This is a genomic window from Streptococcus sp. IsoGale022, from assembly GCF_031142805.1.
GTDB lineage: Bacteria > Bacillota > Bacilli > Lactobacillales > Streptococcaceae > Streptococcus > Streptococcus sanguinis_A.
In genome coordinates this window covers 1-56,337 of sequence record NZ_JAKZJI010000019.1, presented here as the reverse complement: position 1 = coordinate 56,337, position 56,337 = coordinate 1, and the positions used below count along the sequence as shown (strand labels likewise).

Here is a 56,337-nt window from a genome sequence, read left to right as displayed (position 1 = left end):
AAAGAATCGCTAAAAATCCGAGGATATAGGTCAAAGCCAAATAGAGAACAAATTTCTTTCGCTCCGAAAAGAGCTCTGCCAACTCAGCATTCAAGGTGGAAAAGGTCGTCAGTCCACCACAGAAGCCTGTTGCTAAAATGACATAAAGCTGCTTGTCTTCTATATGATTATAAAAATATCCAATAAAAAAGCACCTAGCAGGTTTGCCAATAAAGTCCCAATCGGCAGATATGCTCTGCTATTGACCTTGGAGAAAACATAACGCACAAGAGAACCAGCGCCGCAGCAGATTAATATCGCCCACATCATGACTTCACCTGCTTTCCAGCCCATAGGGCGATTGCAAGTCCACCACCTACACTTAAGACTAGATAGATAAGAAGCTCCATATAGCGCCCTGAATCTGCTAGTTTGATACTGTCTAGCAGAAGACCAGAAAAAGTCGTCAAACCTCCGCAAAAACCGGTTGAAAGCGCTAGAATTAGGCGCTGAGACTTAACTTTACTGCTAAGATAGCCCTTGATGATATAGACCAGCAAAAAAGTTCCCAAATAATTGACCAGTAAGGTAGCCAGCGGAAATGAATCATCAAACACTGATATGAGCGCTACTTGGTAACGTAGCCAACCGCCTACCATCGCAGATAAAGCCACAGCTATCGAGTTCTGTACTTCTTTCATTAGAGCTTTTTATTTTGAAATTCACGCGAACGTTTTAAAATGTCAGAAAAGGTCGCAACAACAGTTTCCTTGTAGTCCTTATTTTCAACCTTATCCGCCACTCTGGCAAAAATCACATCTTCTCTCTTGCTATCCAAGACAGCTGTGCCTGTTAATTTCTTTAAAGCCACGACTTGGCCAACCAGATTCATGCGTTGCTCCAGCAGGGCAACGATTGCATCATCAACTTGATCAATTTCCTGTCTGATTTCTTCTAACGTCATCTACTTCCTCCTTGTATCCTATCTATCATATCAAAATATAGTAAAATTTTCTAGTTTAATTCTAAATAAAAAGGTTTCAAGGACCTCGGATTAAGGGGAACTTGCAGAGCCGAGTCCCTATCTAAATATTAAAAAGGTCCACTGGACCTTATTAAAGGGAACTCGCTTTTGCGAATTCTCATCAGCAGATTAAAAAGGTCCACTGGACCTTTTTAACCAACCGATCCTTCCATACTCATGTTGATGAGTTGGTTGAGTTCGACGGCGTATTCCATTGGAAGTTCTTTGGTAATGGGTTCCATAAATCCGTTGATAATCATAGCTGTGGCTTCTTCTTCACTAATGCCTCGGCTCATCAGGTAGTAGAGCTGGTCCTCAGACACTTTGGAAACCTTGGCTTCATGCTCTAACGCTACATTTGAATTATGGATTTCATTAAAAGGAATGGTGTCGGAACTGGACTCACCATCCATCAGAATGGTATCGCACTCGATATGAGATTTGGAGCCAGCGCTATTCTTGCCAAAGCGAACCTGCCCACGATAGTCTGTCTTGCCGCCATCCTTGGCCACTGATTTAGAAATCAAGGTACTGGAAGTCTTGGGCGCATTATGAAAAACCTTGCAGCCCGCATCTAAGTGCTGACCATAGTTGGCAAAGGACATAGAGAGGACAGAAGTCCGTGCATTTCGGCCATTAAGAATGCTACAGGGATATTTCATATTGACCTTACTGCCTAAGTTACCATCAATCCACTCTAAGGTGCCGCCCTCCTCAACAATCCCCCGCTCCGTTACGAGGTTATAGACATTGTCCGACCAGTTTTGAATGGTCGTATAGCGGAAAAAGGCATCCTTTTTGACAATGATTTCGACATTTGCCGCATGAAGACTATTGCTTGTGTAAGTCGGTGCTGTACAACCCTCGATATACTGGATAGAGCCACCCTCCTCGATAATCATCAAGGAGCGCTCAAACTGGCCGGCATTTTCACCATTGATACGAAAATAGGTCTGAACAGGAACTTGGCACTGGACGTTCTTGGGTACATAGATAAAGGTTCCTCCAGACCAAACCGCACTATTAAGCGCAGAAAATTTATGCTCAGCATTTGAAATCACAGTACCAAAATACTGCTTGACCAAGTCCGGATATTCCTGGACAGCCGTATCAGTATCAGTGAAGATAATCCCCAGTTTGGCAAACTCTTCTTTCATATTGTGGTAAACCACTTCAGATTCATACTGAGCAACTGCTCCAGATAGAAACTGCTTCTCAGCTTCTGGAATTCCCAAGCGGTCAAAGGTTTTCTTAATCTCTTCTGGGACTTCATCCCAACTGCGAGCCCTATCTCCGCTTAGCTTTTGATAATAAATAACATCATCAAAGCGAATCCCTGACAAATCAGGGCCAAAGTCGGGCATAGGGAACTTATGAAAGAGTTCCAAAGAGCGCAGACGATAGTCCAGCATCCACTGGGGCTCATTCTTGATTTCTGAGATTTCTCGAACTACTTCTTCTGTCAGGCCTTTACCAGTCGAAAAGAGCGGCTTGACATCATCATGAAAGCCAAAGGCATAGTCGCGTTCTTTCATAGGAACTCCTCCTTTATCTGATGGATAGCGCTTACCTACATTATACTCCTAATCATGAGAATTGTCAGAAAATAACACTTTCGCACAAAAAAACGGCCGCAGCCGTTTCATCTATCTATCACTTTAAACTTTACTAACCAAGCCTTCTGTAAAAGCTTCCAAGCGTGCAATATCATCATCTTCCGCAGATAGGTCCACTTTAACACTTTCTGCGCCCTTAAGTGCTCCTGTAGCAGCAAAGGCAGCATCAAAGTCATCGACAGCCTTGCAGAATTCGTCATAGAAAGTATCGCCTGAACCGACTACTCCGTAGACCTTGCCAGACAAATCCAATCCGGACAAGTCTTCGTAGAAGTCCATCATCTCATCAGGCAGCTCACCATCACCATAGGTATAGGTCGCTACAATCGCAATATCTGCTTCCAAGAAATCTTCTGCATCGACAGTGGTGCACTCGTCCACTTCAACTTCTACATCCAGGTCTCTTAGCTTATCCGCCACAATATCAGCAATTTCCTCGGTGTTTCCAGTCATGCTGGCAAATACAATTTTCGCTAAGGTCATAGTTTCCTCCAAATTCTAATCTGCTCTCATTATATCATATCTTTTTTATTTTAAAAATAAAAACTCTTATGCTACAATGGGTAAAGAAAGTTGACGAGGTTATTTATGACTCTTTATCATGATATTTTAAGTAAGATCAAAGAATATGATACTATTATCATCCATCGCCATATGAGGCCTGATCCCGATGCGCTTGGCAGTCAGGTCGGACTGCAAAAGCTGCTTCAGTACCACTTCCCAGAAAAGACAATCAAAGTGACAGGCTACGATGAGCCCAATCTCATGTGGCTAGCACAAATGGACCAAGTCGCAGACGAAGAATACCAAGAGGCCCTAGTCATCATCTGTGATACCGCTAATACAGCCCGTATTGACGACCAACGCTACACGACAGGCGACTTCCTAATCAAAATCGATCATCATCCTGACGATGAGGTTTACGGAGATATTTCTCTAGTTGATACAAGCTCTAGCAGTGCCAGTGAGATGATCGCTCTCTTTGCCTTTGAAAATGACTTAGACTTGAGCAAGGAAGCTGCAGAACTCCTCTATGCTGGTATCATCGGAGACACTGGCCGCTTCCTTTATCCTTCTACTAGCGCCCGCACATTCGAAGTAGCTGCCAAGCTGCGCCAGTACGATTTCGACTTATCAGCCTTGTCTCGCAAAATGGACTCTATCAGCCGCCAAGTCGCTAAACTGCAGGGCTATGTATATGAGCAATTGGAAATAGATGAAAATGGTACTGCGCGGGTCATTCTGCCTCAGGAAGTTTTACAAGCCTATCAACTGACTGATGCTGATACTGCAGCCATTGTCGGGGCACCTGGACGAATTGAAGAAGTCGGTCTGTGGGCTATCTTTGTTGAGCAGCCTGAAGGTCACTACCGTGTCCGCATGCGCAGCAAGGTTATTCCTATCAACGGTATTGCTAAAAATCATCATGGCGGAGGACACCCACTAGCCAGTGGAGCCAATGCATTTTCTAAAGAAGAAATTGAGCAAATCTACACCGAGATGAAAGAATTGGCAAAAAAGTAAGAAATTAGTCTAAAAGTCTTGTCAAATCAACCAGAATTTGATAAACTATCAAAGTAACTAATCTATGGCTCGCAAAGAGACCATGGCAGAAAGGAAATTTTTGTAAAATGAGAAAAGATATTCATCCAGAATACCGCCCAGTTGTCTTCATGGACACTTCTACCGGCTACCAATTCCTTAGTGGTTCAACTAAGCGTTCAAACGAAACAGTTGAATTCGAAGGTGAAACTTACCCATTGATCCGTGTAGAAATTTCATCAGACTCACACCCATTCTACACTGGACGTCAAAAGTTCACTCAAGCAGATGGACGTGTGGATCGTTTCAACAAAAAATACGGTCTCAAATAATCATAAGCACCAATCGGTGCTTTTTTTGTACTCAAAAATTTCTTTTCGCCTTTTTAAAACTCTAAACTTTCTTCACACCTGCTACTTTTGCTTCCTAGTTAACTCAACAAAAAAACTCCAAAAGTCAGAAGGTTAAATCCAACTTTTGGAGTGTAGTTTATATGCAACCAAAGATTAAGAGCACAGATGTTTAGGAAGATACTTCCTTATTATTTATAGCTGTAAGCCCAGTAATAAACACCATTTCCGTCTACAACTGTCGCTACTGCACCTTCAGTTACGTTAGGATCAAGAAGCAATTCTCTCAGACCGCTGTTAGCCCATTTCTTAACGACAACTGATGCATCTTCATCACGACGTCCAACAAAGCCTGAGCTATCGTATTGACGTGAGATTTCATTTACTTTTGGAAGTGCTTGATTTTGATAAATGTCTTCTGACCAAGTCAGCTCTTTCAAGCCTTGAGCTTTACGCTCTTCATTAATTTTAGCGAAAGCTTCTTTAGCTTTTGAAACATAGTCATAGTTTGTATCGTTTGTTGCTTCAACACGGTAAACAAACTTAACGTAACCAAATTCTACATCACTGTATTTCTTATCCTCAACACCACTCTTAAGGTTTGCAATCAAGACATAATCCTTAGCATATGGGTTTTCTTTAGTATTCTCAAAGATTTCTGGATCTTCGATTTCCCATTCAACTTTGGCATCCCATCCTGCGTTATCAAGGAACTTAGGATTCATCTTTTCGATAACGTAGTTCTTGAACTCTTCAACGTTCTTGAATGGCAGCGGTTGACCTGCTTTAGCAGTTGTCACTAGGTTAGTTGAGTACAATTTCACGCTAGAGTCTTTATCACTGTACATGTATTCATCATCTGCAGTGTTTTCGTGAAGTTTAGGATCAAGAGCTGGATCGTTTGGATCAGTCATGCCTTGCAGTTTCCATTTGTCACCAAACCATTTCCAATACGCTGAATATCCTGTACGTTCTGAATCAGAAGGCACGTAGTAGTAATGAGTGCTTCCGTCGTAGTAGTAGTTTGGATCTTTCTCAAGAGCTTTGTCACCTGGTTTTCCAGACGGGTAAATCAATTTGGGAACTCGTCCATTCGGTGCCCATGCCAAGTGCTCAAGACCTTCTGCTGGTTTTTCAACATATGGAGGAATTTGATCTTCACTTGGTTTATCAGTTGTTACCAAACCAGGAGTCTCTGGCACAGCAGGTGTTGTTGGAGTTTCTGGTTTTGGTTCTGCTGGTTGCTCTGGTTTAGGAGCAAATGGATCAAACTCACCTTCTGCACCACCAATTGGAGGATTTTCTGGCAAATCAACACTTGGAGTTTCTGGTTGACTTGGTACCTCTGGTTTTGGTTCTGCTGGTGTAGTAGGCTCATCTGGTTTATCAGTAGGAGCTGGCGTTGGTTGTTCTGGTTCCGCTGGAGTCGGAGTTGGAACTTCTGGTTTTGGCTCCTCCGGCTGGCTTGGAGTTGTTGGATTAGTTGAGTTATCAGCGGAATCCTTAACAAACACCCACTTACCATTTTGATAGTAGTAATAGTCGCCATTATCCAATACATAGTAATGATAACCATTTTCATAACGATAATGCGGATCGTTTTCCAAGTTGTTATTGGATGTGCTGTTATTGTTAGTATTTGTCAATGGCTTCCACTCACCATCACGATAGATACGGTAAGAACCATCTGTCATACGGTAGTAATGGTTACCATTCCAGTAAATGTAGTTTTCATCGTTTGCAAGATTGTTATAATTATTCCAACCATTATAGCCATAATTGTTGCTATAGTTGTAATTCCAGTTGTTATAGCCTGGATAATAGTTATTATAACCATAGTTGTAATTATAGCCATTGTAGCCGTAGTTATAGCCATAATTGAAGTTATTGTAACCATAGTTATAATTGTTGTAACCATAGTTCCAATTATTATAGCTTGGATAATAATAGTTATTGTAGCCATAATTATAATTGTTATAGCCGCCATTCCAGTAATTATAGCCTGGTTGATAGTAATTATAACCATAGCCATAATCTTGTGCTTCAACATTATTCGCAAGAGCAATTGCTGGAATAAAAGCTGCTGCAGCCACAACAGATCTTGATAAGAGTCTGAAACGATTGTTCATATTAATTAAACCTCCAAAGTGACCAACATCACTTCATATTTTTGTGGGGGGAATTTATCTTTTGTGCACAACTTCATAAAAAAGAATTTCTCAAAAAATGCCAGCTGGCAGCTGACCACTCCATCTTTAGCAAATGGTAAAAACTCGAATCACTAGTTAGTGACTCCACCTAAATAAAGGCTGCACCATAAATGTTTTTATATCATTTGTTTAAGAAAGCAAGTAGTCAATATGCTTGAAAATACTTTTTTATGCATATCTCACCCTCAATTCGAATTATAGCACAAGAAATTTTTGAATGCAAGCATTTTAGTTAACAACCTGTAAATTATTTTTATGGGTATTTTTTTATAGTTCGTATTTTTGTTTGGTTGTTATTATTATATGGTGATAAATAATTATATTCTGCTTTTTATCCGAACTAAAAGTTCGTAATAATGTTTATAATTTGATTTACATATTGTAAATTATTTTTAATTTTTCTTTATAAAAGCATTTTTCATAGAGAAATTCTATTTTCCTTATTTTTGCTTTAAGTTTATTTTAAGCTTATCTTAAGGCTTTTTTAAGCATATATTAAGTTTGTTTTAAGAATCAAAGAATCTGTTTGCGGATTTTTTGCTTGTGGGTTTTTATGTACAGAAATGAATAAGTGTTAAAAAGTAGTAAAAAATACTAGAAGCATTTATTCCAACTTCTAGTATTTTTGTATTTATTAATATTTGAGTTGTTTGATAACCAAGAGGTGACTATCTTCTTCTCCAACTAGGCTGTGTAGCTCATTGGGCTCCATCGTTAGAAAGGAACCTGCCACCAGCCGTACAGTATGCTCTCCAGCAGAAAAGCTTACATTTCCTGATAAACAAACGACTGTTACTAGTGCATCAGCACTGTGCTCTGGTACTTCTTTTCCTTTAGCAAGATGCAGATGATGGATGATTCTGCCTTCTTCTTGCACAGGTGTTTCTGCAAAATCATTATTGGGATTGGTAACAAAAAATTTCATTTTCTTCCTCCTTGTAACGGATAATAGGATGATTATTCTTCGTAATCACCGCCAGTAATGCCGAAATATTCTTCTAAAGACTTACCTGATTGAGCAATTTCCTTGGCTTCTTGACCAATATAGCGTAAATGCCAGCTTTCAGGCATGTAGCCAGTTGAACCTTCCTTACCCTCTAGATAGCGAACGATAAAACCGTATTTATAGGCGTTATCTAGAAGCCACTGACTTGCTCCCGCTTCTTGTACGAGATTGCCATTTTTATCAATCAAGTCAAATGCCAAACCAGTTTGGTGCTCACTGTAGCCTGGGCGAGCCGAATAGCGGTCTGCAGCAGCCTTACCATCCTGATTGACATAATTTTGATAGAGTTCTGTCTGAGTATCGTAGCTGCGAAAACCGCTGTATTGATCGCTGATAGCATAGCCTTGTGCCTGCATGTCTGCAATCAGTTTGAGCAATTCTGCTTTAGCAGTCGCATTCTCACCTGGATTATAGGAAGCAGACAAAGGATAGTGTTTATTGACAACGAGAATCTCATCATATTTCCCTTTGACACTGTAGTAGCTGCCGTTATAAGAAACATTTTCGTCAATATTTTTGACTTCTTCTGCCTTGTTTTCTGCTACTTGACTAGAAACCGATTTTTCCTGAGACACAGAAGAATTAGGCTGATTACCTCCAGTACTGCTGTTATTACTCTTGCTGTTCGTAGAACAAGCTGAAAGGCTGAAAACAGCTACGCTTAGAAGTAATAATTTCTTGTATTTCATATTGATTATAATCACCTTCCAATTGAAAAAAATTAAGACTGTTCTGAACTCGCATTACCCAGTCAACGACTTTTTGCCACCATGAATTACCAAGTGTTTTGGCCTGGAGACTAGTTTGTTTGCTTAATCCCAAATCGTTCTAACCAACTGCGTTTAAACAAATTCTTCTTACTTTAGTTGGGAAGAACTTTGTTTTTTTAGAAATGTCTAAGCCAATCTTCTTTTGACATAGATATTCTCCTATCCTCAATTTATTATACTACTATAGTATACAAAAAAAGGGCCGGAAATTCAATCTATTCCGGCATTTGCTCTTCTTAATCGCTTGTCATATCGTCAATTTAGCAGGAAAAGCTTCCACTCCTCCTTCGACATTGATTACTTGGTAACCCTTGGCTTCTAAAAATTCGCAGGCACGCGCTGAACGCCCGCCTTTTTGGCAGATGATATGGTAGGGGATTTGTTTATCTAATTTTCCATAATTCTTAGGCAAGCTGCTGAGAGGCAGATTCTGAGCCCCAGAGACATGTCCAGCTGTAAATTCGTCCACCTCGCGGACATCAATCAACTGCAGTTCTTCTGCCTGCAATTTGTCATATAAATCTTTCGCACTAATTTTTTGCATCATTTTTCTCCTATTCATTCATAATTACAATTTTTCCAAAACCTGCCGTCTCCTCTATAAAAGCATGAGCTTTGGGCACTTGCTCTAGGGAAAAGACACGCCTTGGTGTAACATTGACCTGATAGCGGTCAATATAGTCAAATAATTCATCCATCAAATCTTGACTCACATGAGCAGAGTGAAAACTTGTTAGAAAACTGTTGTTTTTTATTTCCTCAATTGGATTGAAATCTTCTAACTCCCATTGCCCACCCAAGAGTCCGGTAACGCAAATAATACCGCCCTCGGCAATATGGTCAAAAGAATCCTTGACAGTTGCCGGACCAACCAACTCAAGGATTTTATCAAACTTATCCTCTGTTTCCAGTCGGCCATCCTGGTCTATAATGATATCGTCGTAGGCTTGGTGCTTGAGTAGAAACTGTTTGGAACCACTATTGACCGAGCCCACGATATGTGTATCTGGAAACTGTGCCTTGACCAGACGAGCAAAGGCCAAACCGACACCGCTAGTAGCAGCCCGAACCAAAATCTTGTCATTGGGCTCAATGCGCAGATTTTTCATGGAGCCTAGAGCAGTATAATAGGTTTCTGGCACTGCTGCCAGCTCAGTCCAGGTCAGATTGGTCTCAACTGTATAAATTTGATCATTCGGCAGAAGGACATACTCAGCATAAGAACCGTCAAAAGCTCGCCCCATTTCTCCCATGATGGAAACCACTTTCTGGCCAATCTCTAAATCTGCTCGAGTCGTCTTGGCCACTTGGCCAACACACTCAATACCTAAAATCCGAGGGAAGGTGACACTAGGCGATAAACCCTCACGAGTAAAAATCTCCGAGTGGTTAATCCCAAATCCTCTGACCTTGACCAGAGTCCAGCCCCCTTGAAGTTCTGGAATCGGTCTTTCTTCTAGCAAAAGCTTTTCTGGGCCACCCGCTTCGTAAATAACTATAGCTTTCATCGTTTCCATAGAATCACCTCGCTTTCTACAAAATTTAGCATTCTAAGCTTAGACTTTTCAAAAAATCAGTTAGATTCCTGCAAGATCTAATAATTCTTTGACAAAACCATTAGCTAGCTGTTGGAGAATCTCCTGAGGGAAACCAAGTGGCTGGACACGTCCTTCATCCAAGATCAAGATAGAGGTACAGAGGTGCTAGCAAACGAGTGATACCAATCTGCTAGGTTTAATCACTCGAAAGAGAAGCTGGATAGCGTTCCTCTAACTCAGCAAAACGGTTAGTTAAAGCTCAAGAACTTGGTAAGAATAACCTAAATCTTGCAAGAATTTAAATAAATCTCTTGTAGAGATAAAAATAGTTTTTTCATTAGTATTGGGATGGAAAGTCATGATATCCTCTGATACAATGTCCCTATCAAAATAAACTTGAATGTCCTTCTCCTCATTGTTGAGAAGGCCAAAGGGAGATACAGTTCCTGCTGGTAGGTTCATTTTCTCTGCCAAGGAGTCCAATGAGGCCATACGAATCCGATCGGCTCCCACTTGAACTTTAAAGTCATCCATATCCAATCGTTTCTTGTCATCCATAATGAGTAGGTAATACTGGGTTTTCTTCTTATTGGTTAAAAACATAGTCTTAGTCCGAACACCCTCCATGCCTTCAATATAGCTATCTGCCTGCTCTGTCGTAAATGCAGGTGGGTGCTCCACCACATCAAAGGTGATCCCCAACTCTTGCAACTTGTTAGCTACTTGTTGATAAGCATCCATAGTTTTTCTCCTTTATTGATGAATAATCTTTTGCACCAACGCTTGCAAGTCTGGCACAACCTGCTCTGCAAACCAAGGATTTTTAGCCATCCAGATTTGGTTGCGAGGCGATGGGTGAACCAAAGGAAAAAAGTCTGGCAGATAGTCTTGATAATGCTGAACCGTCTCGGTCAGCTTGATATTTCCTTTTTGATGCAGATAATATTTCTGTGCATACTGACCAATCAAAATGGTCAGCTCAATATCTGGCAAAAGCTCTAAAATCGGCTGATGCCATTTGTCCGCAAAGCCCTTACGAGGTGGTAAATCTCCAGACTTCCCATGCCCCGGAAAATAAAAATCCATGGGCAAAACCGCAAAGTATCCAGAATTATAAAAAGTCTCTTCATCGACACCCAGCCATTTTCTCAGCCGCTCACCACTCTTGTCCTTCCAGTAAAGCCCTGCCTCTTGAGTTTTCAGCCCCGGCGCTTGTCCAACAATGTTAATCCGTGCATTCCGAGGCGCCGCAAAAAGCGGCTTGATTCCCTGCTTCGTAAATTCTTGATTTTCTGAATCAGCCATGATGGCCTTAGTAATATCATCTAATGTATGCATAGCAGCTCCTTGCAAAGAAACTCATTTGGCAAGACCAAACGAGTTCTTCTTTTTTATTTGATTAATTCGTAGATAGCTTCTGCGTAAATGGCCGCAGCACGGAAAAGGTCTTCTACATCTGTAAATTCATTGGCTTGGTGCATAGTATTGACATAGTCTGGGAACATGGCGCCAAAAGCCACACCACGCTTCAAAAGACGGCCAAAGGTTCCACCACCAATGACTTGCTCGTGTCCTTTGAGACCTGTTTGTTTTTCGTAAACACTCAAAAGAGTTGCTACCAATTCATCATCTACTGGGACATAGTGCGGAGTGTGTCCGTGCTCAGATAGGCTTACTGACACAACACCAGCAACTTTTTCAAGACTGGCCTGAATCGTTTTCGGATCAGTTCCTTGCGGGTAACGGATGTTCAGAGCAATAGTATTGTCAGCTTTAGCACTATCAAAATGGAAGACACCAGCATTCATGCTAAGAGAACCCATTTTAGCATCTGTATAAGCAATTCCTAACTTCTCACCTGTAAAGTCTTCGTGCAGAACTTGAGCCGCAACTTCCAGATAAGCCTTGGCATCACCAGCAAAGTCAAATTGGTTGAGGAAGAGAGCTAAAAAAGTGGCTCCGTTGATACCATCCTCTGGTGTAGAACCATGAGCTGATTTCCCAATGACTGTCACTTCAAGAGTATCGCCATTTGCTTTCAAACTAGCTGAAAGCTTGTGGGCAGCAGCAAAGTCTTGTAATTTCCTATCCAATTCCACAGCATTAACTGTTGCTGTAAAAATAGCTGTCGCTGATTCTGGCACCATATTCTCACGAAGTCCGCCAGTGAAGCTCTTAAGTTTAAAGCTGCCATCATTACTGTTACCAAAGTGGAGATATTCTGTGATATTCCCTTTTTCACCGTTTATGATTGGAAATTCTGCGTCTGGTGAGAAACCAAAGTCTGGCTCAGGTAGGCCAACATGCTTGAAATAATAGTCCATGTCTTGCCAACCGGATTCCTCGTCTGTCCCCACCACAAAGCGAACGCGCTTAGATACTGGCAATCCCAAGTCTTTGATGATTTTCAAACCATAGTAACAAGCCATGGTTGGACCTTTATCATCAGATGAACCGCGCGCATAAAGCTTACCATCAATAATTTCAGGTTTGTAAGGATCTGTATTCCAGCCACTCCCAGCAGGAACCACATCCATGTGGGCAAAAATCCCAAGTTCTTCCTCACCCTCACCAAAAGTAAAGTGACCAGCATAATTGTCCACATTCTTGGTTTCATAGCCATCGCGCTCAGCGATTTCTAAAAACTTATGCAGAGCTTGAACAGGACCAGGTCCAAAAGGATGTTCCTTGTCTGCCTTGGAGTCATCACGCTCTGAGTTAATTTCCAAAAGGCTGAACAAATCAGCTAAGAGAGCTTCTCTGCGTTTTTCAACTTCCGCTTTAAAATCAATTGTCATTATTTCACCCCAACTTTAAATTCGATTTAAATCAATAAAAATATGAATTAAATCGTAAACATGCCTATATCAACGTTTCTCAATGATTTCATCAACTGGCAAACGATAACTAGGTTCTAGTTTTTCATCAGTATAACCAACAGTAATCAAGAGTTCCGGACGGAAACGCCCATCAATTTCCAGAACCTCATTAACCTTAGATTTATCGAAGCCTAAGATGATGTTAGATCCGATACCTTGGTCAGTCAGAGCCAGAACAAGATTGATTCATAGCCACTAGACCAGCATTGAGAGCTAAATAATCGCTCTTTTGTTGTTCACTATAGTGAGCAAACTCAGCTGGCAGATTCTGCATATAGAATTGGAGCTGCTCGTCAGAGAAGTTTCTCACTCCAGCCACACGCGCAATCTTACGAGCCCGCTTGGTCAAATCTGTATCAGTAAAGAGGGCAATGGTCACTGGAGCTTCCTTAATCTGGTCCACATTTCCACCGAAAGCTGTCTCTGCTAGAGCCCGATTACGCTCCCGCACCACAACGAACTTCCATGGCTGGCTATTGTGAGCACTGGGTGCCAATGTTGCAATTTCAATGGCTGTGCGAACATCCTTTGGATCCACAGGTTTGTCATTGAAATGCTTGGTCGCATGACGCTTTTTATTGAGTTCTAGAAATTTCATAAGTCGCATCCTTTTCTAAATATACTAGTTTCATTTTATCATATTTTGTAAGAGTTTGCAGGAGTTTTTCATTCTCTATAAGATCTGACTATCAGTACTTGCCACTTGATAAGATTATTCTGTAACAGAGGTTTCGTTTTCTTCATTCTGGCTACTTGAATATCTTAAGCCCTTAATTAAATCGCTATAACTAGAGCTTCTTTCTTGGTCAAAGACATTCTTAAAGTTTTAATTTTTCATAGATGTCTCAAGTCTCGGTTTAGGTTTTCATTTTTCAGATGTTCAACTAATTATTTAATTAAATTACTATATTCAAATCTTTACCAGAAACTCCATCAAGGAAAATTGGATTTGATGCCGGTTTTAATTTTTCAGTTTAAATTTTTGAATTCTCGTTATTTCGGGTTGAAAAGAGATATTTCCATTCGGAAATCTCTTTCTGAAAATTTTAACATAGACATCTTTTACAAAATCTTCCCATTCCTTAGATGAAGAATTTGCAAAGGCTGCTTCTGCATTTAATAAATACCTGATGCCATCTGCACGATAAAAAGCTAATAAAGCAATTGAAAGAGTACACTTAGAATGATTAATAACTGCTTGGGGCACTTCAAAACCATTATCCCAATTGTAATTATCAAGTAATACAAACAGTTCATCTTCTGTTTGAAGACTATTAATATACGATACAGCTTTAGCATTGCTTTCAGTATACAAAATATCAGATATTTTTTGTATTTGATGATTATCTATTCCCAAAGACAACTCCATTATAATAATTATAATTTTCCCATTTTTTAAAGCTTTCATTTAAGTTTATTTTATAAAACTCTCTTAAAGCTGACAAATTGATTTTCAATCTATGTCTACAATTGGTTCCGCCACCTCTCGCAACTGTGCTTGTTCCTGCTCCTGAGTTTTCGGATTCAACTTTCTTTGCACCGCTTCTGCCACTGCTCGTGGTACGCCGACTTCGACGATTTCATCAACACTGGCTTCTTTAATCTTGGTTAGAGATTTGAAGTGTTTCATAAGGTTTTGCTTGCGTTTTGGTCCCAAGCCTTCAATGCCATCTAGCTGCGATGAGAAGGAACTCTTAGACCGGAGCTGGCGGTGGAAGGTAATTGCGAAGCGGTGGACCTCATCTTGGATACGCTGGAGTAGGAAAAATTCCTGCGAATTGCGGGATAATTCTACAACCTGCAGAGGGTCACCAAAGAGCAATTCATGGGTCTGGTGCTTGTCATTTTTTTGCAGTCCAGCGATGGGAATATCCAATCCCAGCTGCTCCTGAATAACTTCTTTAGCGACATTGACTTGGCCCTGTCCACCGTCAATGACAATCAAGTCTGGTGGAGTTAGTCCGTCACGAATTACCCGACTATAGCGGCGCTTAATGACCTCTCGCATACTAGCGTAGTCGTCAGGTCCTACCACAGTCTTGATCTTATACTTGCGATAGTCCTTCTTACTTGGTTTACCATTGACAAAGACCACCATAGCTGATACAGGACTGGTCCCCATGATGTTGGAGTTATCAAAAGACTCAATACGAACAGGTGTCGGAATGTTAAGGAGCTGCCCTAGATTCTCAATAGCCCCATGAGTCTTTTCAATAGATCTCTCCAAAAGGTCAAATTTCTGCTGAAGACTGACTCGGGCGTTTTTGATAGCCAGATTGACTAACTGTTTCTTCTCGCCTCGCTGGGGCTTAAACACCTTGGTATCCACCATGGCCCGTACAGCTTCTTCGTCAATATCTGGCGGAATCAAAATTTCATTGGGCTTGAGGTGGGATTTTTCCTGATAGAACTGGCCGATATAGGTCAGAAAATCTTCGTCCGGATCATTGTAATAGGGAAAAAGGTTGACATCACGCTCGATTAGCTTACCCTGACGGACAAAGAAAACCTGTACGCACATCCAGCCCTTATCCACATAGTAGCCAAAGACATCCCGATTCTGCAAATCCTTGGCCATGACCCGCTGCTTGGTTCGCAGGGTGCCAATGGACTGAATCAAGTCGCGGTACTCCGCTGCCTTTTCAAACTCCATAGCTTGCGCTGCGCCAGCCATTTTTCCCCGTAAATCCTCAATAATCTGGTCATCCTGACCCTTGAGAAAGGCTGCCACCTCCTGGGCTAGCTCCTTGAAATACTGGCTGTCTACCTGGCAAATAGTGTGGGCCTTGCACTGCCCCAGATGGTAGTAAAAGCAGACCTTTTCAGGTGGATTGGTACACTTACGAAAAGGAAAGAGCCGATCTAAAAGCCGCTTGATTTCATTGGCCGCTCCGACATCCGGATAAGGACCAAAATAAAGCCCACCGTCCTTTTTGACTTGGCGCGTGATGATGAGGCGCGGATAGGTCTCATTGGTAATCTTGATAAATGGATAGGACTTATCGTCCTTGAGCATGATATTGTACTTAGGCTTGTTTTCCTTGATTAGATTGATCTCCAGAAGCAAAGCCTCAATATTGGACTCGGTGACAATAAACTCAAAATCCTCAATCTCAGAAACCAGAGCCTCCGTCTTGGTATCATGGCTACCACGAAAATAAGAACGAACCCGATTGCGAAGATTCTTGGCTTTTCCGACATAGATAATGGTATCGTTTTTGTCTTTGTGAATGTAACAGCCGGGACTGGTCGGCAACAGTTCCAGCTTTGATTGGATTAGCTTATTCATAGGTCTATTATAGCAAAAAAGGGAAGCATTCAACAGGTAGACACTAGATTATTAGAAAATCATAAGTTTGATTCTTTTCATAGGTAATGATGAACTATAACTTCTCTTCATCTCTTCATACAAGTACCAAAAATATATTGCGAATGAGACAAAACTTTCTTCATAATAAAGCGTTTTCTAAGTAAAAATCAAGCAAGCGATTGCACAGCTATTTTAATAGGCTTTGATTAAATAAACAGAAATAAAATAGAAAAATTTTAGAAAAATTAATATATTTTTAAAAAAATTTCAAAAAAAGACTTGACAAAAATTGCAAACGGTTGCATAATAGAATTGTAAATAAAAATTCCGGGAGGAAATAGGAATGAAAACATGGAAAAAAGTAGTATTGGGCAGTGTCAGCTTGCTGGCTGCAGGAACGCTCTTAGCAGCTTGTAGCTCAAATAGCAGCAAGGAGAGCTCTTCTTCTAAAGCAGATAGCAAGACCTTGAAACTTTGGGTACCAACTGGTGCTAAAGATTCTTACTCTGATACAGTTAGCAAGTTCGAGAAAGAATCAGGCTACAAGGTTGACGTAGTCGAAATGGAAGATCCAAACGCTCAGGAAAATCTGACAAAAGATGCTAGTACTGCTGCCGATGTTTTCTCTCTGCCACACGACCAACTAGGTAAATTAGTTGAAGCTGGAGCTATTCAAGAAGTTCCTTCTAATATGGCAGAAGAAATCAAGAAAAACGATACAGAACAAGCAGCGATTGGTGCTCAGTATAAAGGTAAAACTTATGCTTTCCCATTCGGTATCGAGTCACAAGTAACCTACTATAACAAGTCAAAACTTTCTGCTGACGATGTTAAATCATACGAAACAATTACATCTAAAGCTAAATTCGGCGGAAACTTGAAAGAAGTTAATGCTTACGCTACTGCTCCACTCTTCCTTTCTGTTGGCGATACTCTCTTTGGTAAAGACGGTGAGCAAGTAGACGGAACAAACTGGGGTAACGAAGCTGGTGTGAACGTTCTGAAGTTCATCGCAGCTCAAAAGAATAACAGCGGTTTTGTAAACGTCGATGCTGCTAACCTTCTTGCTAAATTTGAAGATGGTTCAGTTGACGCTTTCCAATCTGGTCCATGGGACTATGCAGCTGCTGAAAAAGCTGTCGGTAAAGACAACCTTGGTATCTCTGTTTACCCAACTGTGAACATCGGTGGACAAGACGTTCAACAAAAAGCTTTCCTCGGTGTAAAACTTTACGCAGTTAACCAAACACCTTCAAATGGTGACACTGATCGTATCGCAGCAAGCTACAAACTGGCTCAAGCACTTACTAGCAAAGAAAGCCAAGAAAACCAATTCAAGTTTGAAGGACGTCACATCATCCCAGCTAACAAAGAAGTACAAGAGTCTGAAGATGTGAAGAAAGATGCATTGGCACAAGCTGTTATCACAATGGGATCTTCTGATACCTACACAACAGTTATGCCTAAACTTAGCCAAATGTCTGTCTTCTGGACTGAAAGTGCTGCAATCCTCAGCGATGCTTACAACGGTAAATTTGGTGAAGATCAATACCTCGCAAAATTACAACAGTTTGATAAAGATTTAGCAGCAGCTAAATAATACTCAAACGAATAAAAATAAGCATTGAAGTGAGGGGGGCAGCCTCCTCACTTCTTTCTTTGTAAATATAAGGAGAATACTATGACTCAGTCATCCTATGACAATGCATCCATGGTTCAGGTCTTTAAAGAGGGAACCTGGGATGTCAAACTCTCTTTTCTAGTAATGGGACTGAGCAACCTTGTAAACAAACAATTTATCAAGGGGCTGCTCTTCCTCTTCTCAGAAATTGCATTTCTGATTGCTTTTGTAGTTCAAATCGTTCCGGCTATCGGCGGTATGATTACTCTGGGTACTCAAGAGCAAGGAGAGGCTATCAAAAAAGTTAACGGCTTGGAAATCACCGTTCAAGTAGCGGGTGACAGCTCTATGCTGATGCTGATTTTTGGACTTGCTTCTCTTATCTTCTGTGCAGTCTTCGCCTACATCTACTGGTGCAACCTGAAAAGTGCTCGCCACTTGATGGCTCTTAAGCAGTCAGGTCAGAAAATCCCTAACTTCGTTGAGGACTTTAAGACACTTGCTGACGGTCGCTTCCACATGGGACTGATGAGCATTCCACTTATCGGAGTACTGCTCTTTACCATCTTGCCTTTGATTTACATGATCTGTTTGGCCTTTACGAACTTTGACCATAAGCATCCAGCTCCTAAGTCACTCTTTGACTGGGTTGGCTTCTCAAGTTTCGGTGATGTTTTCTCAGGCCGTATGGCTAGCACCTTCTTCCCACTTTTAGGCTGGACTTTGATTTGGGCGGTTGCTGCGACAGCTACTACTTTCTTCTTCGGTATCGTTTTAGCTCTCTTACTCAATACCAAAGGTCTCAAGTACAAGAAAGTTTGGCGGACACTCTTCGTTATTACTATCGCAGTTCCACAATTCGTATCCCTGCTCTTGATGCGTAATTTCCTGAATGACAATGGACCTTTGAACGGATTATTGCAAAGCCTTCATCTCATTCAGCATCCAATCCCATTCTTGAGTGACCCTGTTTGGGCTAAGTTCTCAATCATCCTTGTCAATATGTGGATTGGTATTCCATTTACCATGCTGGTAGCGACCGGAATTATCATGAACCTGCCTAGTGAGCAAATCGAAGCTGCTGAGATTGATGGAGCTAGCAAGCTTCAAATCTTCAAGAGCATCACTTTCCCTCAAATTCTCTTGATTATGGCGCCATCACTCATCCAGCAGTTTATCGGGAACATCAACAACTTCAACGTTATCTACTTCCTGACAGGCGGTGGACCTACTAACTCTTCCTACTATCAGGCAGGCTCAACTGACCTCTTAGTTACCTGGCTCTATAAACTGACCGTTTCTGCCAAGGACTACAATCTGGCATCTGTTATCGGTATCCTGATCTTTGCAATCTCTGCAGCCTTCAGTCTCTTAGCTTATACTAGATCCGCATCATTCAAGGAAGGAACTGCTAAATAATGAAAAATAGAAAAAAACTCAGTTTATTAGGGATTTATGTCTTACTGACTGTTTTAGCACTCATCTGGCTAACGCCGATTATTTGGATTTTTCTGACCAGCTTCCGTGGTGAAGGTTCTAATGCGGTCCCTTACTTCTTCCCTAAGACTTATACTTTTGATAACTATGTCAGACTGTTTAATAACAACACATATCCTTTTGTTCAGTGGTTTATCAATACCCTGATTGTTGCAACAGCAACCTGTATCCTATCTACTTTGATTACTGTGGGTATGGCCTACTCACTCAGCCGTATCAAATTCAAACATAAAAACCGTTTCCTCAAGCTGGCTCTGGTTCTTAATATGTTCCCAGGTTTCATGTCTATGATTGCGGTCTACTATATCCTGAAAGCCCTCAATTTGACACAAACCCTGACGTCATTGATTCTGGTTTATTCAGCTGGAGCAGCTCTAGGCTTCTATATTGCTAAAGGTTTCTTTGATACTATCCCATATTCTTTGGACGAATCCGCTATGATCGACGGAGCGACCCGCTTCCAAATCTTCCGGACTATCACACTGCCGCTGTCAAAACCGATTATCGTTTACACAGCACTTATGGCTTTCATGGGACCTTGGGTCGACTTCATCTTTGCCTCTGTCATCCTAGGCGATGTCAAGGAAAAATACACAGTCGCTTTGGGACTTTTCCAAATGCTTAATAAGGACGCCATCAATAAATGGTTCCTACCTTTTACATCTGGAGCGATTATCATCGCTATCCCAATCACTCTTCTCTTCATCTTCATGCAGAAATACTACGTAGAAGGTGTAACAGGCGGAGCAGTCAAATAGAAACTAATATGTATATTTAAAACTTCCGACAGTTAATATCGGAAGTTTTTTCTTAGAAAATGCAGAACTTAGCCTCTCTTTCCTTTCTATATGCGATTGCTTATCAGCTATAGACAAAAAATGAGGCTGAAAATTATTCCAGTCTCATTTTGTATTTCTTTAATTATAATCTTCGTCTCTGCGACGACGCTTGTTGGTTCCCAAAAAGGCAGCTGCACCAAGTGCCATACCAAAAATTGCAAGGCGCTCTGCTTCTGAACCAGTATTTGGCAAAATAGCAGGAACTGTTGGAGCCTTATCAGCTGTCGTAGCCACGCTAGCAAGCTGAGCTGCAGGATTTACAACAAAATCAGTGAATGCACCACTACCAGCCGTTTGAACAGCACCTGTAGTCGCTCCTTTGACTTCACGAGTGTTCGCATGAACTTCTGCAGTCTTAGCATCTGAATCTTTCTTAGATTCATCCTCTGCACCTGGACCAGCAGCACCGCCTTTTACAGCAGTTAGAGGCTGTTTATCTTCACCTGAGCGATAGTTGCTATTCAGAGCATTTCCATACAGAAGAGATGCTTGATTCAAGATATTCAAGAGAGTTTCATAATTGGCTTGAAGACTGTTATAAGCCTCTTCCAGAACAGTTAAAGTTGCAGTCTCTTGATTTAAGATTGCTTGTTTTGCTTCAAAATCAAGCTGCGCTTCTGCCAACTCCCGCTCTGCTTCTGCAAGTAACTGAGGAGCATTTTGAAGATCAATGACTTTCTTTTTAGCTGCTGCTAATGTCTTTTGAGCAGCCAAGAAATCCTCTTGAGCAGTTGTCAAATTAGCTTTCGCAGCTTCTTGAGCTGACTGAAGTTCTGTCAACTTATCCTTAGCTGCTGCTAAAACTGCCTGAGCATTGCTCAAGTTAGTCTGATAAGGTGCTAGGTTTGCTGCAATCTTAGCTGTCGCTCTGTCGAGAGCTTCCTGCTTAAGGGCAACATTTTGCTTGGTCAAAGCTAGATTATTTTCAGCAGTTGCTACCTTCTGACGAGCCGCTTCAACTGCTGCAATTTGATCTGCCGCTGCCTTTTGAGCATCAGCTAATTGAGCATTGAGGATATTAATAGCTGATTCCTGACCAACTTTTTGAGCCTTGAGTTCAGCTAACTGATTCTTAAGCGCTGTAACATTTGCGTTAGAACCTGCAGAACGACCGCCACCAGCACGCAACAACTGCTCCATAGCCGCAACAGTCAGCAAAGTACCATTATTAACACGTTGGTTAAAGTTGCTAATATGATGGAAACCAACTTCGGATGTACCATGAGGAGTGCCCCATTGGTTTGGCTGTTTATCATAAGCTGCTGAGATAGCATTGGCTTTATTGTCCATCATCTGAACATAGTGGCCAATCTGAGCAAATACACCCGCTCCAACTCTCATATAGATAGAATTAGCATCAATCTGAGTTTCATCTGTAGGCAGTCCATATTGCGCTGCAATCTCTTGGTAGCGTGCTTTTTCACTATGCCAGAAATTGACAGCCCCTTGCGGATCAAAACCAATCGCCACATTCTCGTTACCAATCAGCTTACCCATGTGCCAGTTATTGCGCTCAAAGTAGATAGTCTGAATCTGGCTGGCCACATTCGCATACGGATCAACCAACAACTCTTGTAAGCCGGCATTACGACGGTAAGCATTAATGGCCTTAACCAACTCCAAAGCTTGAAGGTTATTTTCCAGACTAGCTGGACTTGTTGGGTCAGAATTAACTGAAATACCAAATTCATTTTGTCCACGTTGATAAACTGCAAGAGCATTGTTAGCAGCATCACGAATCTCCTGATTAGCCGCATTGTTACGAACATTTTCTAAAAATTGAGAATAAGTCGTATTGCGAAGGTCAACAGGAGCTGTTGCTGCTGCTTTCTCAGCAGCCGGAATCTGTCCTTCAAGAGAGTTAATAGCTTGATTGGTTTGACCCAAAGATTCCTTTGCCTTATTGATTTTATTCTGGATTTCAGCCTGCACTTGGGGAGCAGAAGACGCTGCTTGTTCTGCCTTTGTCAGTTCAGCCTTTGCATTATCTAAGGCAGTCTGTGCTTGACTTTGCTGACTCTTAGCAGTTGCTACAGCTTGCTCTTCTGAGTTAAGTGGTGTTTTAGCTTGTTTCAATTCAGTCTCTGCAACATCTACCAGAGATTGACTCGCCTTAATAGTATTTGCTTGGTCTTTAACAGCCTGTTCTGCCTTAGCAGCTTTAGCCGCCGCTTCTCGAACGGCAATGTCTTTTGCGCTAACCTCTTGCTCTGCTGTTTTTGCTTCTGTCTCCGCCTTAGCAACATTTTCTTCTGTTGCTTCTGCCTGTATTTCTTTAGCAGTCTCAACAGCGACTTCAGCAACTTTCACGCTAGTTTTTGCATCTTCAGCTTCTGTTTTAGCAGTATCTACTATCGATCTTTGCTCATCGAGTTTTGCTTTGGCAGCTTCAGCATTTTCTTGGGCAACAGCTACATCTGCTGCTGTCACTGGTTTTCCAGTTACTTCAGTCGCTTGTGGAGCTGTTACAGTTGATTCAACCAACTCATCCGCGTGTACTTGATGGGTCAGTCCACCAGAAATAATAGTTGTAGCCGCAATACCAGTCGCTACAACAGACTTGCCTATTTTCTTTTCCATAATCAATCTCCTTTTTATAATCTCACATACTATAATTAACCTGGGTATAGCAGCCCGCATAGTAATATACTATCACAAAACGCTAGTATTAACTAGTAGCAAACGTCTCCTTTTAATAGTTTTTTTATTACAATTTAGTTACAAAAATGTTGTATTAGAAAAATAAGATGGTTTTTCCAACAAAAATGAGCATTTCTGTATTAAATAAAGCAAAAACTCCTAGATCCTTTCTAAGAGTTAACTTTGCTTGTCAGTCCGTTTGAGTTTGTCGAATTTCTTCTAACATCGCTTCTTCTTCGGCCGTCATTTCGTAGTCTTCCAGTAAGTCAGGACGTCTTAGATAGGTCTTTTTCAGACTTTCATAGAGACGCCACTTGCGGATATTTTCATGATGGCCGCTCATAAGGACTTCAGGAACAACCATACCCCGATAGTCATAAGGCCGAGTGTACTGAGGATATTCCAATAGTCCAGACGAAAAACTGTCATCTGTATGACTGGCTTCCTTTCCAATAACCTCTGGAATCAGGCGAACGGTAGCATCAATCATAGTCATAGCTGCCAATTCTCCCCCAGTAAGAACATAGTCCCCAAGCGAGATTTCGTCTGTCACTAAGGTCTTGATCCGCTCATCATAGCCTTCGTAATGGCCACAAATGAAAATGAGCTCTTCTTCTTTAGCTAGCTCCTCCGCATAGGCTTGGTCAAAAGTCCGACCAGCAGGATCCAGCAAAATCACACGCGGTTGCTTCTTTTCAATGGCATCATAGGCATCAAAAATAGGTTGGGCCCGTAGCAGCATACCCTGGCCTCCGCCGTATGGCTCGTCGTCTACATGCCGGGATTTTTCAGCCTTTTCTCGGAAATTGTGGTAGTTGATTTCTAAGAGACCTTTTTCCCGAGCTTTACCGACGATAGAGTGCTCTAAAGGCGCAAACATCTCCGGAAAGAGAGTCAAAATATCAATTTTCATCGTCCAGTCCTTCCGGTATCTCTACATCAACCCGACCTTGCTCAATGTCAATCCTCAGCACAACTGGCGGAATATAAGGCAGCAGCAAGTCGCGCTTGCCTTTACGCTTGACCACCCAGACATCATTGGCTCCTGGCTGCAGAATTTCCTTAATCGTACCAAGAAGAATGTCATTTTCATAGACTTCAAGGCCGATGATTTCATGGTAGTAAAATTCCCCGTCTTCCAAGTCCGTCAAATCTTCCTCTCGGACTTTCAGAGTGAAATCACGGAATTTCTCGATGTCATTGATGTGGTACATCCCCTTAAACTTGATAATATCAAAGTTCTTGACTTTGCGATGGCTGGCTATCTCCACATGCATAACAAACTGATCCTTTTTATCGAAAAGAGCCAGTGTATTTCCTTTTTTAAAACGCTCTTCTGCAAAATCCGTCACTGACAAAACCCGCATCTCCCCTTGCAAACCTTGGGTATTGACGATTTTACCAACATTAAAATAATTCATCTCGACTCCAACATATTATACTCTGCCTAGTATTTTATCATGATATAGGGGAATGTACAAGGGAGATAAGGGGGAATTCTCTTGCCTATATTTATTTGATTAATGTTGCGATTTAACGTATAATTATACATATAGAACCTCAACACCGCAAACACCCAAGTGTGTTTACGCAAAACTAGAAAGAAGTTGGTGATACCTATGGGAAAAAAGTTAAGCAAACTCCTTCTCTCTACTGCTCTTCTAGCCACAACAGCTGCCAGTTTGACTGCTTTGACACAGGTCAAAAAAGGTCAAGCAATGGAAAATGAAACGAGGGAAACTAGAAATATCTCAGCCCTTGACGAAAAAATTGCTCAAATTGATAACCTAACCATCAAGGCTTTCCTAGAATACTATGGTAGTCAGAACATGACCTCCGCATCGTCTCTTCCAATGATAGATGATTTAGAGGCCAATACGCGCATCATCGTTATTGGTATAGACTATGCTGACACAAGCATCCCCCCCTGCCATTGGAACATCAGTCGATGGATCCGAAGGGCCTGTCGGGGGAACTGTTGATGCTGATGGCAAATACATTGAGTTTGATACCAGTGACCATAGCAAATCCGCAACCGTTCAGGAAATTCGAGATGCTATTGCTGAGATACTTGGGTAGACTCATTTTAATATTAAAATTACCAGCTAAAACAAACGAAGTCATTAAAAAATAAACGGCAAGCTTGACGAAAGGTTTACTTATTTCAAAGACCGTCAATTTCAAACTCAAATATGATAATAGTTTACATAAAAAATTTTTTCCACTACCTCTTTGTTAGAAAGGTAATTCATATTATCACAGCTATGCCTCTCTTACTTCCATTTTTTTACAACCTTTACATTGCCTTTATCACCGGGAGAAAAGCGGCCGCTTGAAACAGCTTCCCATTCTTTGAGGAAAACTTTCTCAAACAAAGAAAACTTTTCTTCAATCTTAGCTTGAGTCAAGCCATAACTTTCAAACTTATCTCTAGGAATGACAATATCTTTGCTGTCATAGTCTAGCAGTTTAGCTTCCTGTGTGAGAGACTTCGTCTTTATATCATAACTAGCTGTCAAGGAAAGCTGAACGTTCTCATCCCATTTCTCCTCATAGTCAAAAATAAGCATCTGATTTTTATTTGCGATAATATTGAGATTGCTGTTTTCTGGGAAATTCTTTGATTTATAGATTACCATCACTGTTCCAGCCTGAAAGTCCGAACTATCCTTTTCCGTGACAAGGTCTGCTCCTTTTATTTTCAAGAGCTTCATCTGACTCTTATCGCCAGAACCCACATATTGGATTTCATCCTTGTAAATCTCATCAAAAATACTGCTAGACTGACTACTCTGATAGTAAAAGACTAGAAAAATAACTACCAAAAGTAAGGCAAGAACTGATATAAAAATTAGATTCTTTTTCATAATTATCATTCACTTTCTGCATAATTTCCCAGTTGATTATCGCGCTCCTCTAAACTTCTGAGGAAGTTATAAGAGTCAGGATAATGTTCTTTAATATAGGCGAGTTTTTCTTCATCAGTCCGACTGACATATCGAAATCCATCTTTATTAGATGCAGGTACCATTTTTAGCGGAACCATATCGAAAATTTCTTTTTTTACGTGATTGATATCAGTAGATTTAAGAAAGAGCTCTGAGCGAGTCATCTTGTCTGTATTAGGATCTGCTTTTTCTTCCAGCTGATTGTAATAATAATTAGATGCTTCAACATAAGAAACATTCTTTTCTTTCATAATATTTGTAATATTTACGGCATCTAAATCAGCTTTATAATCAGCATTCCCCATTGAAGGTTTTGCTTCTGCATCTTTTGTCACATCTCCGCGCCAACCTGAAACTTCCTCAAGATCTTTTTTACCCCAAAACCACATTCTTGCCAAGCCCCAACCAGAATACAGATGAGTAGCTGTTGTGATGGACTGATGAGCAAAGTCGGTCTTATTAGCATAGCGTTCATTTTGTTCCCTCCAGTCTTTTAGGAAGGCAGCTTCTATCTCAGAATCAGACATGCCTGAAGTATCATGATTCTCCTTGTATAGCTTTAAACGTTCAGCATAGCGCGCTTTATCTGCTGTAGGATCTACCACCTCGCCAGGATCTAAAGCAGAAAAGTCATTTTGTTTTTTGATTTCATAATACAAGCTTTTAGCTTCAGCATCTGTCAGCCCCATTTTTCTATAGAACTCCTGAGGGGAATCTCCTTCAAGGTTACCTGCAGTATTATCCCACGAAAAACCATCATAGTTTGGAGCTCCTAAAGCCCGGTTGAGCAGGTAATCTCTCTCTTCCTGTGACTTATCAGGGTATTTTGTATCTATCCCCTTTTTAAGTTTGAGTATTTTAAGAGCTGTTTCTTGATTGAAACCATACTGTTCCATAAGGTTTTCGACATATTTTCGCTCTTCTGGCTGTAAATTCGAAAGGTCTGTTGGTTTATAATTTATCAATTTAGTTGCCCAAGTCAAATTCGCTGGCAGAACATAAACACCCTTATTAGCATCCCAGCCAGTACTCAGTTGACTCAGACCGATATCAAGCAGATTTTTCAGAATTTCAATCTCTGAGAAAATTTGGGGCGATGAAAGATTGAAAGCTCTTAGTTTCTGTAATTTTTCTTGGAGTACTCGTCGCGCCTCATTTAAAATATCGAGCATCTTCTGATGGCCTGCCACTAATGCTGGTGCTACCAATGCGCTTGAAAGCATGGAAGCTTTAGTGGTTGTTATCAAGGCATCTAGTTTCTGAATATCAGCTTCTAAATCAGACTCCTTTAAGCTTTCATTGGCAACCTGTATGACATAGAATTCTGGAAATTGCTTGACTGTCTTCCCGACTGCTTCCGATAATAGTTTTCCACCATGGGCCAAAGGGCGAAGAACTCGGGCAGAATAATTTCGAGCAGAATCATAAGCTTTTCCCTTTAGCGATTCCGCACTGGATTCAAAATCTGTCAGACTTCTTTCCAGTTCTTCATAAGCTCTAATTTCCTCTTGTATCATTGTCTGGGTACTGTTCGCTTGAGACTGCGAATCTCCTAAATACATGTCTATACTCATCAATGTTTCCCCTTATCTTCTAAACTGTTAACCATTCGAACGCGCTCATGATGGATTTTATCACGCTCCTCAGAGACTTCTTTTCTTTGCTGTTTTAAAGCACCGCTTTCCTCTTCAAAACTTCCCTGAAAGCTCTGCCAGTTCTGAAAAAAATCATCGCGCATATGCTCAAAGCCATTTTGAGAACTGTAGCGATAAGCCAGATCATCTAAAAAAGCATGCATTTGATGCGCATCAGACTCTACAGACTCATAGTATTCAGTAATCTTTTTTTAAATCACCATCTATCTGATATTCCTTTTCCAATAAGTCCGATTCTTTGCGACAAAGATCCTCAATCTGCTCCTCTGGGGACTTTATTTTTTCCTGCTCTTTCTGATATCGCTGGCTTATCTTATACATAACCTTATCTTGATTAGCCAGCATTCGCTTCAGCTCTTCCTGCTCCCGCAGATTTTGCAGCTGCTCGCGTTGCGCACGCAAGCGCTCTGCCAGAGTCATATCAGGATCATATATAAACTTAATTGGCTTCTTCTCTGTATTTTCTTCTTCCATGAGCAGTCTGTTCTCCTTGATTTCTGGGTAAGCGGAGTATCTTTAACTTTATTTAACCATTTACAGACTCCGCTATCTGCTGATCCACTGCTTCAAATTCGCCAGCAACACTATGGATATTCGTCACCATTTCAGAGAGAGCATTGGAAATGCCTTGTCTGGCAACTTGGGATGCCTTCATAGCCTCATGAGCATTTGAATTACCCGAAACGGTCGTTTTATCATCCTGTTGGGCCTGTCCGATTCCTGATAAATTGGAACTCCCTTGTTTGATTTTGGTTGCATAGTTCTGAGCATCTGACATACTACTCTTAATTTCAGACATCTTTTTTCTCCTTTATTAAACATACTAACATTTATCTGTAGCATTTTTTATTATAATGTCTTTGCAAAACTATTACAAAAAAATACAGGATAATATTTCTCATTAACAAGGAATGTTTTATATTACTTTGAACTTTCTCTACACACCATCATCTTGCTTTTAAATGCTGGCTTCACAATCACATTTCTAAAAGAAACTCAGCTATCTTTTCTGACTGACTCCAATGTAAATAATGATGGTTGCCTCCTAAAATAATCCGAGTATTTTGTGAAGCAAATTTGGAATCTTTATATTCTTGTTCTCGATAGGTCTGACTCAGGATAAAAATCGGAAATTGAAAAGAGATATCTAAGTTTTGAAAATCGCTTTTTGCGATACTGCAATAATGTTGAAATCCTTCTTGTACAGATTTTAATCTATCAGAACTCCTTTCTGCCTTAGCCCATAAGATTTTAAAATCAGCTACTGAAAAACTCTCTTGTCCTATTTTTTTCAGATATTCATATCCTCCACCGAGCGTCTGAACTTTCTCCTGTAAGGATAAAAATTCGGGATAAGGATACTGAGCTAATTCTCCATATAGAACAGAATAAGTGGTTGGTTCAATCAAGATTAGTCCCTGACAAAGCGGCTCTGACTCAGCAACTTTAACTGCTACAATACCACTAATACTGTGCGCGCAAACAGCATACTGGATGACTTTAAACTGCGATAAAACCTCCAAAATAGATTGAACCAAATCGTCCAAAACAAAATTTTCTTGATTTTCGAGTGGGCTTTGGCCAGTATTAGGGTAATCTATTGTTAAATAGCCCCAATTTTTAGGTAACTTCCGAATAACTGGCAAAAAATTTTCATAGGTCGGCAGACTCCCTGCGCCGCTTAAAAATACAGCAATCTTTTCTGCAGGTTGATAAGATACAAATAGCTGTCCTACTTTCGTTTTGATTATTTTTTCTTTCATAATGTTTCCAATCAATTCTTACAAATATCATCTGGGCACACACTACTATCTGAGAGCTAGCTATTTTACTAGCAGAATAAGGACACCCCAATACCAAAAATTATATACCAATAATTTTTCATATTCAACCAAGATGCGTGTTATAAGAGGCAGTTGCTTGCACTGTGAATGAAGGCTAATCTCAAGGCTTGTTTTTCCTAAAAATCTATGCTAAGGTAAAGGCAGAATGTGAAAAGGAGGGGCTACTATGATGAGAAGCGGCCATCTGATTTACAAGGTAAAAGACTTACAGGAAGCGGTCACGGAATGGGAAGAAAAGGGTTTTGTCGTCGAATACGGCAGAAGGGAAAAACCCAACAATGCCTTAATATACTTTAGTCAAGGCCCCTATATTGAGCTACTGGAAAATACGGGCATTCCTGTAATAGCCAAAATCATAGCTAAACTATTTGGCAGACCTAAAAATCTGGAGCGCTTTTTCTACTGGGATGAGTGAGAGCAAGGCTGGCAAGGACTTTGTATCGAAAAAGATTCTTCGTCAAAAGAATCCCCTCGATAAAGAATCTCAAAGCTAAGATCCTCATATTCCAGAAATGCATTCGACGAACGGAAACCCTTGCTGTGATAGAAATCCCAGCGAGCCTGACGCTGTTCAAGATTATCACACGGCTCATCTAGGCGCTCGATTTCTAAAAGCATGGTTCGCTGATAGAAATTGACCAGCTTTTCGATGATTTCACCGCCATAGCCATGGCTGCGCAAGTGGGGCATAATAGCAAAGAAACTAACATAAAAGGCTTGCGCGTTGGAGATGGCAAAGGCAAAACCAACAAATTCCTTTTCATGATAAAAGGCGAAAAAATTAGCATCCTCCTGTTCCTCATATCGTAAAAATTCACTGAGCGGTATCCTTTCCTCTTCTGGGAAACCTTCATTATTCAAGGCTTCTACCTTATCCAAATCTGGAAAATCTGCTGTAATGATCTGGCTGGTTAAGCTCATAAAATCACTCCTTTTCTAGTGATAGTATAATAAATTTTGCAACTGGTTTCAAAAAAGAGCCCTGAAAGAGCTCCTATGTATCCATTTTTTCTTCATATATTTTTCTTCATATAATAGAAAGGTGCCGAATGCCTAGATAGAATCGGTTGGCCCCCACCGAAGAGGAATTATCCTAGCTGCTACTCACTATTTCACGTAAATTATCCAAATGCTGGTTATCAGTCACAGCCATAATGCTGACGCCTTCTGGCCAAACAAAGTCTGGAGTAAACTTGCTTTCCAAAGGCTGATTTTTTGTCAGACGGTATCCGATAATATTAAGATGATAAAGCCTGCGAGCATCTACTTCACGGACCGTTTTCCCGACCCAGCTAGCAGGCAGTTCAAACTCAGCCACTACTACATCGTCATCCAGCTGGAAGACCTCAATCGAATGGTTCAAGAGAATAGTCTTAGCCAATGAAATACCAGCCTCCACTTCAGGCAGAATAACCAGATCAGCTCCCACCTTTTCCAGCACCTGCTGAGTTACTTCATCTTTGACCTTGGCAATGACATTTTTAACGCCCAATGCCTTGCAGTGCATGACCGCTAGGACGCTGGATTCCAGACTTTCTCCCGTCGCTACGATGACCGTATCACAGGACCCAACGTCTGCCGCCTCTAAAAGCTCCATATCAGTAATGTCCCCGATCACACCAACGGCAATCATGTCTTCATACTGATTGATTGTCTCTTCGTGATTATCAATCGCAATGATTTCTACATCTTGAGAAATCAAGGCCTCAATGATACTCTGTCCAAAAATCCCCAAGCCGAGGATTCCAACTGTTTGATTTGCCATTTCTTTTCTCCTATCCAATCATAATGTCCGCCTTGCTGTAATGCAAGGTTGCAGCCTTCTTCGGTTGATAATGGTTGAGACTGACCATAAGAGTTAGCGGCCCCACCCGTCCAATAAACATTAGCAACATAATCACAATCATACCAGCTGTATTGAGGCTGGTAGTGATATTGGCCGTGACACCAACTGTAGCCAATGCCGACACAGTCTCAAATATCAGGTAAATAAAACGATGACTGCTATCGGTCACTAGCCCAAGAGCCAAAAGACCAAGCAGAAATGTCAGCTGAAAAATCACTGTCACACCAAAAGCCTTCTGCACTAGCTGAGGAGACAGCGTTCTCCGTCCCATATTGGTATGAGGCAAGCCCAGGATTTCCTTTCGAGCAAAAAGAAAAAGAACTAGGAAGGTCGTAATTTTCAGACCGCCCGCTGTACCACCCGGAGCCCCTCCCAGAAACATCTGGAGCAGATAGATAAACAGGGTTACTGGACGAGCAGCTGTATAATCAATGGAAGCAAAGCCAGCTGTCCTCATACTGACTGTCTGAAAAAAGCTGACCAGTAGCTTATCGCCAAAGGAAAGATTGCCAATCGTTCCAGGATTATTGTACTCCGTCCAGAGACTCGTGACCGTCCCAAAAACGAGGAGACCAGCAGTCAGCAGCAAGACTACCTTAGTATGAAAGTGCAGCCCCTTCTGTTTTCCTCCCAATTTAGTCGCCAAGTCAAACCAGACCATAAAGCCCAGTCCTCCGGTAATGATGAGGAGAGCCAAGGTGATATTGACCAAAACATCTGTCTGCAAGCCTAGTAGGCTATCATTGCCAAAATTATCAAAGCCCGCATTACAAAATGCAGAAACGGCTAAAAAGATAGAATTAAAAATCCCTTTTCTCAGACCAAACTTGGGAATGAAGCGAATCATGAGAAGGAGCGCACCCAGTCCTTCGATACTAAAAGTCGTGATAAAAATCGAACGGACAAATTGACCTAAGGTACGATTGTGACCATAACTAAAACTATCCCGCAGAATACGGCGATCCTTGAGGCTGAGCTTTTTCCGACTTTCCATGGTGAAAAAACCGATAAAGGTCAGGATGCCCAAGCCACCAATCTGAATCAGTAACATGCAAAGGAGCTGCCCCCAGACATTGTATGTATCCACAACCGATCGAGTAAAAAGCCCTGTCACACAGACCATCGAGACAGCTGTAAAAAGATGATCCAGATAGCCCGCTTGGGAACTAGCCGTCTGCACCCAAGGCAGACTGAGTAGCAAGGAGCCACAGAATATCACCAGAAGAAAAGACAAGATAATCTTTTGCGCTGGTGACAAGCGTGAAAATAAATGCTTCATAAAGTTTCCTTTCCTGATCTAATAAAAGCAGAGGCTAGCTCTATCTGCCCTTCTCTTTCCTTGCCAGCCCGCTGCAAATCATCCGGACTCCGCAAGTTTCTGACTTTGATGGCATAATCCGCTGCGACAATAGCATGGCCCCGCATGTGGCCTGTTGCGACTGCTTGGGCAAAGACACGCGCAGCATATTTACCGATTTGTGATTGGGCTTGCTGCGACAGTTTGTTAGCCAAGAAACCAGCCTGCCTTAGTTCATAGGCAGATGCCCTACCATCAAGTCGAGCCTGAAAAATTGCTCTTACCTGAGTCAAAATCTTCTGCTTTTCAGACTCATCTTCCGCATCTATCAGAGCTATAAAGCTTGACGCCATTTTCATAGCCCATCGAGCCAGTTGCCCCTGAGGAAGCTGTTCCAAAACAAGCTCCAATTCCAATCTCTTCTCACTATCATCCAGAATTTTTAGCTTATAAGGGCTCGGTAAAATCACTTGATCATTCTCATAAGACTTGCGCTCATGAGCGTTCCAAGCATAATCTTCTGACTTCATATGTCCTCCGGTTTCGAATTTCTCTAAACTCGCCCCTGCATTTCGTTCTTCTCTTAAATGAAGTGTCTAGTTCTCACATACGCTCGAACTGCATCAATTCCCCTAAATTCAACTGCGCCTAACGGCTTATTTCATTAAGGGGCTTGTACCCACGCTTTGCTGGGCATCAATTTCCCTAAGCTCACTTGAGAGCTGCGCACTCAGTTCGCTAAGAGAAATAGAAAAAAACGGGACATACTGGTCCCGTTCTTCTTATTTCTCATCAATGACGATGCGAACTTTTTTGTACTCGGTTGGGACAGAGTAAACAATCGTCCTTATAGCGGAGATAGTACGACCTTTACGACCGATTACACGTCCAACATCACTCTGATCAAGATCCAGGTGATATTCTAAAAATTCAGGTGTATCCTCAATCTTGATAGTTAAGGCATCTGGCTGTGAAATCAAAGGTTTCACTATCGCAATAATTAGATTTTCAATCGTGTCCATATGTCAACCTACGCTTCTATTATTTAGAGTATTTTGAATCGTGGAATTTCTTCAATACACCTTCTTTTGAAAGGATGTTGCGTACAGTATCAGAAGGTTGTGCACCATTACCCAACCACTCAAGGATACGGTCTTCCTTCAAAGTCACTTGGTTTTCAGCTACAAGTGGGTTGTAAGTACCAACTGTTTCGATGAAACGTCCGTCACGAGGTGAACGTGAGTCTGCAACATTGATACGGTAGAAAGGTTTTTTCTTAGAACCCATACGAGTCAAACGGATTTTTACTGCCATTATTAAGGTCTCTTTTCTTTATTTTTTTCTTTTGGTGAAATAGCAGAGCTATTAAGCACATGTTCTATTATAGCAGATTAAAAGCAGCTGTCAAGTTTTTTTCTTGACAGAGTTAAAATTTCTTTAGATTAGTCTTTTTTACTTAAAAGCACAATGCGTTTTTACTAGCTTGCTTGATAAAAATATATTTAAGAGAAAACAAGACAAGGATTTTTTTCATTTGCAGTCTCCTTATGGAACCAATAGTCTGATAATGTCGTCATAAGAATAAGCGGTATAGGTCAGTTGAAAAAGACTTTCATTTTCTAGCTGCTTGGGATTGTACCAGATAGAGTCCAATCCAGCATTATTAGCGCCAGCAATATCAGCTGTCAAGGAGTCTCCAATCATCAAAGTCTGATACAGGTCAAAATCTGGTATCTGCTCTGCTATTTTTTCATAAAATAAAGCTTCGGGCTTCTGAGTTCCCATCTTTTCCGAGATAAAAATATGGTTAAAATAGGGTGAAATGTCGGAATTGGCCATGCGGCCAGTCTGAATAGCTGTGATGCCATTAGTCGCTCCGTAAATTTCATAATCAGCTGCTGTCAGACTGTCCAAAAGCTCGCTAGCACCAGCGTAGGTTTGGCCTTGCTGAGCAATATGCTGCTGATAAAGGAAGGCTAACTCGGCACCATCCTTCTCAATGCCAAAATGGGCAAAAAGTCGAGAAAAGCGAGTATTGACCAGCTCCGGCTTGGTGATTTTCCCCTGCTCCAGTTCCCGCCAAAGCCCCTTGTTCATGGGAATATAATAGTCTTTGTAGGTCTGAATCTCCGTTACGCCCTGCTCCTCCAAAAAATGAGTCAAGGCAATGTCTTCTGCCGTATCAAAATCCAGCAGCGTATGGTCAAGGTCGAAAAGTAGAAATTTGTAGGACATTAAATTTCCTTTCTAAGTGAGAAAAAGTCGCTAATATTTATTTGGGAAATATTCTTTTCCCAACTGCCATAAATACTGATCAATCTCTTTTAGATTAAATTCTTCTAAATCGTAGTATTCTCTAAAAGCAATAATTATATTTTTAAATTTTTGATAATCTTTTAGATCTGCATTCTTAAATTTGGAAAATTTATCTGTTTTTCTAAAATATTTTAATACCTTTTCTACATAGCTATCATAAATAGGGTATTCTTTAGGATTATGATGAGAACAGTATTTGGTAGAAAAAGAATAGAACTTTCTAGTTACTCCATTAATAGCAACATTTTGAATTTCATTGACTAAAGTTGCATCACCTTGTCTCAACCTCTCATCAATTTTAAGACTCAGTATATGCTCTGCAACTGGATAAACTGAAAAAATATTTGTGCTATAAAAATCATTTAATGTAGCAACCTTTAATAAAATATCAGAAATTTCTTCGTTCCTTGGTAATAGCTCAAAAAACAATTTATCTAAAGCATCTTCTTGCAACTTATAATTTTTAAGATTATTCCACGATTTCAAGTATTTTTCAACTTCAATAGCTGACGGTCTAGAAATAACAATATCTGATTTCTGTTTTCTATCGTAGTTTATTTGCATATCTATCTCACTTCTAGTAGTTATTCATAAAATTCGATAGATTAATTATATCATATTACAAAACGAATCAGTGTAGCTAAGATAGCCACTTGGAAACTCTGTGTATTCCAGACAATAAAAGGAAAAACTGAAATAAGTAAAACAAGGTCTAGTATTCTGAAACCACCATAAAGTTTGGGGACACTTCCACTTCCAAACTGGGGATTCGACAGTCTTCTAATCAAAATTGCCCAATAAAATGAACCTTGAAGCAAAATAAATATCAGTAAAGACAAAGGATAGAGAATGGTTACTAGACTATTCAAATCAGCAAGCAGATTTTTCAAAAGGATAGGCCGGCTGTGAACTCTCCCAAACAGAGGGACACCAACTCTTTTCTAACTTTCTCTTTTTGTATTTTCATCATCTCACCCATCTATCTATCATCCTAAATCAGAAAAAAACCATTCGAACCAGTTTATAGTCAACACTTCTCAGAATCAAAACATTCTAAGCATCGAACAGATCAATAGCTTCGATATAAATGTGCTCTAAACTTAGAATCACATCAAAATAAATGTTTTAGTGCTATTCTAAGTCTATGACAGCCTTAAATTTTAATTTTTGAAGGATTCTAAAGCTAGAATAGCTTAAAAATCACGAGAATGAAACTATGCGAAGCTTAGAAGAACATTTTCTAAACTTCATACGCACTTTAGCTAATGGCGCTCACAGTTTTTCTGATGAGCTTTGAGTTTTTTACTAGCCCAATCATATTGACTGGAGGTTCTACTGACAAAGCAGGAGCCTAAACTTGTCCCACCCGTCCACTTATAAACACCTTTTGTAAACAATTCGTCATTGGTAAATCTTTCAGCTAAGCCTACAAGCTCTTTATACGTTTGCTCAAGTAGTCTAGTCGCTTCTTCTAAAGACGTTTGAGGTGTTTTCTTACTTCATTATACCATAATCAAAAAGCAGTTATTCATTTTTGAACAACTGCTTTTACTGGTTAATTTTTAAAGTTTAGGAGCATCGTTAGTCTTGTTAATTTACATATAAATCTCTAAAGCGTCGGTCCAATTCTGCTATCTGATAGAGCAAGCGGGATAGTTCTTGGTAATCTTCTTTTAAACACGAAAGGTGGGCTTGACCAAATAGAGTAGCCAATTCCTCTTTTAATCTTGCCCCTTTGGGTTCATGGTCTTTTAAGAATTTACTGAGATAGAGATTTCGAACAGCAGCAAGTTTAAAGCTGAAATACTGATGCAATTGTTTTTGCTCCGTATTTAAGCCGTTTTCAGCAACTGCTTTTGCATAACATTCCAAAACATTACTTTGTCCATCCAGATATCTGGCCCTCATAATCTTTGCTGTTTCTTGATAGATTTCACACTGACTAGGACTTTTGACCTTCCTAAAATTTCCCCACATGGAGAAAGAACCTCTTTTATAGTCGATATTTTTAGCTTCCCAGGCTTTCGAAAATTCTGAGAAAGTCATTTTCATACAAGCAAAGCCTGCTGAATCATGGAAATAGATAAACTCATCATCTAGATCATAAACCGAAACAAAATGGTCCACCCCATACAAATGGATATGATTGGGGTTATAAGTCAGATACCCCATGTCCAAAGGGCCAAGAACAACTGGTCCGCTGAGCAAGAACTTGCTTAGCATTTCTCTGATAGAGAGAAGATTCACAGCATTTGAATCCTTTATATAGTATTCATCATAGATAAAGCCCAGAATGTCTAAAGAATGGCTGATAGAACTATCTGGCATCCCATTATCAAAGAAGACTAAGGGGTGTTTTTCATCTTCCTTTACAATACTAGCGCCATTTCCCATCACCATAATGGCTTCCAAAAACTCAGAGCGAACATCATAACCATACGAATGTAGCGCCATCGCAAGTGAATATGTATAACAAAGAGAAACGTCCCCAAAATATATCTGCATAGCATCATCCTCCTCTGTAATCAACGCCTAAAAAATGACTTGCAATCACCATTTTATTTCACCACTGGAATCCAGAGTTCCATTTGATAGTCTGGAGAAGACATGTCTCCCTCGGTGTAAACTTCAAAATCTGGTGCTCCTGAGTGGCGATAGCCAGTTTCTGGAAAAAAGACTTCCAAAACATATTTCCAAGCATGGTGGATGCTTGTTGGTATCGCACCCTTGACTGGTACGATAGCATATTCAGCTTCTGCGATTTCTTTGATTGACAGACCTAGTTCTTCTGCTTTGGCTTTATCCTTCACATCATAGGCAGCCATATAGTTGATAATTTCGCCTTCTTTGACATCCGAGCAGACACCAAAGGATTGGTCACTGCCCAGACTTTCTAGGCTTTCAAAGCTGTGATTTGCATAGAGCTGCTCCCATGCAGACGGGCACTGGCTATTGTCAATAGCTTCCAATAGGACGCCTGCTACGGTAAAAGCAGGTTTCTTTTGAATCTTGATATCCATGTTCTTTCCTCCTGTAATCTTTAAAGATAATTGAAGTCTAGGAAAGATCCGATAAGGTTTTCCATTTCGAACTTCTGAGGGAGTCGCACCATGGAATTTCTTGAAGGCTGCGCTGAAGGCATCCGCAGACTCATAGCCATATTTCAGTGCTATATCAATGACTTTCTCAGAGCTTTCCCGCAAGTCTGTCACAGCTTCTGACAACCTGCGATTGCGTAGATATTCTGCTAAAGTCATATCTGCTAGAATAGAAAAGAGCCTGCTAAAGAGAGCATAAGAATAGCCTGACAGCTGCTGGAATTGCTGCAAGTCCACTTCTGCGTCCAACTTGCTTTCTAGATATTCCATGGTTCGATTGAATTGATGCATCATATTCTTTTTCACCTCACAAAAGATACTAAGGCCGTTAAAAGCAAAGTGAAAATAGGAAAAATGACGGAGGGGCTCCTGCTCCGAGAAAATTTCATCCTTCTCACACAGCTTTTAAGCCGTCTTCAATTCTAACTATAGTCTAACAGATATAAGATACTTCCGCCCTAGAATTTTTGTACAAGATTTAGAGGGGGATTCTACAACCTATCCCGCAACTTCTCCACAAAGAGATAAGCCGCAGGACAGGTCAGGGTATTTTTGATTGTCAGATGATTAATCTGATGAATCTTCTTGCGGTCTGTGTGAGGGAACTCACGGCAGGCCTTGGGACGGACATCGTAGATTGAGCAGAGATTGTCTCCACCTAAAAAAGGACAAGGCATCGCCTTGAAAACCTTGTCACCGTCTTCGTCCACCTGCAGAAACTCCTCTTCAAAAGCCGGCAGCTTCATCTTGAAAAACTTGGCAATGCGGACAATGTCGGCTTCCTTAAAGTCTGGCCCCAGAGTCTTACAGCAATTGGCGCAGGCTGTACAGTCAATCTCCTCAAAGACCTCATCATGGATTTGCTGGGCAATTTTATCGAGGTTTTTTGGTGGCTTTTTCTTGAGATTTGTTAAAAATTTTCGATGCTCTTTCTGTTTCTGCAGAGCTAGTTGATGGTATTTTTCAAGGTCGATTTCTTGAGTCATATATTTTTCTTTCTGTATTCAAATTGTTTTTATTATATCATAAAATGAGCGCTCTTAAATGTTGTCAAACCCCAAAAACATGACATATTCCACCTCACAAAAAAATCTGAGAACGAGTCCCAGATTTGCTTTTTATAAACTTAGAGAGTTATCATCAAATGCTTGTTCCGCCGTCCTTGCTGACGCTCCAAGTTTCTTCGATATAAGGGATAAACTCATACAGAGTATCTTCATCGCCTTCAAAGGACATCATATAGACCTTATCGCCTTGTTTGAAGACCCAAACCGTTAGATTTTGAGTGGATTTTAAAATAACATTAATCTGAAAGGCTTCATTTCCAGCTACGGTACTCTTTGCACCCCAAAAATCATCGACTTCCTTATTATCCTTCCAGTGGTAGGCAATCCGTTGGGCAATGGTTTCAGCGTTGAATTCTTCCCCTTCTCCAATATTGGCTTTTTCTTTTGTATAAGCATTCATCGTGACAATGTTATAACCACTTCCATCCGTATACTGGACGCTGTCGCCACCATCTACGTCTGTAAACTTAATCCAATTATCAGGAATACTAATATAGCCATAATCATCAGAGCCGACGCGCATAGTACCAGTTGTCTTTGACGAATCTTTTTCTCTACGACTGCTACTGCTTGTATCGCTGTCATCTCTCAGGGAAACCCGACTGGAAGAATCAGATGGTTTACGACTGCTATAGCTCCTGATAAGACTACAAGAGGACAGAAAGAGACCTGCTAAGATAGTCAGGGAAAGCAGAAAGTACTTCTTTTTCATGGTCATTCCTTCCTAAATCTAATAAATTTTACCAATACTAGTTTACCATATTTTTAGGACGAAAGGAAAGAGAGACATTGTCACATCCGATTTCTTTTCCGTTTATAGGACTATGCTTTTTTAGCGGCCTTATTCCACTGGTACCATCCGACCAAACTGTTGATTAAATAGATCAAATATTTCCCTTGAATCTGAAGACTTTCACCCCACCAGAGGTAGATAGAAAAAACATTGGTCGCTGCCCAGAAAATCCACTGTTCACGATAAACAGCCGTCATCAGGATTTGCCCTACACCATTTGTCGCATCTGTGATTGAATCACGATAAGGACGATTGGCACCCACAGACTGATAAATCAAGCCAAAGACCAACCACCAAAGCACACTGAGTGATAGATATTTTGTCCATCCTTTGGCATCTAGCTTACGAGCAACAAACTCTTGCTTTTCTTTTTTGAACTGACCTTGATAAATCCACACCAAGAGGCCAATTGGCTGCATGATGGTAAAGTAAAGAGTCGTCAAGACCTCGCCATAGAAGCCTTTCTGCAAAGCCAAAATCAAGTAAATCACAGAATTGATCAAACCAAAGAGGTAATTGCTAGCCCGTCCTTCAGAAACGAAGATCACACAGATAATCCCAGTCAGACTGCAAATCATCCCCGTCCAATCCACGATGCGATGTTCATATATCAGCTCCAGCCAGAGCGGAAAACTCCCTAGAATCAAGAGGTAAACCCATTGACCTAGACTGCGATGAGCAAACAAATCGTCCCAGATAAGCTTCAAGGTACCAGAAAAGCCGAGCTTCTTCATGCTAGTCACCATGCGTTTGTAGCCACCAGACATTTCAGAAAGCGTCAGCTTCATGTTTGCGATTTTCTTTTGGATATAAGTATTCATTCTTTCTCCTTTTGTTTTTTAAGAGCCGTGTCTAATTGACTTACGGATGCAACGCTCTACTATTTTTGAACACGCACAAGATTTCTCTTATGTAATATTCACATTTTATCATATCCCTATTTCAGAAAATGTCAAGTAAAATCCAAAAAAGATTTCCTAACGTTCGGATTTTAAGAAAAGACCTACAAGTTTTTGTAGGTCTTTTCACTTGAATTTAGTAGTAGTCGAATATTTTTTCTGATTTGTCACTATCTTTTTGTGAAGCATAATAGATGCATCATTAAAATTTGACGATTTATGATTGCTATAATTTTCATTAGAGTATAAGTAACAAGAGATAAAGCTACCAAGACTATCAGGAAAGCTAGAAGACATTTTTGAGACTAGGGCATTTCATAGCTGAAAATGCAAAATAATGAGCAAACTAGTTTCAAATAATTATCAACTCTAACAGGAAATTACTAGAACTATTGCGATAAGAACAAAACCAATAATGGAAAAGATTATTATTAGCAACTTAAAGATTCTATCATGGCTAGCATAACGTTCTACAAAGGCTTTTTCAGGCTTCTCAGGATTATAATAAACCGTCATGGCCGAGCCTTTTGGAAATATTTCTCTTAACTGTAAATTATTTCCAGCACCAAGAATATATTTCCTGTCAAAGACACCCTTTTGCTCTTTCTTCCTAGGAGTTTCTACATAATAAGGATATTCAATTTTTTTCTGTATATTGTCCCATTCACGAGATATTCTACAACAGGCAAAGGGATAGCCATTTCATTACGGTTGTCATAATCAACCACAAGACCTTCAATTTTAGAAGTACATTTTTTCTGAATATTCTTCTCCCGTCGATAGAATAGGTATAAAACCAAATTTGTAAGACCAATAAAGAAAATTATGGCTATTATCAAGATAATCGGTTTATCCAAGATTTGCCTCAGTCTCCTATTTCCAAGCTCAGGTGAATAACATCAACTGAAATTTTCTTCTCTTTTATAATTCAGGGCTCAGGCGAATAAAGTTCATCGGACTTTATTCCTCATCCATACTCAGGACGCTGAGGAAGGCTTCTTGTGGAACTTCGACAGATCCGATAGCTTTCATCCGTTTTTTACCGGCTTTTTGTTTTTCTAGGAGTTTGCGCTTCCGAGAAACGTCACCACCATAACACTTGGCCAAGACATTCTTACGCAGAGCCTTGATGTCTGTCCGAGCCACGATTTTCTGACCAATAGCAGCCTGAATGGGTACTTCAAATTGCTGACGAGGAATGATTTTCTTGAGCTTGTCTACAATCAGCTTACCACGCTCATAGGCAAATTCCTTGTGAACGATAAAGCTGAGAGCATCGACCTTGTCGCCATTAAGGAGAATATCCATCTTCACCAGCTTGGACGAGCGATACTCAGAGATTCCATAGTCAAAGCTAGCATAGCCTCGAGTAGAGGACTTGAGCTTATCAAAGAAGTCAAAGACGATTTCAGCAAGCGGAATTTGATAGATGACATTGACCCGATTATCATCAATATAGTCCATGGTCACAAAGTCACCGCGCTTGCGCTGGGCCAGCTCCATCACCGCTCCGACAAATTCCTGGGGCACCATAATCTGCGCCTTGACATAAGGCTCCTCGATGGAATCAATCTTGGTCGGGTCCGGAAACTCGCTCGGATTGGACACATCAAGGGAGGCACCATCTGTCATATTGACCTTATAGATAACAGACGGAGCCGTCATAATCAGATCAATATTAAACTCGCGCTCCAAACGCTCCTGAATGACGTCCATGTGCAGTAAGCCCAGGAATCCACAACGGAACCCAAATCCTAATGCCTGTGATGTTTCTGGCTCAAACTGCAGACTGGCATCGTTTAGCTGGAGCTTTTCAAGGGCCTCACGCAGGTCGTTGTATTTATTGGACTCGATAGGATAGAGACCAGCGAAGACCATAGGATTCATCTGCTTGTAGCCAGCTAATGGCTCAGCAGCTGGATTGTCCGCCAAGGTCACTGTATCTCCGACCCGAGTGTCCTGTACCGTCTTGATAGAGGCTGCGATATAGCCAACATCCCCAGTAGCCAAGAAATCACGACCAATGGCTTTGGGAGTAAAGATGCCGACCTCAGTCACGTCAAAGGTCTTACCATTGCTCATGAGCTGAATGGTATCTCCTGGCTTGACCACACCATCCATAACCCGCACTTGCAGGATTACCCCACGATAGGCATCATAAACTGAGTCAAAAATCAAGGCTTTTAGCGGTGCTTCTACACTTCCAGTCGGAGCTGGAACTTTCTCCACAATCTGCTCTAAAATTTCCTCAATTCCGATACCAGCCTTGGCAGAAGCCAATACGGCTTCGCTAGCATCCAGTCCAATCACGTCTTCAATTTCTGCCCGCACCCGCTCTGGATCCGCAGCTGGCAGGTCAATCTTATTGATGACTGGCAGGATTTCCAAGTCATTATCCAGCGCTAGATAAACATTAGCCAAGGTCTGAGCCTCAATCCCCTGAGCCGCATCCACAACCAAAATAGCCCCTTCGCAGGCCGCTAACGACCGCGATACCTCATAGGTAAAGTCCACGTGTCCCGGCGTGTCAATCAAGTGGAAGATATAGGTTTCACCGTCCTTGGCGGTATAATTGAGCTCGATAGCATTGAGCTTAATGGTGATGCCGCGCTCCCGCTCCAAGTCCATGCTGTCCAAGAGTTGGGCCTGCATTTCCCGACTGGAAACCGTCTCAGTCGCCTCCAAAATCCGGTCAGCCAAGGTTGATTTCCCGTGGTCAATGTGAGCAATGATGGAGAAATTGCGGATCTTCTCCTGACGTTTTTTCAAATCTTCTAAATTCATTTTTCTCATCCTTTTAGGGTATTCTATTTATTATAACACAAGACCAGTGATTTTTCCTATAGGCTCGGACTTTCTCTATAAATTATGCTATACTAGTCAGAGAATAATTTTGGAGACACTTTATGATTAAAATTCTTGCACTTGATATGGACGGCACCTTGCTCAACAGCAAAAAAGAAATTCCCCAGGCTCACATCGAAGCTCTGCACCGAGCTATTGAAAAAGGAGTCAAATTGGTTCTTTGCACAGGTCGTCCCTTGGTCGGTGTCAAGCCATACTATGACAAGCTGGGCCTGGCACAAGAAAACGAATATGTCATCGTGGACAATGGCTGTGCTACTCATCAGACCAGCGACTGGAGTCTGGTGGACTGGCAAGAGCTGAGCGGTCAGGATATTCGCTATCTCTACAGCCTGTCTGAAAATAGCCCTGTCCAGCTGACTCTCTTTGATGAAGAGCATTATTTCGTCGTCGGAGAAAAAGCTAGTTCCTATGTCGTGAATGATGCTAGCTTAGTATTCACCACTCCAACCGAGATTAGCCTAGAAGGAGCTTGCAGTGGTCAACACAGAATGTTCCAAGCTATGTTTTTAGGCAGCCAAGAGCAGGTAGATGCTTTTGAAGCTGACTTTGGCCAAGAAATCTGCCAGCGTTTCAGCGGTGTTCGCTCTCAGCCAGTCATTTACGAGGCCATGCCAGCCGGTGTGACCAAAGCCTTTGCCCTAGAGCGATTAGCTAAACAATTGGACGTCAGGCCTCAAGAAATCATGGCAATCGGCGATGCCAACAACGACATCGAGATGCTGGAATATGCAGGTCTCGGTGTTGCTATGGGTAATGCTTCAGACTATGTCAAAAACCTAGCCGATGCCGTCACAGACAGCTGTGAAGAAAATGGGGTCGCTACAGCTATTGAAAAGTTTATTTTGAACTCATAAAAGTCAAAAAGGAAGAGCATTGTCTCTTCCTTTTTGTTCTATAACCTTAATACTATGCCGTCTTGGCACTTGGAAATCAGGAAATATCTATTCCCTTCTCCTTAAGATTTTCCAAGCATTCTTGCAGATAGGCTGCGTCATGCTCAGGATAAATGGGATGTTCGAGCTCCTCAGCTGGCAACTCCTGATAAGGCGAGCAGGTCTTGCCACGGTAGTCCTTATCCAGCCAAAGGGGATCCGGCTGATAGCCCCGTCGTTGCATCTCCTCCATAATCAGCAGGTGATAAGCATACAGGCGATAAGGGCTGTGCTTAAAAACATAGTTGACCGTCGCATGTGGCTTGCCCCACCCTCGTCCACGCAAGGCTGCACACTCTCGGTGCTGGCCTAAAAGCTGCTGGCGCGGAAGTTTTTTCAATCAAATCTTGATGCCAAAGTCTCACGGTTTTCTCCTTCTAGAATAATCTTATAAAATCATCAACGAATATGAACAATCAACTCTTGGGCAGCTTTCCTGCTTTCTCCAGCATTTTCTTGACAAAATACGGCATCTTAACATTCTCGCGCCCTTTTTTCTCAATCAGTTTCTTGACGAAATCTGGCATTTTCAGCTCTTCATCCTCTGCAAGAATCTGGCTGCTCTCCTCCGACGGCTGCAATTCATCGAAGGTTTCTTCTTCTGGAAAACATTCTTTGAATGGTTCATGCTCATGGCGACGGATAGTTTGAATCAGAGCCTCAATTAAACGGTCATCTGCATTGGGCATAGGCGGTCTATGATAGGCAACATCCAAATCTTCGCAAAGTTCCTTGCACTCCACGTCATTGTCAAAAAGGACCTCTATATGCTCACTGATAAAGCTAATCGGCACAAAAATATAATGCTGCGGATGTGTTTCTTGCTGACGCATGTAGTCCAGCACGTCAGGTTTGATCCAAGGGAGCCCAATGTCACTCTCACTCTGCCAAACGTTGAGATAATCCTCTTCTGTCAAACCCAACCTGTCAGCAATCAAACGGGCATTGTCATAGATCTGATCAATGTAAGGATCTCCGAAATCCAAGGCCAGAATAGGCACACTGTGGGCTGAAAAGAAAATCTTGAAGGTCTCTTCTCTAACCTCTTCTGTAAGAATCTTTCTCAGCTCCTCTGCCCAATAATCAAGGATAGCTTCTTCCTGATACCATTCCTTAATGATATTAAAGCGGATGGAATCACTCTGGATGAACTTCTCATAACCCATGACAGAATAGTAAGAAAAATGAGGCTCTAGGATCAAACAGATACATTCCTCAATACCATCCTCTTCCATCTGCTTAATCACATCAGGAATAAAAGGACATGAGAATTTATTGGCAAAATAAACCGCATACTCGCCAGCCAAACGCTGACGAACCTTTTCCACCTCTTCTAGACTGATACGCTGCAGAGGCGTTCCACCGATGAGGACATAGTTATCATAGAGGGTCTGAATTTCATGGTCTTGCGGCCTGACACCGCGGCGAATATTGGTAAAAAATTCAGCCACTCCCTCAAAGCTAATCTCCTCTGGCGAGCCAAAAGTCATCATTAGAATTGCTTTCTTCATCATCTTTCCTCTTCAGTCACTCCGAGAAAGCCAAGCTGGCTTTCCAACGACTTTCTTGTAATCACTTTCATTTTAACATCTTAAAAAAGACTTGAATAGATCAAAAACCTATTCCTTGAAAAGAATAGGGAAATTTAATAATTCAGATATTTTAATATTGGAGGTATGCTTTAATGGTTTGTTGAGTTTTCCAGTTATAAATCAACCTTAAGCAGCCGCCCTAGCTCTTGATAGAGAATCTCTGTAGGCTGATATTCTTTGCTTTGCTGGGCAAGAGTTTTCAACTGAGACCAGTCCGCGCGATTCGTCAATTCTTTAAAAAGCCGCAGCACTTCTGCATCATTCTTTCTGCGAGAAACCAACCCCACCTGAGCCAGCTCAGCACGAACGGCATTGTCAAACTGGTCATAATCCTGCGGCAAAATGAGACTGGGAATCTCGTACTCAATACAGGCCATCATGATACCCGTCCCTGCGTGGTGAATGGCAAAATCTATCTTGTCCAAAATATCTGTATAGGGCAGATAATCAAAGAGCAGCAGGTTTTCAGCAAGTCTCTTCGGAGCATTTCCCAAGCCACTAGCTTCACCCAAGGTGACATAAAAGAGATAATCTGGGTAGAGTTGGCTTAGCTTTTTCGCCCGCTCCACCATACGCTCCTTCTCCCATTTCAAATGCGTACCGCAAGTCACTAAAACCCGCTTCTTTTCGGTCTCAAAATAAGACTCATGAGCTACAGGCAGGCGATCAAAGGACAGGCATTTGTAACCAACCCAGCGAAGCTGCTTAGGAAAATCATCTCGAAACTCCAGCTCTTTCATGCCCAAAGCCAAGATAGAGTATGGCGAATAAATAGCTTCTGTACCATCTTCCCGATAGAGTTTAAAATCTTGATAGTCTCCCAAACTCTTCCGGACTAAAGCAAAGGCCATTTTCTTTCCACAACGAATAGCTTGCCTGCCTAAGGCATCTCTGAATTTGTACAAGACACCCTGATGAGGTTTCCATCCTCCCAAATAGGTCGGAGTTGTCGTCCGGCACTCAATAGCAACCGGACTCGGAATCGTTGTTATCCAGGGAATGCCAAAGCGATCAGAAATCAGGCTCGCTGGCGAAGCAACAAAGTCCGCTATGACCAAATCCGGTTTGCCGCCCTCTTTCCAAATTCGATTTAATTCGTCTATAACTTCTGGAATTAGTCTAGAATTGGCTCGAAACTGCTGATAGGTAATCAGGGGATTGCTTTGTTGCGGGGTGTTGGCGATGTCCTCCATCACTGTCGGTCTTTCTGGAAAGAGAGCCAGACAGTCAAAACCGATTTCCTCTACTAACTCTTTCTTTTGACAGCCAGTGATAACCCGAATCTGAAAACGCGGATCCGCTAGCAGAGGCTTGACTAAGGTCAAAGTAGGCAGCAAATGCCCACTAAATGGCACACTAATCACATCAATCTTTATCACTTTTTCTAATCCAGTCATAAACTAATCCTTTCACATCTTCCCTGTATTCATAATCAAAATGGTTGCTATCCACCATCACATCAGCTGGATGGCCATCTAAAAATCTGCTGTAAATATCCTTCCTGCCCTTGATGACCAGCAAGTCAATATCCTTGCGATTTAGAATCCTCCGTGAAACAGGCCCCAGCGCAATCACTCTCAGTCTGTACGGCAGATTTTCCTCACCCAAGCCCTCTAGCCACTGGGTCAGCATATTGAGTCCCGAGCTTTTGCAGATAATGACAGGCTCCTCTGCATCCAGTAAAGGAGACAAGTGACGCTGCAAAGCCTCCTGAAAGCGAGAATTGTAGAGAGTATGCCAATAGTAACGGATATTGGAAATAGAAGCTGTCAACAAGGAAACTTGGGTTTGCCGCTCATGCTCAAATCTCTGATTAAAGGGAAAATTACTAGCAACCACTGAAAAATCCGGTGGACAAATCTGCTCAAGAAACTCAAGCTGTCCTGCAGTCAGACTAGCGCTCTCCAAATGACTGCTGCCACTGAGAAAAAGCAAGACTTTGCTAGATTTTAACATGGTTTGGTCTGGCGACAGAGCATCCAACTTAGCCAAGTACTGCTTCATCTTACTCATAGCGAATTTTCCCATCCGTCACTCGAATCTTCCTTCCCCGCCAATTAATCAGAGGCGGACTAAGCAAGACATAGAGGAAAAGCAAAGGCAAGACTAGGTCAGTCAGTACCTCATAAAACACCTCATCCAGATACGGCCAGCCGGATAGAATGTGACGACGATAAGCCAGCATCCAAACCGCCTTGACCAAGAGCAAAAGCAAAGCCAGCAGCACAAAAGGCCAGCCAAGAAAGAAACTAATGAGCAAGGCAGGAAGGGGCAGGAAACTAGGCAGAGCAATTAAAATAACAACTTTCCAGTCCAAGTGCTCCTTCAGATAGATAGAGCTAAAAAGCAGCCAACGCTTCATCTGCAGTAAATATTGCTTGGCATCCTTGATAGTAGTCCGAACATTACAGGTCACCCGCGTCTGGATAATCTCCACTCCCTTGCTGCGCAGAAAATCCGCTACAGCCAAATCATCACATAGATAGTCTTTAATAGCACTGAAAAGCTTCTGCTCTCTAGACAATTCAAGTGGCAGAATGTAGAACATGCCATTAATCGAGTGATTAGCTTTGACTTCTGCCATGGTAAAATAGGTAATGAAAGAATTTCCATTGACAAAAGCTGCCACTAGCTTGGACCAGAAATTGCTTCGCTCCTGATTATAGGGAATGCCGGTCAAAATAACATTCTCACCTAGATAATCTGTCAACTCCCCCATTTTTGAAAAATCAATGACGCTGTCGTCGTCGAGAACAATCAGATAAGGCCGGGTCAGCTCATCTATAATCTGCTCAATCTTATAACTCTTAGGATTAATCCCCTGAGGGACATCCTCCATGAGAAAAACGCGAATGCGCTGGGCATAAGAGGGATTTCGACAAATCTTATCAGCCACTCGCTGAGCTTCTGGATCAGACTGATCAATCAGCCAATAAAACTCAACCGCTTCTGTCTGCTGGATATTGGCTAATAAATCATTTTCCAAACGAGGGTCACCAGATAGGATGGGCTGAACCACCGTATAAAGCTCCTCTTGAAAGACTGATGTGCTGCTCTGCCCTTTTTTCAAATAAGTCAAAGACAAGAGCCAACGCAAGATAAAGAGAAGCAGGTAAGCAGCAGTCAGCAGGAAAAAAATAAGTTTCATGATTAAAGCCCCTTTCGTAGATAAGCACCAATCAAACGGATAATCCATCTTTGCGGAAGTAGCTTCATGAGCCAAGCCAGTAGTCGATATCTCTTGCCAACTATAGCATAGGAACGGCCTTGATGAAGCAGTCTGATAATGTGTCGTGCTGCTATCTCCGGGCTCATCTGCAACTGACTTCCACCTAAAGCATCCTGTAGCTCTGGAGGAAAGATAGCAGTCTGAACCGGTCCTAGTATGTAAAGGCAGACTTTCACTTCAGAGCCTTTGAGGCGCAGCTCTTCTTGCAAGGCTAGACAGTAAGTCTGCAAAGCGGCCTTGCTAGAGCTGTAAGCCGCCAGATAAGGATGGGGACAAAGGGCTGCCAGAGAGGAAAGTTGGACTAGCCTTATCTTGCGATTGCGATCCGCAACCTGCTTCATCAGTCGAACCGCCGCTTGGTAATTAACCTGCCAGATGGCATTATCATCTGCTTCCGAAAGAGATAGCGCTGGTCCAAAATTAGCCAGACCGCAGCAATTAATCACTAGATCTGCCTCTAGCTGCTGAGCAAAGTCGTCCACAGCAGCCGCATCCAGCAAATCCAAAACTCTGTAGGAAAGCTTGGCCTGAACTCCAGACAGGTCCTCTTGCAGCTGAGTGAGCTTAGCTTCATCTCTGCCGACTAAGACTAGCTGGTCTGTCCTTTGAGCCAGTTCTTTAGCCAACTGACGACCTATACCTCCCGAAGCCCCCAAAATCACCGCTTTGCTGATTGTTTTTTCCATTTGCATAGATATAGTTTACCAGATTTTGACAAGATATAAAACTAATTGCTAGATTTTACCTTTGCCCTAAAGAAACGAAAAACATTTCTCACTCTCCCCTGAATATGCTAAAATAGATTTAAATGAAATGAAAAAGGAGCATTTATGAAATATCCTAATCTTTTAGAGCGTTTCCTGACTTATGTCAAGGTCAACACGCGCTCAGACGAGACATCTACTACTACTCCCAGCACCCAGAGTCAGATGGACTTTGCCAAAAATGTCCTTATACCTGAAATGAAGCGGGTCGGCTTGGAAAATGTCTACTACCTGCCCAACGGCTTTGCGATTGGAACTCTGCCAGCCAACGACCCTAGCTTTACTCGCAAAATTGGCTTTATTTCCCACATGGATACGGCGGATTTCAACGCAGAAAACATCCAGCCGCAGGTCATCGAGAATTATGATGGCGGTGTGATTCCGCTGGGGCAATCTGGCTTCAACTTAGATCCTGCGGACTTCGCCAGTCTCCATAAATACAAGGGCCAAACCCTAATTACGACTGACGGAACCACTCTTTTGGGAGCAGACGACAAGTCCGGCATTGCTGAAATCATGACGGCTATCGAATACCTATCTGCCCATCCAGAAATCAAGCGCGGAGAAATCCGAGTTGGCTTTGGTCCAGATGAAGAAATCGGTATCGGTGCTGATAAGTTTGACGCTGAGGACTTCGATGTGGACTTTGCCTACACAGTAGACGGCGGACCGCTAGGCGAGTTACAATATGAAACCTTTAGCGCTGCTGGAGCAGAACTGACCTTCCAAGGCCGTAATGTCCATCCAGGAACTGCCAAAGACCAGATGGTCAATGCTCTGCAATTGGCTATTGACTTCCACAACCAGCTGCCAGAAGCCGACCGACCAGAGAAGACTGAGGGCTACCAAGGCTTCTACCACCTGATGAACCTGACCGGTACAGTCGAAGAAGCCTATGCTAGCTACATTGTCCGCGACTTTGAGACAGAGGCTTTTGAAAATCGCAAAGCTGCTATGCGGACCATTGCTGAAAAGATGAATCAAGAACTGGGCAGCGAGCCCGTTATCCTGACTCTCAAGGACCAGTATTACAACATGAAGCAGGTCATTGAAAAGGACATGACACCTATCCATATCGCCAAAGCAGTCATGGAAAGTCTGGACATCCAGCCTATTATCGAGCCTATCCGTGGCGGAACTGATGGCTCTAAAATTTCCTTTATGGGCATCCCGACCCCTAACCTCTTTGCCGGCGGCGAAAACATGCACGGCCGCTTCGAATATGTCAGCCTAGAAACCATGGAACGCGCTGTTGATACCATCATCGGCATTGTTACCTATCAAGAGTAAAAAAAGAAACCACAGAAGTTCACGAGGAATTTCTGTGGTTTTTTCTCACTCCGGCAATTCTATCTTAAAGCTCATATCTGTAGGTTGCAACACTTTCTGAACAGCTGCGAGAAAGGCCAAACCGTTGTCAGAACGCTGTAATATTCAAAAAGTTCAGCTTGAAGCACCTCACCAATCCTTAGTGATTGGTTGCTTTTTATTGTAAAATTAACTGATTTCATATTTTTCTCCTTCGGTCTACTGGCAAATCCTTTCTACGACGTAGAATCGTTACTTCGCTGACAGGGATTTTTCCTGATGCATACATAGTCTGGCCATATTTCTCATCCAATAATTCCGCATCATCAGCTAAATTGTTTTCAATTAGAAATTCTTTATCAAAAACCAGGAGTCGCACATAAGAATCGGGTGCTGTAAAATCATCATCCCCATGCTTGTGACCAGCAATTGTAAATTCATGTTCTTTATACAAAACACGATCATAAACCGAATACCTCTGACTAACCTCACTATAAGGCACAAGCTTCCCATATAGACCTTCTCCTTCACCATCTACATAGGAACTATAGGGGAAATAGCCTTCTTTCAACATTGCCGGATCTTCTGAAAGAAGAATATAGTCATTTATATAATTCACAAAATTAGAGTATACTTTGTTTTGGTAAACTAGATATTCTTTATCCATTTTATCCCTCCACGTATTCCATTATACCACACAAAAATTTATTGACAGAATGATGTACAAAATGAATAAAAAAAGAAGACAAATGCCTCCTCTATATTTCGCTAGTTTTTTCACTCAGGTAATTCTACCTTCAAGCTCATATCTGTGGGTTGTAACACTTTCTGAACAGCTACGAGGAAGGCTAAGCCATTATCAGATGGGGAATACTGGAATGTGATATGAATAACTTTTTTATCAAAGTTATCTCCATATCGCTCTACATACTGCTTACTTTCGAGGAAGTAGATATAGTTGTTGAGTTTTTCTTGAAGTTTCAACAAGTGTTCTTCTTCCAGAGACTCTATCCATTTGTTTTCATCAATCAACAACAACTCTAGATGGTCATCAGAGATACCCATCGCATCAATACTTGTAACGTCTAGTTCAATTTTCTCAACTGTTTTAATGGAACCTACTACCTTTGGTGGATTGTAGTATTTTTCCTTGAATTCCTTAAGGATCTTCTCTACCTTTTCTACATCACACTGTCTGTATAATGGACTACGGTCTAATACATTACAGAGTCTTTCATAGGTATAAGTACGTTTCTGCTCATCTGATAATTTTGAAATACTTTCTATAATATTTCTTACCAATTCATCCGTCTCAATGACAAAGGGAAGATTAGAATATTCAGTTAAAAACCAATTTTGAATAGAAATATAATCAGTCACCTTATCTAATTTGACTAGGTCAACCGATAAGCTAAAATCTTTTAAAATATCAAAAGTTCTTCTCACTATATCCCTATCACCTTCTGCATACAGAGGGAATAAGCAATATTCTATTAATACACTAATATCTGTACTATTCACTTCATAAGAATCCCGTTCTCGTATACGATATTTTGCATCTGTGCCTAAAAAGGCTTCTTCCTCTTTCCCTTCGTCCATCACATTACGATAAAAATTAATAAAAGATTGATAATCTTTAGGCTCTGGTATTTCATATATTTTCATTTATTCACTCCATTGGTTAATTCAACCCAATTCTAGATAATTACTCGGTCGATTTGTTGAACGATAATGTTAAATCTTTGTAATTGTAAAAATAACTAAACATGCTTTCCATTAAAGCTTCCACTATCCATTGTTCCGTATATAAAATATAAATTTTCTACTTGATTATATTCAATGACGACTTCCCATTCTCCAGGTTTTTCCTCTGAAAATATTGAATATCTTAAACTTGAATAACCTAATTTCTCAATTTCTTTTAGAAGATCCTGTTTCTGTAATTATAAATTACTCATTATTTTATCCCCACATAGAACATCTCCTACTTTTATATACTCTAAAATTCTTTATTTTTCCCTTCAATTTAATTTATGTCTATTTCCTTCCTTCTTCTCTCTCCATACTTAGGATTAATTATACTAAATAATCGAATTTGTTCTTCTTGAAGAAGGCTATTATAACGTTCAAAATCTCCATTAGCATTAGTCCATGCATTCTTTGATGCTATTCTAGTAACATATGATTGCAAAAGATAATAAAGAATATCTTCCTTATTATCAAATTTTTTCTCAGAATTTATTTTGCCACGTTCGACACCAACAATGTAGTAATGATCGCCCTCTAAATAAATAGTACGTCCTTCCGGTAAGAATAGAGATGGTTTTTCTTCTGTAAATAAATCCGACTGATTAAGATTTGTCTCCCCTATTTTTAATAGCAATTCCATTAATTCTTGCTTTAACTGCATTATTTTTACCTCATTCAAATTGGATAACATCTTCCCATTGTAGTCTTGTTGGTTTCATTTATACATTCCTTACTTAAGTGGTGATACATAATCATCTGGAAGTTTGCCTCTCCAGTCAATCCACATTTGCTCAGCAATTGGAATTAATCTTTCAAGCTCTTCCTGAGTAAATAACTCTCTAGTTTCAGGTAAATCAATTAATGATGTAGGACTCTCTTCTATAAATCGTTTCTCACTAGCTTTCTTTTCTTCTTCTGTCGGTGGCCAACAATCGTTTTGAACCTTCCAAGATATTTCAAGTAGAGTCCGTTCTCCACTCTCTAGTAAGGTAAATAATTCTTGTGGTAACTCATAGACTACTAACCAAGAAGCCACAGTTCCCTCTTCTGAAACTAAATAATATTTATCCTTATTTTTCCAGATAGATTTCCCATATCCTTCAATTTCCTCAAACTGGATGACATCTTCCCATTCTAGTTTTGTTGGTTTCATTTGTATTCTCCTAGTGCAAGTTCTACTCTCAACATAAAACATCATAAATCAGGCTTCTATTTCTCTTCCTCAATAGGCTACGCCATCTTTTATCCATTTTTTAGTTTCTAAATCCAAATTAAAATAGAAATCTGTTCGACTTTTCCGACACATCAAAAGGTACTAATCGGAAATTTTACCTTTGCTTATTATAACATATTGGGACTTAGGTGGTGCTGAAAAAACAAAGTGCTCTAAAAAAGAGAAGATGATTGTCTCCTCTATATTTCGCTAGTCTTTTCGCTCCGGCAATTCTATCTTCAAAATCATATCCGTATTCTGTAATATCTTCTGAACAGCTGCTAGAAAGGCTAGTCCATTATCCGATGGAGAATACTGGAATGTGATATGGATGACTTTTTTATTAAAGCTATCGCCGTATCGTGCCACATACTGCTTGCTTTCGAGGAAGTAGATATAGTTGTTGATTTTTTCCTGCAAAATTTCCAGATGGACTGCTTCTATTTCTTCCTCCCAGCCAACTGAATCCACCAGAAGAAGCTCTAAATGACTATTAACTATACCAATAGCGTCAAGCTCAGTTGGCTTGAGTTCTGAAGAGATGGCTTGAGTGGCGAGTTGTCTAAATTCTTCAGGAGAAAATATTTTTTTATTATCAGATAAATCATTAAAAATTAAATCGGGATTATTTCGTATAAAAATTTTGTCCGACTCTTCTTGTGTATACTGTTTTTTAGATTTCCAAAAACCATATTGCGCATAAGTCATCAACTCTTTGCCAGTATGTTCTCCCGACATGTAACTATCTGCAGCTTCTTTGGGAATTTCTCTAATCACTTCTGGGCTGGTAATATTAAAAGTTGGATAACGCAAGAAATACTTATCACCATCTTGACAAATTTCCAACATATCTTTTTGACTTACATAAATTGATTCCATTCTTATCTCCTTTGGCTTTTACCAAATATCTACTAATTGTTTATTCCCTATTTATTGGCTGTTCTTATGATGTAATCCACCTTACTATAAAGGCCAGTGCCCTGTTTCAGCATAAATCATAACTTCATATGCTCCCCTAGAAGATTCAAATGCTCTATCAATCAGTTCTTTAGAAATAGGATAGCGAACTTCTGGACCCATGGCTCCACCAATTTCTTTAAAGAAGCTAATTTCGTAATACCCGTCTGTCTCATATACAATAAATCCATCGCCTCTATGTACAATCGTATCCGATTGATTATAAACTTCTAACTCATCTTTCTTTGGCCAACGATGATTTTCACAATAAAACATTACTTCTAAAGAATCTTTTTCTGATTTTGAAACACGTTCTGCTAATTGCTGACTAATGGGAAAGTTAAGCACTTCTTTCCCTCTACTCCACAGAATCTGATAATCATTGTTGTTTTTTAATATCGTACAATTTTTGTATTGCTGAATTTCTGTTGTCATACAAACACCTATTCAAATACCTTTATTATTAGTTAAATTAAAATACTCTAAACTTCTGCCCTTTCAGCAACCAAATCGTCAATGTTTTCAGGATTATTTTTGATATCTTTCTCTCGAACGAATTGCACCAAATCCTTCAAGCATTCTAAAATCATATCTAGATGAAAACCCTGCTTACTGACTTTTTGACTTATTTCATCTAAGGTATTATCCATCAATTTTGTTTTTTTAATTCTTTCTCCAATTGTTTTAAGACTACTAAAATCTCACTTTTATGATCCATAGTTTCATCTACAAATCGTCTCGCTAAACTAAAAAAACTAATTTGATCGATATTTTCTTCTAGTTCTATATGTTCAGTTAAGTTGTAGATATCCTGTATGATTCCAGGATATAATTTCTGACTCGGATATTCTAAGTCAATTAAATCTTGTAATTTATCCATATATTTCATGTATTTATTTTTCATAATTAAAATCTTATTTTATTAACTAAAGAAAATTTTTGAATCCCCTTTTGCTCATATTGTTCGATTTCTTGAATTCTCTCTTCAGAATCCTGAATAGCTTTCTGAAAATGTATCTCTTAATTCCATGTATATTTTCTTTCTTTATTCGCATCTAGATAATAGCCTTGCTGAGAAACCTTTCTCTTTATTAGATATAGCATATCACTAATGTAGAAAGAAATAAAACTTCCTCCCCTT

Annotated in this window: 58 protein-coding genes and 9 pseudogenes (1 of these 67 only partly in view); 9 read left to right on the top strand and 58 right to left on the bottom strand. The window is 40.8% G+C overall.

The window, feature by feature from the left end:
* The 5 genes and pseudogenes from crcB (RG608_RS09765) to RG608_RS09745 form a co-directional block, all read right to left on the bottom strand.
* Positions 1–309, bottom strand: a pseudogene (gene crcB, locus RG608_RS09765) (fluoride efflux transporter CrcB); it reaches 17 nt to the left of the window's first position.
* A complete protein-coding gene (gene crcB, locus RG608_RS09760) occupies positions 306–680 on the bottom strand; it encodes a fluoride efflux transporter CrcB (RefSeq protein ID WP_308946922.1) in 375 nt (124 codons plus the stop codon). The pseudogene crcB (RG608_RS09765) and the gene crcB (RG608_RS09760) overlap by 4 nt, the downstream one beginning before the upstream one ends.
* Positions 680–943 carry a chorismate mutase gene (locus RG608_RS09755; RefSeq protein WP_002930629.1) on the bottom strand — a complete coding sequence of 88 codons (264 nt, stop codon included), beginning with the start codon at positions 941–943 and terminating at the stop codon, positions 680–682. Before RG608_RS09755 ends, crcB (RG608_RS09760) begins: the two co-directional genes overlap by 1 nt.
* A 212-nt stretch (positions 944–1,155) precedes the next feature.
* Positions 1,156–2,538, bottom strand: a complete 1,383-nt coding sequence (gene sufB, locus RG608_RS09750) for a Fe-S cluster assembly protein SufB (RefSeq protein WP_308946921.1) — start codon at positions 2,536–2,538, stop codon at positions 1,156–1,158.
* 123 nt (positions 2,539–2,661) lie between these two features.
* Positions 2,662–3,102 carry a flavodoxin gene (locus RG608_RS09745; protein WP_268687820.1) on the bottom strand — a complete coding sequence of 147 codons (441 nt, stop codon included), beginning with the start codon at positions 3,100–3,102 and terminating at the stop codon, positions 2,662–2,664.
* A gap of 105 nt (positions 3,103–3,207) precedes the next feature.
* Between RG608_RS09745 and RG608_RS09740 the strand changes: the two genes are divergently transcribed.
* Positions 3,208–4,143 (top strand): bifunctional oligoribonuclease/PAP phosphatase NrnA, encoded by a 936-nt coding sequence (locus RG608_RS09740; protein ID WP_268687819.1) that lies wholly within the window; start codon positions 3,208–3,210, stop codon positions 4,141–4,143.
* A gap of 107 nt (positions 4,144–4,250) precedes the next feature.
* Positions 4,251–4,493, top strand: coding sequence for a type B 50S ribosomal protein L31 (locus RG608_RS09735; protein WP_002895374.1), 243 nt, complete (start codon positions 4,251–4,253; stop codon positions 4,491–4,493).
* A 209-nt stretch (positions 4,494–4,702) separates the two neighbouring features.
* Here RG608_RS09735 and RG608_RS09730 read toward each other — a convergent pair whose 3' ends face one another.
* The 11 genes and pseudogenes from RG608_RS09730 to uvrC all read right to left on the bottom strand — a co-directional run bounded on the left by RG608_RS09730 (position 4,703) and on the right by uvrC (position 16,203).
* On the bottom strand, positions 4,703–6,640 hold the full coding sequence (locus RG608_RS09730) for a CAP domain-containing protein (RefSeq protein WP_268687818.1): 1,938 nt from the start codon (positions 6,638–6,640) through the stop codon (positions 4,703–4,705).
* 715 nt (positions 6,641–7,355) lie between these two features.
* Positions 7,356–7,646 carry an AraC family ligand binding domain-containing protein gene (locus RG608_RS09725; protein ID WP_268687817.1) on the bottom strand — a complete coding sequence of 97 codons (291 nt, stop codon included), beginning with the start codon at positions 7,644–7,646 and terminating at the stop codon, positions 7,356–7,358.
* Positions 7,647–7,678: 32 nt separating this feature from the next.
* Positions 7,679–8,416, bottom strand: coding sequence for an LD-carboxypeptidase LdcB/DacB (gene ldcB, locus RG608_RS09720; protein ID WP_268687816.1), 738 nt, complete (start codon positions 8,414–8,416; stop codon positions 7,679–7,681).
* Between the two features lie 328 nt (positions 8,417–8,744).
* The gene (locus tag RG608_RS09715; protein ID WP_268687815.1) at positions 8,745–9,059 is read right to left on the bottom strand and encodes a rhodanese-like domain-containing protein; all 315 of its coding nucleotides are present in this window, start codon (positions 9,057–9,059) and stop codon (positions 8,745–8,747) included.
* Positions 9,052–10,014, bottom strand: a complete 963-nt coding sequence (locus tag RG608_RS09710; protein ID WP_308946919.1) for a zinc-binding alcohol dehydrogenase family protein — start codon at positions 10,012–10,014, stop codon at positions 9,052–9,054. The genes RG608_RS09715 and RG608_RS09710 overlap by 8 nt, the downstream gene beginning before the upstream one ends.
* A gap of 273 nt (positions 10,015–10,287) precedes the next feature.
* Positions 10,288–10,776, bottom strand: coding sequence for a prolyl-tRNA synthetase associated domain-containing protein (locus tag RG608_RS09705; RefSeq protein WP_308946918.1), 489 nt, complete (start codon positions 10,774–10,776; stop codon positions 10,288–10,290).
* Positions 10,777–10,788: 12 nt separating this feature from the next.
* Positions 10,789–11,373 carry a uracil-DNA glycosylase family protein gene (locus RG608_RS09700; RefSeq protein WP_268687812.1) on the bottom strand — a complete coding sequence of 195 codons (585 nt, stop codon included), beginning with the start codon at positions 11,371–11,373 and terminating at the stop codon, positions 10,789–10,791.
* A 53-nt stretch (positions 11,374–11,426) separates the two neighbouring features.
* Positions 11,427–12,833 (bottom strand): dipeptidase PepV, encoded by a 1,407-nt coding sequence (pepV, locus tag RG608_RS09695; RefSeq protein WP_268687811.1) that lies wholly within the window; start codon positions 12,831–12,833, stop codon positions 11,427–11,429.
* A gap of 69 nt (positions 12,834–12,902) precedes the next feature.
* Positions 12,903–13,512, bottom strand: a pseudogene (locus tag RG608_RS09690) (nitroreductase family protein).
* A gap of 298 nt (positions 13,513–13,810) precedes the next feature.
* A pseudogene (locus RG608_RS09685) lies at positions 13,811–14,283 on the bottom strand (DUF4274 domain-containing protein).
* A gap of 84 nt (positions 14,284–14,367) precedes the next feature.
* Entirely contained in the window at positions 14,368–16,203 is a 1,836-nt protein-coding gene (gene uvrC / locus RG608_RS09680; protein WP_002930667.1) for an excinuclease ABC subunit UvrC, read from the bottom strand.
* Between the two features lie 364 nt (positions 16,204–16,567).
* Here uvrC and RG608_RS09675 point away from each other — a divergent pair, with 364 nt between their 5' ends.
* The 3 genes from RG608_RS09675 (at position 16,568) to RG608_RS09665 (ending at position 20,100) form a co-directional block, all read left to right on the top strand.
* Positions 16,568–17,824, top strand: coding sequence for an extracellular solute-binding protein (locus tag RG608_RS09675; RefSeq protein WP_002930668.1), 1,257 nt, complete (start codon positions 16,568–16,570; stop codon positions 17,822–17,824).
* Between the two features lie 81 nt (positions 17,825–17,905).
* Positions 17,906–19,264: a sugar ABC transporter permease gene (locus tag RG608_RS09670; RefSeq protein WP_308946917.1), complete on the top strand. Its 1,359-nt coding sequence runs from the start codon at positions 17,906–17,908 to the stop codon at positions 19,262–19,264.
* A complete protein-coding gene (locus RG608_RS09665) occupies positions 19,264–20,100 on the top strand; it encodes a sugar ABC transporter permease (RefSeq protein WP_268687807.1) in 837 nt (278 codons plus the stop codon). The genes RG608_RS09670 and RG608_RS09665 overlap by 1 nt, the downstream gene beginning before the upstream one ends.
* Before the next feature lie 159 nt (positions 20,101–20,259).
* Here RG608_RS09665 and RG608_RS09660 read toward each other — a convergent pair whose 3' ends face one another.
* The 3 genes from RG608_RS09660 to rimM all read right to left on the bottom strand — a co-directional run bounded on the left by RG608_RS09660 (position 20,260) and on the right by rimM (position 24,242).
* On the bottom strand, positions 20,260–22,821 hold the full coding sequence (locus RG608_RS09660; protein ID WP_308946916.1) for a CAP domain-containing protein: 2,562 nt from the start codon (positions 22,819–22,821) through the stop codon (positions 20,260–20,262).
* Positions 22,822–23,011: 190 nt separating this feature from the next.
* Positions 23,012–23,734 (bottom strand): tRNA (guanosine(37)-N1)-methyltransferase TrmD, encoded by a 723-nt coding sequence (gene trmD / locus RG608_RS09655; RefSeq protein ID WP_268687805.1) that lies wholly within the window; start codon positions 23,732–23,734, stop codon positions 23,012–23,014.
* On the bottom strand, positions 23,724–24,242 hold the full coding sequence (gene rimM, locus RG608_RS09650) for a ribosome maturation factor RimM (RefSeq protein WP_002930679.1): 519 nt from the start codon (positions 24,240–24,242) through the stop codon (positions 23,724–23,726). The genes trmD and rimM overlap by 11 nt, the downstream gene beginning before the upstream one ends.
* A gap of 198 nt (positions 24,243–24,440) precedes the next feature.
* Between rimM and RG608_RS09645 the strand changes: the two are divergent.
* Positions 24,441–24,900 (top strand): annotated as a pseudogene (locus RG608_RS09645) (hypothetical protein).
* A 194-nt stretch (positions 24,901–25,094) separates the two neighbouring features.
* Here RG608_RS09645 and RG608_RS09640 read toward each other — a convergent pair.
* The 6 genes from RG608_RS09640 to RG608_RS09615 form a co-directional block, all read right to left on the bottom strand.
* Positions 25,095–25,688 (bottom strand): TipC family immunity protein, encoded by a 594-nt coding sequence (locus RG608_RS09640; protein ID WP_162091602.1) that lies wholly within the window; start codon positions 25,686–25,688, stop codon positions 25,095–25,097.
* 5 nt (positions 25,689–25,693) lie between these two features.
* On the bottom strand, positions 25,694–27,343 hold the full coding sequence (locus tag RG608_RS09635; RefSeq protein ID WP_002930682.1) for a hypothetical protein: 1,650 nt from the start codon (positions 27,341–27,343) through the stop codon (positions 25,694–25,696).
* Entirely contained in the window at positions 27,343–27,567 is a 225-nt protein-coding gene (locus RG608_RS09630) for a hypothetical protein (protein WP_308946914.1), read from the bottom strand. Before RG608_RS09630 ends, RG608_RS09635 begins: the two co-directional genes overlap by 1 nt.
* Before the next feature lie 34 nt (positions 27,568–27,601).
* Positions 27,602–27,898 carry a hypothetical protein gene (locus tag RG608_RS09625; RefSeq protein WP_308946913.1) on the bottom strand — a complete coding sequence of 99 codons (297 nt, stop codon included), beginning with the start codon at positions 27,896–27,898 and terminating at the stop codon, positions 27,602–27,604.
* A 52-nt stretch (positions 27,899–27,950) separates the two neighbouring features.
* Complete coding sequence (locus tag RG608_RS09620) at positions 27,951–28,223, bottom strand: TIGR04197 family type VII secretion effector (RefSeq protein WP_002930685.1); 273 nt, start codon at positions 28,221–28,223, stop codon at positions 27,951–27,953.
* Positions 28,224–28,401: 178 nt separating this feature from the next.
* Positions 28,402–29,187, bottom strand: coding sequence for an alpha/beta fold hydrolase (locus RG608_RS09615; protein WP_002930686.1), 786 nt, complete (start codon positions 29,185–29,187; stop codon positions 28,402–28,404).
* Between the two features lie 247 nt (positions 29,188–29,434).
* On the opposite strand from RG608_RS09615, the gene RG608_RS09610 reads away from it, so the two are divergent.
* Complete coding sequence (locus tag RG608_RS09610; RefSeq protein WP_268687803.1) at positions 29,435–29,683, top strand: VOC family protein; 249 nt, start codon at positions 29,435–29,437, stop codon at positions 29,681–29,683.
* Here the strand turns inward: RG608_RS09610 and RG608_RS09605 are convergent.
* From RG608_RS09605 to lepA, 17 genes and pseudogenes are all read right to left on the bottom strand, one after another.
* Entirely contained in the window at positions 29,668–30,189 is a 522-nt protein-coding gene (locus RG608_RS09605) for a GNAT family N-acetyltransferase (protein WP_268687802.1), read from the bottom strand. The genes RG608_RS09610 and RG608_RS09605 overlap by 16 nt on opposite strands.
* A gap of 172 nt (positions 30,190–30,361) precedes the next feature.
* Positions 30,362–31,033 (bottom strand): TrkA family potassium uptake protein, encoded by a 672-nt coding sequence (locus RG608_RS09600; protein ID WP_032913402.1) that lies wholly within the window; start codon positions 31,031–31,033, stop codon positions 30,362–30,364.
* Between the two features lie 10 nt (positions 31,034–31,043).
* The gene (locus RG608_RS09595) at positions 31,044–32,393 is read right to left on the bottom strand and encodes a TrkH family potassium uptake protein (protein WP_002909606.1); all 1,350 of its coding nucleotides are present in this window, start codon (positions 32,391–32,393) and stop codon (positions 31,044–31,046) included.
* Complete coding sequence (locus RG608_RS09590) at positions 32,390–32,941, bottom strand: putative immunity protein (RefSeq protein ID WP_002915016.1); 552 nt, start codon at positions 32,939–32,941, stop codon at positions 32,390–32,392. Before RG608_RS09590 ends, RG608_RS09595 begins: the two co-directional genes overlap by 4 nt.
* Positions 32,942–33,193: 252 nt before the next feature.
* On the bottom strand, positions 33,194–33,433 hold the full coding sequence (gene kphA / locus RG608_RS09585; RefSeq protein ID WP_002895313.1) for an RNA-binding protein KphA: 240 nt from the start codon (positions 33,431–33,433) through the stop codon (positions 33,194–33,196).
* A gap of 19 nt (positions 33,434–33,452) precedes the next feature.
* Positions 33,453–33,725, bottom strand: coding sequence for a 30S ribosomal protein S16 (gene rpsP, locus RG608_RS09580; protein ID WP_002895310.1), 273 nt, complete (start codon positions 33,723–33,725; stop codon positions 33,453–33,455).
* A 231-nt stretch (positions 33,726–33,956) separates the two neighbouring features.
* Complete coding sequence (locus RG608_RS09575; protein ID WP_002930699.1) at positions 33,957–34,646, bottom strand: YjjG family noncanonical pyrimidine nucleotidase; 690 nt, start codon at positions 34,644–34,646, stop codon at positions 33,957–33,959.
* 30 nt (positions 34,647–34,676) lie between these two features.
* Positions 34,677–35,291, bottom strand: coding sequence for a hypothetical protein (locus RG608_RS09570; protein WP_002900215.1), 615 nt, complete (start codon positions 35,289–35,291; stop codon positions 34,677–34,679).
* Between the two features lie 62 nt (positions 35,292–35,353).
* A pseudogene (locus RG608_RS09565) lies at positions 35,354–35,706 on the bottom strand (hypothetical protein); the annotation flags it as partial.
* A 283-nt stretch (positions 35,707–35,989) separates the two neighbouring features.
* Positions 35,990–36,223: pseudogene (locus RG608_RS09560) on the bottom strand (ClbS/DfsB family four-helix bundle protein); the annotation flags it as partial.
* Between the two features lie 94 nt (positions 36,224–36,317).
* Positions 36,318–37,232, bottom strand: a complete 915-nt coding sequence (locus RG608_RS09555; protein ID WP_032906582.1) for a hypothetical protein — start codon at positions 37,230–37,232, stop codon at positions 36,318–36,320.
* A 53-nt stretch (positions 37,233–37,285) separates the two neighbouring features.
* Positions 37,286–38,119, bottom strand: a complete 834-nt coding sequence (locus tag RG608_RS09550) for an AraC family transcriptional regulator (RefSeq protein ID WP_002930701.1) — start codon at positions 38,117–38,119, stop codon at positions 37,286–37,288.
* Between the two features lie 197 nt (positions 38,120–38,316).
* Positions 38,317–38,811, bottom strand: coding sequence for a YkgJ family cysteine cluster protein (locus tag RG608_RS09545; RefSeq protein WP_002930703.1), 495 nt, complete (start codon positions 38,809–38,811; stop codon positions 38,317–38,319).
* Positions 38,812–38,965: 154 nt separating this feature from the next.
* Positions 38,966–39,610, bottom strand: coding sequence for a hypothetical protein (locus tag RG608_RS09540; protein ID WP_080560787.1), 645 nt, complete (start codon positions 39,608–39,610; stop codon positions 38,966–38,968).
* 104 nt (positions 39,611–39,714) lie between these two features.
* Positions 39,715–40,506 carry a nicotinamide riboside transporter PnuC gene (pnuC, locus tag RG608_RS09535; RefSeq protein WP_002930705.1) on the bottom strand — a complete coding sequence of 264 codons (792 nt, stop codon included), beginning with the start codon at positions 40,504–40,506 and terminating at the stop codon, positions 39,715–39,717.
* Between the two features lie 447 nt (positions 40,507–40,953).
* On the bottom strand, positions 40,954–41,100 hold the full coding sequence (locus RG608_RS09530; protein WP_002930706.1) for a hypothetical protein: 147 nt from the start codon (positions 41,098–41,100) through the stop codon (positions 40,954–40,956).
* 444 nt (positions 41,101–41,544) lie between these two features.
* Positions 41,545–43,368 (bottom strand): translation elongation factor 4, encoded by a 1,824-nt coding sequence (gene lepA, locus RG608_RS09525; protein WP_308946909.1) that lies wholly within the window; start codon positions 43,366–43,368, stop codon positions 41,545–41,547.
* Between the two features lie 122 nt (positions 43,369–43,490).
* On the opposite strand from lepA, the gene RG608_RS09520 reads away from it, so the two are divergent.
* Positions 43,491–44,306 carry a Cof-type HAD-IIB family hydrolase gene (locus RG608_RS09520; RefSeq protein ID WP_002930711.1) on the top strand — a complete coding sequence of 272 codons (816 nt, stop codon included), beginning with the start codon at positions 43,491–43,493 and terminating at the stop codon, positions 44,304–44,306.
* A 76-nt stretch (positions 44,307–44,382) separates the two neighbouring features.
* Here the strand turns inward: RG608_RS09520 and RG608_RS09515 are convergent.
* The 6 genes and pseudogenes from RG608_RS09515 to RG608_RS09490 all read right to left on the bottom strand — a co-directional run bounded on the left by RG608_RS09515 (position 44,383) and on the right by RG608_RS09490 (position 49,897).
* Positions 44,383–44,749 (bottom strand): annotated as a pseudogene (locus tag RG608_RS09515) (TIGR02328 family protein).
* A 51-nt stretch (positions 44,750–44,800) separates the two neighbouring features.
* Entirely contained in the window at positions 44,801–45,895 is a 1,095-nt protein-coding gene (hemH, locus tag RG608_RS09510; protein WP_032906586.1) for a ferrochelatase, read from the bottom strand.
* A gap of 194 nt (positions 45,896–46,089) precedes the next feature.
* Positions 46,090–47,373: a glycosyltransferase gene (locus tag RG608_RS09505; RefSeq protein ID WP_002930714.1), complete on the bottom strand. Its 1,284-nt coding sequence runs from the start codon at positions 47,371–47,373 to the stop codon at positions 46,090–46,092.
* Positions 47,342–47,989 carry a hypothetical protein gene (locus tag RG608_RS09500; RefSeq protein WP_268687801.1) on the bottom strand — a complete coding sequence of 216 codons (648 nt, stop codon included), beginning with the start codon at positions 47,987–47,989 and terminating at the stop codon, positions 47,342–47,344. The genes RG608_RS09505 and RG608_RS09500 overlap by 32 nt, the downstream gene beginning before the upstream one ends.
* Positions 47,982–49,124 (bottom strand): glycosyltransferase, encoded by a 1,143-nt coding sequence (locus RG608_RS09495; protein WP_268687800.1) that lies wholly within the window; start codon positions 49,122–49,124, stop codon positions 47,982–47,984. Before RG608_RS09495 ends, RG608_RS09500 begins: the two co-directional genes overlap by 8 nt.
* Positions 49,125–49,126: 2 nt before the next feature.
* Positions 49,127–49,897, bottom strand: a complete 771-nt coding sequence (locus RG608_RS09490) for an SDR family NAD(P)-dependent oxidoreductase (RefSeq protein WP_308946908.1) — start codon at positions 49,895–49,897, stop codon at positions 49,127–49,129.
* A 138-nt stretch (positions 49,898–50,035) separates the two neighbouring features.
* Here RG608_RS09490 and pepT point away from each other — a divergent pair, with 138 nt between their 5' ends.
* Positions 50,036–51,259: a peptidase T gene (pepT, locus tag RG608_RS09485; RefSeq protein WP_308946907.1), complete on the top strand. Its 1,224-nt coding sequence runs from the start codon at positions 50,036–50,038 to the stop codon at positions 51,257–51,259.
* A gap of 131 nt (positions 51,260–51,390) precedes the next feature.
* Here pepT and RG608_RS09480 read toward each other — a convergent pair.
* The 10 genes and pseudogenes from RG608_RS09480 to RG608_RS09435 form a co-directional block, all read right to left on the bottom strand.
* Positions 51,391–51,480 (bottom strand): annotated as a pseudogene (locus tag RG608_RS09480) (DUF4299 domain-containing protein); the annotation flags it as partial.
* A complete protein-coding gene (locus RG608_RS09475) occupies positions 51,477–51,944 on the bottom strand; it encodes a hypothetical protein (protein WP_268687797.1) in 468 nt (155 codons plus the stop codon). The gene RG608_RS09475 and the pseudogene RG608_RS09480, both read right to left, overlap by 4 nt.
* 110 nt (positions 51,945–52,054) lie before the next feature.
* Positions 52,055–52,942 carry an NAD glycohydrolase inhibitor gene (gene ifs, locus RG608_RS09470; protein ID WP_268687796.1) on the bottom strand — a complete coding sequence of 296 codons (888 nt, stop codon included), beginning with the start codon at positions 52,940–52,942 and terminating at the stop codon, positions 52,055–52,057.
* 95 nt (positions 52,943–53,037) lie between these two features.
* A pseudogene (locus RG608_RS09465) lies at positions 53,038–53,205 on the bottom strand (Imm59 family immunity protein); the annotation flags it as partial.
* Between the two features lie 98 nt (positions 53,206–53,303).
* Positions 53,304–53,705: an Imm63 family immunity protein gene (locus RG608_RS09460; RefSeq protein ID WP_002913501.1), complete on the bottom strand. Its 402-nt coding sequence runs from the start codon at positions 53,703–53,705 to the stop codon at positions 53,304–53,306.
* Between the two features lie 51 nt (positions 53,706–53,756).
* Positions 53,757–54,179 carry a hypothetical protein gene (locus tag RG608_RS09455; RefSeq protein ID WP_268687795.1) on the bottom strand — a complete coding sequence of 141 codons (423 nt, stop codon included), beginning with the start codon at positions 54,177–54,179 and terminating at the stop codon, positions 53,757–53,759.
* Positions 54,180–54,449: 270 nt separating this feature from the next.
* Positions 54,450–55,118: a DUF6572 domain-containing protein gene (locus tag RG608_RS09450; RefSeq protein ID WP_268687794.1), complete on the bottom strand. Its 669-nt coding sequence runs from the start codon at positions 55,116–55,118 to the stop codon at positions 54,450–54,452.
* 84 nt (positions 55,119–55,202) lie between these two features.
* Positions 55,203–55,631, bottom strand: coding sequence for a hypothetical protein (locus RG608_RS09445; RefSeq protein ID WP_268687793.1), 429 nt, complete (start codon positions 55,629–55,631; stop codon positions 55,203–55,205).
* 47 nt (positions 55,632–55,678) lie between these two features.
* Positions 55,679–55,846 (bottom strand): hypothetical protein, encoded by a 168-nt coding sequence (locus RG608_RS09440; RefSeq protein WP_268687792.1) that lies wholly within the window; start codon positions 55,844–55,846, stop codon positions 55,679–55,681.
* Complete coding sequence (locus RG608_RS09435) at positions 55,846–56,076, bottom strand: hypothetical protein (protein ID WP_268687791.1); 231 nt, start codon at positions 56,074–56,076, stop codon at positions 55,846–55,848. Before RG608_RS09435 ends, RG608_RS09440 begins: the two co-directional genes overlap by 1 nt.
* Positions 56,077–56,337: the final 261 nt, after the last annotated feature.

What these genes read in the sequence shown, in the direction of transcription:
- RG608_RS09570 (WP_002900215.1), bottom strand. Translation starts at nt 35,291, where the DNA reads ATGCAAATAAACTACGATAGAAAACAGAAATCAGATATTGTTATTTCT.
- RG608_RS09590 (WP_002915016.1), bottom strand. Translation starts at nt 32,941, where the DNA reads ATGAAGTCAGAAGATTATGCTTGGAACGCTCATGAGCGCAAGTCTTAT.
- RG608_RS09545 (WP_002930703.1), bottom strand. Translation starts at nt 38,811, where the DNA reads ATGACTCAAGAAATCGACCTTGAAAAATACCATCAACTAGCTCTGCAG.
- RG608_RS09660 (WP_308946916.1), bottom strand. Translation starts at nt 22,821, where the DNA reads ATGCGGGCTGCTATACCCAGGTTAATTATAGTATGTGAGATTATAAAA.
- RG608_RS09630 (WP_308946914.1), bottom strand. Translation starts at nt 27,567, where the DNA reads ATGCATGCTTTTTTAGATGATCTGGCTTATCGCTACAGTTCTCAAAAT.
- trmD (WP_268687805.1), bottom strand. Translation starts at nt 23,734, where the DNA reads ATGAAAATTGATATTTTGACTCTCTTTCCGGAGATGTTTGCGCCTTTA.
- ldcB (WP_268687816.1), bottom strand. Translation starts at nt 8,416, where the DNA reads ATGAAATACAAGAAATTATTACTTCTAAGCGTAGCTGTTTTCAGCCTT.
- RG608_RS09670 (WP_308946917.1), top strand. Translation starts at nt 17,906, where the DNA reads ATGACTCAGTCATCCTATGACAATGCATCCATGGTTCAGGTCTTTAAA.
- RG608_RS09640 (WP_162091602.1), bottom strand. Translation starts at nt 25,688, where the DNA reads ATGAAAAAGAATCTAATTTTTATATCAGTTCTTGCCTTACTTTTGGTA.
- RG608_RS09605 (WP_268687802.1), bottom strand. Translation starts at nt 30,189, where the DNA reads ATGAGCTTAACCAGCCAGATCATTACAGCAGATTTTCCAGATTTGGAT.
- rimM (WP_002930679.1), bottom strand. Translation starts at nt 24,242, where the DNA reads ATGAATTATTTTAATGTTGGTAAAATCGTCAATACCCAAGGTTTGCAA.
- rpsP (WP_002895310.1), bottom strand. Translation starts at nt 33,725, where the DNA reads ATGGCAGTAAAAATCCGTTTGACTCGTATGGGTTCTAAGAAAAAACCT.
- RG608_RS09705 (WP_308946918.1), bottom strand. Translation starts at nt 10,776, where the DNA reads ATGGATGCTTATCAACAAGTAGCTAACAAGTTGCAAGAGTTGGGGATC.
- RG608_RS09440 (WP_268687792.1), bottom strand. Translation starts at nt 55,846, where the DNA reads ATGGATAATACCTTAGATGAAATAAGTCAAAAAGTCAGTAAGCAGGGT.
- uvrC (WP_002930667.1), bottom strand. Translation starts at nt 16,203, where the DNA reads ATGAATAAGCTAATCCAATCAAAGCTGGAACTGTTGCCGACCAGTCCC.
- RG608_RS09740 (WP_268687819.1), top strand. Translation starts at nt 3,208, where the DNA reads ATGACTCTTTATCATGATATTTTAAGTAAGATCAAAGAATATGATACT.
- RG608_RS09615 (WP_002930686.1), bottom strand. Translation starts at nt 29,187, where the DNA reads ATGAAAGAAAAAATAATCAAAACGAAAGTAGGACAGCTATTTGTATCT.
- RG608_RS09715 (WP_268687815.1), bottom strand. Translation starts at nt 9,059, where the DNA reads ATGAATAGGAGAAAAATGATGCAAAAAATTAGTGCGAAAGATTTATAT.
- RG608_RS09475 (WP_268687797.1), bottom strand. Translation starts at nt 51,944, where the DNA reads ATGGATAAAGAATATCTAGTTTACCAAAACAAAGTATACTCTAATTTT.
- RG608_RS09495 (WP_268687800.1), bottom strand. Translation starts at nt 49,124, where the DNA reads ATGAAACTTATTTTTTTCCTGCTGACTGCTGCTTACCTGCTTCTCTTT.
- RG608_RS09735 (WP_002895374.1), top strand. Translation starts at nt 4,251, where the DNA reads ATGAGAAAAGATATTCATCCAGAATACCGCCCAGTTGTCTTCATGGAC.
- pnuC (WP_002930705.1), bottom strand. Translation starts at nt 40,506, where the DNA reads ATGAATACTTATATCCAAAAGAAAATCGCAAACATGAAGCTGACGCTT.
- RG608_RS09635 (WP_002930682.1), bottom strand. Translation starts at nt 27,343, where the DNA reads ATGAGTATAGACATGTATTTAGGAGATTCGCAGTCTCAAGCGAACAGT.
- RG608_RS09610 (WP_268687803.1), top strand. Translation starts at nt 29,435, where the DNA reads ATGATGAGAAGCGGCCATCTGATTTACAAGGTAAAAGACTTACAGGAA.
- RG608_RS09450 (WP_268687794.1), bottom strand. Translation starts at nt 55,118, where the DNA reads ATGGAATCAATTTATGTAAGTCAAAAAGATATGTTGGAAATTTGTCAA.
- RG608_RS09665 (WP_268687807.1), top strand. Translation starts at nt 19,264, where the DNA reads ATGAAAAATAGAAAAAAACTCAGTTTATTAGGGATTTATGTCTTACTG.
- RG608_RS09540 (WP_080560787.1), bottom strand. Translation starts at nt 39,610, where the DNA reads ATGACCATGAAAAAGAAGTACTTTCTGCTTTCCCTGACTATCTTAGCA.
- RG608_RS09730 (WP_268687818.1), bottom strand. Translation starts at nt 6,640, where the DNA reads ATGAACAATCGTTTCAGACTCTTATCAAGATCTGTTGTGGCTGCAGCA.
- lepA (WP_308946909.1), bottom strand. Translation starts at nt 43,368, where the DNA reads ATGAATTTAGAAGATTTGAAAAAACGTCAGGAGAAGATCCGCAATTTC.
- sufB (WP_308946921.1), bottom strand. Translation starts at nt 2,538, where the DNA reads ATGAAAGAACGCGACTATGCCTTTGGCTTTCATGATGATGTCAAGCCG.
- RG608_RS09455 (WP_268687795.1), bottom strand. Translation starts at nt 54,179, where the DNA reads ATGAAACCAACAAAACTAGAATGGGAAGATGTCATCCAGTTTGAGGAA.
- RG608_RS09435 (WP_268687791.1), bottom strand. Translation starts at nt 56,076, where the DNA reads ATGGATAAATTACAAGATTTAATTGACTTAGAATATCCGAGTCAGAAA.
- RG608_RS09505 (WP_002930714.1), bottom strand. Translation starts at nt 47,373, where the DNA reads ATGACTGGATTAGAAAAAGTGATAAAGATTGATGTGATTAGTGTGCCA.
- hemH (WP_032906586.1), bottom strand. Translation starts at nt 45,895, where the DNA reads ATGAAGAAAGCAATTCTAATGATGACTTTTGGCTCGCCAGAGGAGATT.
- pepV (WP_268687811.1), bottom strand. Translation starts at nt 12,833, where the DNA reads ATGACAATTGATTTTAAAGCGGAAGTTGAAAAACGCAGAGAAGCTCTC.
- crcB (WP_308946922.1), bottom strand. Translation starts at nt 680, where the DNA reads ATGAAAGAAGTACAGAACTCGATAGCTGTGGCTTTATCTGCGATGGTA.
- RG608_RS09530 (WP_002930706.1), bottom strand. Translation starts at nt 41,100, where the DNA reads ATGACGGTTTATTATAATCCTGAGAAGCCTGAAAAAGCCTTTGTAGAA.
- RG608_RS09550 (WP_002930701.1), bottom strand. Translation starts at nt 38,119, where the DNA reads ATGATGCATCAATTCAATCGAACCATGGAATATCTAGAAAGCAAGTTG.
- RG608_RS09520 (WP_002930711.1), top strand. Translation starts at nt 43,491, where the DNA reads ATGATTAAAATTCTTGCACTTGATATGGACGGCACCTTGCTCAACAGC.
- pepT (WP_308946907.1), top strand. Translation starts at nt 50,036, where the DNA reads ATGAAATATCCTAATCTTTTAGAGCGTTTCCTGACTTATGTCAAGGTC.
- RG608_RS09600 (WP_032913402.1), bottom strand. Translation starts at nt 31,033, where the DNA reads ATGGCAAATCAAACAGTTGGAATCCTCGGCTTGGGGATTTTTGGACAG.
- RG608_RS09710 (WP_308946919.1), bottom strand. Translation starts at nt 10,014, where the DNA reads ATGGAAACGATGAAAGCTATAGTTATTTACGAAGCGGGTGGCCCAGAA.
- RG608_RS09620 (WP_002930685.1), bottom strand. Translation starts at nt 28,223, where the DNA reads ATGTCTGAAATTAAGAGTAGTATGTCAGATGCTCAGAACTATGCAACC.
- RG608_RS09725 (WP_268687817.1), bottom strand. Translation starts at nt 7,646, where the DNA reads ATGAAATTTTTTGTTACCAATCCCAATAATGATTTTGCAGAAACACCT.
- RG608_RS09745 (WP_268687820.1), bottom strand. Translation starts at nt 3,102, where the DNA reads ATGACCTTAGCGAAAATTGTATTTGCCAGCATGACTGGAAACACCGAG.
- RG608_RS09595 (WP_002909606.1), bottom strand. Translation starts at nt 32,393, where the DNA reads ATGAAGCATTTATTTTCACGCTTGTCACCAGCGCAAAAGATTATCTTG.
- RG608_RS09675 (WP_002930668.1), top strand. Translation starts at nt 16,568, where the DNA reads ATGAAAACATGGAAAAAAGTAGTATTGGGCAGTGTCAGCTTGCTGGCT.
- RG608_RS09700 (WP_268687812.1), bottom strand. Translation starts at nt 11,373, where the DNA reads ATGCATACATTAGATGATATTACTAAGGCCATCATGGCTGATTCAGAA.
- RG608_RS09755 (WP_002930629.1), bottom strand. Translation starts at nt 943, where the DNA reads ATGACGTTAGAAGAAATCAGACAGGAAATTGATCAAGTTGATGATGCA.
- RG608_RS09625 (WP_308946913.1), bottom strand. Translation starts at nt 27,898, where the DNA reads ATGGAAGAAGAAAATACAGAGAAGAAGCCAATTAAGTTTATATATGAT.
- kphA (WP_002895313.1), bottom strand. Translation starts at nt 33,433, where the DNA reads ATGGACACGATTGAAAATCTAATTATTGCGATAGTGAAACCTTTGATT.
- RG608_RS09490 (WP_308946908.1), bottom strand. Translation starts at nt 49,897, where the DNA reads ATGCAAATGGAAAAAACAATCAGCAAAGCGGTGATTTTGGGGGCTTCG.
- ifs (WP_268687796.1), bottom strand. Translation starts at nt 52,942, where the DNA reads ATGAAAATATATGAAATACCAGAGCCTAAAGATTATCAATCTTTTATT.
- RG608_RS09500 (WP_268687801.1), bottom strand. Translation starts at nt 47,989, where the DNA reads ATGAGTAAGATGAAGCAGTACTTGGCTAAGTTGGATGCTCTGTCGCCA.
- RG608_RS09555 (WP_032906582.1), bottom strand. Translation starts at nt 37,232, where the DNA reads ATGCAGATATATTTTGGGGACGTTTCTCTTTGTTATACATATTCACTT.
- RG608_RS09575 (WP_002930699.1), bottom strand. Translation starts at nt 34,646, where the DNA reads ATGTCCTACAAATTTCTACTTTTCGACCTTGACCATACGCTGCTGGAT.
- RG608_RS09445 (WP_268687793.1), bottom strand. Translation starts at nt 55,631, where the DNA reads ATGACAACAGAAATTCAGCAATACAAAAATTGTACGATATTAAAAAAC.